Source organism: Paenibacillus sp. J22R98, from assembly GCF_059383835.1.
Genome location: NZ_JBXENW010000006.1, coordinates 230,686 through 288,356 on the forward strand (window position 1 = coordinate 230,686; position 57,671 = coordinate 288,356).

Below are 57,671 nucleotides of genomic sequence, written 5' to 3' on the forward strand. Positions count from 1 at the left end.
ATATAGACGCGCTCAAACTCCAAGCCCTTGGCGCTGTGCAGCGTGGAGAACGTGACGGCATTGGCGTTCTTGTTGCGTTTGGACGCCTTCATGACCGCTTCCAGATACTTGAGCCGATTCGCGAAATCCTCCAGCGTCTCCAGCCCCACCGCAATATCCTCCAGCGTGTTGAGAATGCCGATCAGATTCTCTTTGCGGAAGCCGAGCCGCTCGCACATTTTCTCCAGCGCCTTCTCATACCCAAGCTTGTAGCGGATCGTACGAATCGCCGACTGGGGAGCCGTCTCCTTCAGCGAAGCAAACGTATCTTTGCAATCCTGCAGCTGCTTCGGCTGGTAATCTTGAAGCGGCACGAACCGAATCAAGTTGTCGAAGACGGACTCGTTATTCTGAATTTGATTGAGCGCCGCCATTTGCGTTTTGGTAATATAGCCGTTCAGCTTCGTATGGATTTTCTCTAGCAAATCCGGCCGCTTGTCCGTATAGGCCATTCGCATAAAATTCAGGATATCCTCCAGAATCCAATGCGAGAAGAAACGGTTATCGCCGTCCTTCATATAGAACGGAATGCCTCTGCGGTCAAATTCGTTCATGAGTGAGATGGATGAAGAATTGTTTCGATACAATACGGCCGTCTCTCGCAAATGCTCAATTAGCGCCACTTTGTCTGCGACATACTTAGCCTGCACCTTGTAATCAGCCAAACTCTTGATTTGAATCGGCCGGCTGCTGGGATTGCGGGTAAACATTTCTTTATCATAACGGTTCTGGTTTCGTTTGATGAACCGGTTCGCAATGCTGACAATATTCCGCGAGGACCGGTAGTTCTGCTCCATTTTCAGTATCGCGGCATCCGGATACACCTCTTTAAAATCGAGCAAATATTGCGGCTCAGCCGCGCGCCAAGTATAGATACTCTGATCATCGTCGGCGACGACGCACAGGCATCCATGTCTGCGTACCAGCTTCTCGATTATGGCATGCTGCACCAAGGAAGTATCCTGGCTTTCATCCGTCAGCACATAGTCGAATTTGTTCTGGTACTTCCAGAGGAGCTCATTGCTCTGCTCCAGTGCACGGTTCGCGATGACGAGCATATCGTCATAGTCCACGAGAATCTTGTCGGTTCGCGCACGCTTGAATGCTTCGTACTCCTTCAATAGAAGGGCAGCATCCGGAACATCGCATTTCACACTCGCCCACTCGGCTTCGGGTACCAGCTTGTTCTTGATAAAGCTAATATAGGTTGTGAGCTCTTCCATCTGCTCTTCCGTTATATTGTCGCCGCGAACCTTCCGGTACATATCCCGTAGGATCAGCTTCTTATGAAGAGGCGGATTGTTCTCATCGAAACCGCCGGCTTGCTCGTTCTCGCCTTCGCCGACTTCTATCTCTACCGCGCCTTCGATAATTTGAAAGGAAGTTTGCGAGCGACGCAAATATTCCCGCATCACTTCGAATGCAAGACTATGTATCGTAGAGAAATCGACACTGCCGGAAGGCATTTCCGGGAAAAACCGACTAAACCGGTCTTTCATATCCTGCGCGGAAGCTTTGCTGAACGTGACCGCCTTAATACGCGAAGGATGGACACGTTTCACTTCTATTAAGTAGCCGATTCGCATGATAATTGTGGTGGTCTTCCCTGATCCAGGCGAAGCCAGCAGCAGTAGCGCACCTTCCGTATGCATCACCGCCTGTTTCTGCACCTCATTGAGCGCAACGCCCAGTTCCTCTTTCTTTCTAGCGAAAAAATCTATCGTTCCTGCCATTTCCGAAATGTTCCTTCCATTCCATAAACATTAAAATTCCCTCTGACGCGGCTGCGGGAGGGAATATAGTCGTCGACCGTCTATGATTGTATAGAACAAGTATCTCTCGTTGCTCCCCTGTCCGCAATAGTTATTTTCTGCCTTCGGCGCTGCGGCCGCTTAACCTCAACTTAGCAATGCCCCACAGCAGAAGCGGTACGCCTACACAATGAAACGGAAGCAGATACGGAATGGCAATTTTTTGCGGGAAATAGACCGAGCTCTCGATGAAATCTCGGGGTATAAAGGCAAGCAGCAGCACGAAAGGCGCTACCCACCACATGAGTCGCTTCCACTTTTTCACTCCCAGCCACTGGGCGGTCCCATAGGTGCTGACGAAGAAATAGAGCGAGACTTTCAGAAAAACGCTTATGATCCAGATAGCGACGACAAGCGAGTCCAGATTTTGCAGAAAATCAAAATACGTCATGTAACGGATTAAGTTGAAAAACGGATAGGTCAGCCCCGCTCCTGTGCCATAACCGATGACTGCCACTATCAGAAATGTCGAGATGCACGTCAACAAACCTGCCGTCCCTACACCAAGCATGGCCGGTTTCGTACCCGATTTCGGATTTGAAACGAAGGCAAACAGCATGATGAGAATGATGCAGTCGCCTAAGAAGGCTGTCGTCGGGAGTGAGCCTTGCATGATCGTTTTGATTCCCGTATCGCTATAAACCGGGAGAATGTGATTCCAATTAAAGCCTTTGGAGCTCAAGACGAGCGGCACGAAGATACCAAGCAGAATGAAGGGGCCGAACACCTCGCTGCAGCGTGCAATGACTTCAATTCCGGCACTCGCCACATAGATTGCAACAAAGAGCATACCGATAATCGGAACAATCATGGGCGTTCTCGGCAATATCGTAGCTGCAATAAACTCCGCATATTGGCGCAAGATGATCGCGAGAACGCCGTACCAGAACAAGAAGTACAGGAAGATGAGCACATGACCTGCCCATTTGCCGACAATGAGCAGCACATACTCCACAAAGGTCTTTCCGGGGTACAGTTGACTGATCCGCGCACATACAAAAGCAATAAATACGCCAAAGACGCTTGCGAGCACCATCGACAGCCATGCATCCTGCTTGGCGGTTACTAGAGCCGGGTTAATGGTTAGCAATATGGTCATACCTGCTTGCATGGTCGCGATCAGCCAGAACAGCTGCTTGCCGCCGATTCGCATCTCTTTCATGATTCTCCTTGTCCGCTGCCAATCAGCAGCCTCCCAAGCTGACCAAACCACAGCTCCATAAACTCCGACGGACCCGGCAGTCGAGGATAGACGTATAGAAGCACGCCAAGTCCAAAGCCAATCGTCAATAAAGAGAAATAAGCGATTCGCTCTTTTCTCGGAGCATCGCGTACCCAATACCACTGAATGATGGATACAATCAAACTGCATGTCAATAAAGCGGGAATGGATTTCCAAGTCATAGCCTCTGCTCCTAATCGCTAGATCTTGCTCTTACATTCGACAATCCCGGACGCAGCAAGACGGCATCCGGCTCAATCTTAACCTCCACCTTCGGAAACTGCTCATCCCAGTCATTCTCAGTTCGTTGCCATATTTGCGGATAAGCCCGGTGAAATTCACCGGCAAAGTCGAATACATCTGCCTGCATCCCCAGTTGAATTCGTTTAAGCGCATTTCTGATCTGCTTCTTCATGTCCTGCTCAAGCGCAAGCTCCACTTTCTTGACGCCTGCTTCACTTGAAGCCAAATTGATGTTGGTCGCATTCTGCAGGGTATCGTTCTCCGAATGAATACGCACCGTCATACTCCACTTTCCTTCACTGATATGCGGGATGAGCTTGGTTTGGCTTCTCAGCATCTGGACGGATATGGTCCCATCTTCTCCTTTCGGAACGACCGTTTCGACCGCATATTCAATTTCATTGCGAAGCCATAGCAGGCCTCTCGTTGTTTGTTCGTCAACAAGGCCGACCATACGGCCGTTTTTGAAAATCGCCGTTCCGTTCTGATATCGGGCCGATCCGATGTTCGCTGAATTAGGCGGCTTAAGCTCCCTTAGCCACGGCAGTGCAAAGGCATCGACCTTTTCAGATAGCATTTCGGAAACCTCTGCCAGCGTAAAGCTCATGTTGCTTTTGCTCTTAGCGAGTTCCCGCAATACCTCAGATGTATCTCGCTCCAATGTAGATTGGAACGCCAATACACTCTTCGCCTTATTACGACAGACATATATATAGGCACGTTCTCTTGGCTGCGGTGCTCGCATGAGGTAATCCACATCGTCACGGATGCCTAGTTTCGCCGCTCCCTCACCAAATATGATCACTTCGGCATGTCCCCAGAACAGTTTCCTCGAAAGCTTGTCCTGCATATGGGATAGGGCATCTGCAATGTTCACCCCGGTTGATGTCAGCACGAATGTGTTGGATGTCCCGCTCGCGCCCTTATCTCCCATGCCCATCCCGCCTCCGCTGGCAGCTCTGGGGACATAAATTTGCAAGGACAAATCGACTTGGTTACTGTTTGTCCTATCGATTGCTGCTCCCGTAATCAGCGCAAGATCATTGATTTCGATACGGTCCCAACAACCCGTTAGCATAAGCATCCAGCACGCGCACAAGAGTTGTAGGAGTATACGAGATCGCCACTTAGCTTTCATGCCTTTTCCTCCCCTTGAGGATCGCGATTAGGAGCAGCAAAGCAGGAACAATTAATTGCATCAGAAAAGTGTATACAGGCACACTGGTACCCAAGGCAACACGCAGCATTTGATAGTTTGGTGCACACCATATACTGACGAGGATAACCAGCAGCCCGATAGGCGCAATGATCGTACGATAATTTGGCAGCTTCAGCCACTGGGCGGTCCACAGGACAGAGCCATAGAAATTAACGGTCACCTTAATGAAGATTCCAATCAGCCACGTTGCCATCAGCAACGATTCGATATGTTCCAGGAAGTCCGATAACGAAATATAGCGAACCGCGACGAGAAACGGATAGTTGAACGCTTTGCTTAAGTTACCGAACATAAACAGAATGGAAAGGTTGATTAATACCATCGTAATGGTTACCGATGCCACGCTGATCAACGACCATTTGAGCGCCTGGCCTTTATTCTTAGTCAGATAAGGCAAGAAGAGCGACAGTATGAAGTACTGTGAGAACCACGAGGCAGGTAGAATCGATCCTCTAAGCAAGGGAAACGGCCCGTGCTCCATCATCGGGAACATTTCCTTCCAACTCATATCCGGAATCATAATAATGAGCATCGCAAGGATAATGATGAGCGCAATGGGAATAAGCAGCTGAGCTGCACGAGCCCATACCTCGAGCCCCATATACAGGGCATACGCACAGACCATCATCAGACTAGTGACGATCACAATCATCGGCGTCTGAATGAGAAAGGTTGTGGCAATAAATTCGCCATATTGGCGAAGCACCATCGCATTGGTATAAATAATCGATACCACATAGATCAGTGATAAGCATTTGCCCAGATAACGTCCCAGAATCGATTCGATATATTCGATAAAGGTTTCATTCGGGTACCTGAGATGCAGTGCGTACATAAGAACGACCATCAAGCAGGCGAATACTCCTGCAACGATCGGAGTTGCCCACATATCGCGGCCCGCTGTTACCATTGATATGGCCGGTGCGCTTAATACTAACGTTGCCAGAATATAGGGATGCACGAGAAAAGAGAGCTGCAACGGCGAAATACGACCTTTCTCCATCATGGCGACTCATTCCCTCGGGGCGGTCCCGGCTTCTGGTCTGCCGCCACTCTCGTCTTGTTTGGCGCTTTCTTCGACAGATAAGGTCTCGTACGCATCATCCAAATTGGTGCGCGCACCAGCACATCTTTCAGCTCACTGCCTCTCATCGGCGCAAGCGGCTGCAGATATGGAACCCCTAGGGAGCGCAGGGAACACAGATGGATGACGACCACAATAACACCGAGCATGAGCCCAAGCAGACCCAGCATGCCGGATAACACCATGATAGGGAATCGAAGCATCCGAATCGCAATTCCACTGCTGTACTGCGGCATCATGAAAGAGGCGATACCCGTAATGGCAACCACCATGACCATTGGAGCAGATACCAGGCCGGCCGAAGTCGCTGCTTGTCCGATTACCAAAGCGCCTACGATACTGACGGCGGCACCGACTTGCCTAGGCAAGCGTACGCCCGCTTCGCGGAGCGCCTCAAATGATATCTCCATGAGCAAGGCCTCCACGAGCGCCGGGAATGGGATATCCTCCCTGGATTTCGCGATGCTGAGCAGGAGCGAAGTAGGTACCATCTCTTGATGAAACGTCATGATCGCTACATAGAGGGACGGCAGAATTAGGGTAATGATGAAGAAAAGGTAACGAAGCCACCGGATGAACGTTCCGATTAGGAACCGTTGATAATAGTCTTCCGGCGATTGCAGCATCGTGAACAGCGTGGCAGGCGCAATTAGCACAAACGGAGTACCATCCACCAGAATAGCAACTCGCCCCTCCAGCAAGGATGCGCTCACGACATCAGGCCGCTCTGTCACTTGGATTTGCGGAAATGGCGAGAAGGGGCTGTCTTCTATTAGTCCTTCGATATAACCGCTTTCCAATATCCCGTCAATGTCAATCCCCTCGATACGCTCGCGCACCTCTGCGATCAACGATGGCTCTGCGATGCCCTCGATAAACGAGATGAGTACTTCCGTGCGGGTATGGCGTCCGAGATAGTAAGGAACCATTTTGAGCGAAGGCGTTTTGATTTTGCGGCGAATCATCGAGGTGTTGACACTAATTGTCTCGGTGAACCCTTCCCTAGGTCCACGAACGACTGCTTCCGCTCCCGGCTCCTCGATGGAACGCTTCTCCCACTTGGCAAGTCCAATTGATATCCCCTGGCTCACGCCATCAATAAGGAGGAGTCCGCATCCATTGGATAAACATGCGATCGCATCTTCCAGTTCATGATGATCCAACATTAGAGACAAGGTCAGAATGGAAGCAAGCCGATCCGGCGTCAAGTCACCGACCGATTCTGCCGGCAACTGAAGCAAAGGCCTGATGACATGCTGATCCAGAATGTCAACATTTACTAAACCATCAATATATACAACAAAAGCTTCTGTCTTATTGCCAATCAAAAATTCGCGGAACATCACGTCTTTGCAATCCGAGTAAACGTCATGCAGCAATTTATTATTATCAGCCAGCACGGTGGAGAACTGCTGCGATTGTGTTGGTGCATCCATAGGCAGGCTCCTTGTAAGTAATACATTAATTTTTTCCATAATGCACCTGTGATAAACGCAAGGCCGCTTCGAAAGTAGTGTTGTCTTGGTTCCGACGGCAGCAAAACGGCCGTCTCGTCATCTAGAAAGTCATCCCAATATCCCCCGGTGAGGTAAGCTACTATTGCTCATGTTCCCGGATTTCCGCCGATGTAGATCGCTAGACGGGCTACTTTCACTCATTTCCCCTAGTTTCCATCGATGTAGATGCGTAAACAAGCTACTTTACAGCTCAAGAGAGGTAACCATGACCTCCCTTTGGCTCTAAGCCACCATTGCTTGACCATGAGCGGTACCCAGTACCTCTCATGAGCTCTAAAACCACCATTGCCCGATCAAGAGCGGTACTCAGTACCTCTCTTAGAATTTGCAACTCCCCCGCCAAGGAGGATCGCCCAGCACATCTCAAGCGCACAAAAAAAACTGCCCCAAAAGTGTTACATACACTTTTGGGGCAGCTTCTTCTCAACTATAGCAACTAGCTCTGCAGCGGATAGTGACATGCGGCTTGCCGATCATCAATGATGACACGCAGCGCCGGCTCCTCGGTCTTGCAACGCTCCTGCGCGAATGGACAGCGCGGGTGGAAGCGGCAGCCCGAAGGCGGATTGGCCGGAGACGGCACATCGCCTTCCAAGATAATGCGATCCTTCTTCCGCTCCGTTGTCGGCTGCGGAATCGCCGATAGCAGCACCGACGTATAAGGATGCAGCGGTTTGGCGAACAGCTCCTCTGTTGGCCCTACCTCAACCATTTTGCCCAAGTACATGACCCCTACACGATCGGAGATATGCCGAACGACGTTAAGGCCATGCGCAATGAACAGGTAAGTCAGCCCCAATTCCTTCTGCAGCTTCACCATCAGATTGAGCACCTGCGACTGAACGGAAACGTCAAGCGCCGACACCGCTTCATCGGCCACGATAAATTTGGGATTGAGCGCTATTGCCCGGGCAATGCCGATCCGCTGCCGTTGACCGCCTGAGAACTCATGCGGGTACCGATTGCGGCGCGAAGCATCCAGACCGACCAGCTCCATCAATTCCACGACGCGATCATCGATTTCCTTAGGCGTCATTCTGCGGTGAACCTTGAGCGGCTCGCCGATCAAATCTCGAACAAGAAACCGCGGGTTCAAGGAACCGAACGGATCTTGGAATATGATTTGCATCTCTTCGCGAAGCTTGCGAAGCTCGCTGGTTCCAACCTCTTGAATGTTACGGCCCTCGAATTTAATTTCTCCTGCCGTTGCCTGCTTCAAATTAAGCAATACACGGGCAAGCGTAGACTTGCCGCAGCCGGACTCGCCTACGAGACCGAAGGTTTCGCCTGCTCGGATGCCAAATGATACGTCATCGATTGCCTTAACCTGTCCTACGACACGGTTCAGCAGGCCGCTCTTAATCGGAAAATATTTCTTCACGTTGGAGGCTTCGATCAAATATTGGCCGCTCATGAATGTGCCACCTCCACCTTGCTCTTAATCGTCACTTTCAGCTCTTGACTGCCGAACGCACCAGGCCTTGGATCTGCCCCATCATGATCATCCAGCCAGCATGCAGCTTTATGTCCCGATGCTGAGATCTGCATAGCAGGCTCTTTATGACGGCAAATATCCATTGCATACGGACAGCGCGGGTGGAAACGGCAGCCCTCCGGCAGCTGGCTGATTGGCGGAATCGCACCTTTGATCGTATACAGATCACCGCCCCGTTCCCCTTCCAGGCCCGGAATGGATTTCAGGAGCCCAATCGTATACGGATGACGAGGCCCATCGAAAATTTCCTGTACCGTACCTTCTTCCACAACGGTCCCCGCGTACATGACGGCAATGCGGTCCGCCACTTCAGCTGCTACGCCCATATCATGGGTAATCAGCAGCATCGACATGTTGAATTCATTCTTCAGTTGGAGCAGCAGATCCAGAATTTGCGCCTGAACCGTTACGTCCAGCGCCGTTGTCGGCTCATCAGCAATAAGCAGCTCCGGGTTGCAGGCGAGCGCCATTGCGATGACGACGCGCTGACACATCCCTCCGGACATCTCATACGGGTACTGCTTCGCGCGAATTTCCGGTGCCGGAATGCCGACGCGGCGCAACATCTCGATGCTTTGCTTCCAAGCTTCTTTCTTCTTCAAGCCTTTATGAATACGCAGCGCTTCTGAGATCTGGTCACCTACCGTAAAGACCGGGTTAAGTGCAGACATCGGATCTTGGAAGATCATCGTGATCAAATTGCCGCGGATTTTGAGCATTTCGGATTGTTTCTTCTTCACTAGGTCTTGACCGTTAAACAGCACTTCACCATCTACAATCAAGCCGCCCGCGTAATCAATGAGACGCATGACGGACATTGCCGTAACACTTTTGCCGCTGCCGGACTCGCCGACGACGCATAGCGTTTTCCCTTTTTCCAAATCGAACGAAACACGATCCGTCGCCTTGGCTAAACCTCTATCAGACAGAAAGCCAGTTGTTAAATTCCGGATTTGGAGAATTTTTTCCGCCATCTGTCTAGCCTCCTTCGAGGTAACGTTGTCTTTCTAGGATCCAAGCCATCACGAATGCCATCGCCGATAAAGTTAACTGCCAGCACGACAAGCAAGATACATAGCCCCGGATAAATCGCCTGAAGCGGATCGGTCAACATAAATTCTTGCGCGTTGCTGAGCATCAGTCCCCAGCTGGTATTCGGCGTTTGAACGCCAAGTCCAAGGTAGGAAAGAGCCGATTCGCTCAAAATCGCTCCGCCTACCATCAATGTTGCCGTAACGATGATAGGTGCCGAAGCATTGCGAAGCAGGTGTCGGAAGATAATGCCAAGGTCAGATACGCCCGTAGCTTTAGCTGCCTCTACATACTGCATTTCGCGAAGCTGCAAATACGTACCGCGGACAAGTCTGGCTACGCCCATCCAGCTCGTCAAAGCAAGAACCAGAATCATGTACGTGATCTTCGAGCCAAACATCGCCAAGATCAAAATGTTCAGAAACAGCGTCGGAATCGAGTTCATGACATCAACGAAACGCATTGCAATCGTATCCACCCAGCCGCCGAAGTAGCCGGCAAACGCACCGACAAGCGTACCGATAAAGACGGATACAAACGCAACCAAGAAACCAACCAAAAGCGAGATCTGGGAGCTGTGCAGCAGCCTGGAGAAAATATCTCGGCCCAGCTCATCCGTGCCAAGCAGATGACCATCCGTCCCTGCCGGCAAATTCGGAAACATCATATCGATGCGCGTTGGGTCATAAGGCGAGAACCAATTTGCTCCAATCGCCGCAATGACAAATATAGAAAGGATCACAAGACCGGTAACGGCAAAAGGGTTCGTGCGGAACTTCTTCCAAGCGGTCTTCCAAGGTCCGTCGGGACGCTTGTCCACGGCCGCTTGGGTACCGGAGGCTGACTTCTTCTCAAGAACTGTGTTACTCATGATGCCGCGCCTCCTTTAGAGCCTAATTGCACCCTTGGATCGACAACCGCGTACAAAATATCAGCAATCAAATTGCCGACTACGACGATAACCGATACAACCAGCGTAATGGACATCAGCACGGAATATTCCCTTGCTACAGCCATGTCTACGAATAGGCGTCCCATTCCCGGCCAGTTGAACACGCGCTCTGTCAGCGCGGCTCCGCCCACTAGAATCGGCAGGTCGAGACCTAGAATCGTAATGATCGGAATCAGTGCATTGCGCAGGGCGTGACGGAAAATAACCCTTCCCTCTTTCAGCCCTTTCGCACGAGCGGTACGAATATAATCCTGGTTCAGTACCTCCAGCATACTCGCACGCGAATACTTCGTGTACGCAGCCAGAAATCCGAGCGTCAGCACGGATACCGGAAGAATCAAATGCATGAACAGGTCGCCGAGGTTGCCCTCTTTGCCCATTGTATACATGTCCGATAAAGGCAATAAATCAAGCTTGAGCGAGAAATACTCCTGCAATATAATACCAAACCAGAACGTCGGCATCGCAAATCCGACATAGGAAACGAAGTTCGCCGTCTGGTCGGAAAGTCCATATTCGGCTGTGCTGTTATAAATCCCCCAAGGGATTGCGATCAATAGCGAGAAGAGCCAAGCAACGCCCATCAATACCATCGTGTTTTGCACAGTTGGCCATAGAATATCTCCAACCGGAATGTGATTCTTAAACGTGTAGCCGAGATCGCCCGTAAGCAAATTGCCTAACCAAATCGTATATTGTACAAAGATCGGACGATCAAGCCCCAAATTATGCGCTTGTACCAGTCCAGCTTCCGGTGATAAGCCAGGCGCCAAAAATATCTTCGTAGGTCCGCCGGGTGCGGCGTGTATCATGAGGAACGTAAGAATCGAAATTAAAAATAATACAAGGACGGATTGCAGTGTTCGGCGTATCATATATTCAGTCATTCCAGCGCCCCCCCTTTTACTGAACACAGGAGAAGGGCCTGTTGGCCCTTCCCCTGTTCAGCTATGCAGTATGATTGTCAAGCCTTATTCTGTTGCCCACCAGTTGATTGCATGGTACAAGTAGCCGTAGCCAAGGGACGATTCCGGTTTGTCTTCTTCAGCCCAGTGGATCTTCGTGCCGTCTACAACTTGCGGAAGACCATATTGGTACAAGAATACATATGGAAGGTCAACCGAGATTTGTTTGCCGATTTCATGGTACACGTTAGCGCGCTCTGTTTGATCCGTAGTCAATTGACCTTTCGTCCACAAAGCGTCGATTGCTTCGTTCTTATACCAGCCGCCGTTTTGGCCGGTTGGCGGGAAATATTTCGAAGAGAAGATGCTCTCTGCATCCGGATCCGGATTAGACAGGGACCAGGAAAGCAGAATCGCAGGGAACTTACCAGGCGTGATGTTCTGGTCGATCCATGTTGCAAAGTCAATGCCTTTAGGTGTTACTTCAACGCCAACATCCTTCAGGTTTTGCTGAATGATTGCGGCAACTTGCTCACGACGGCTGTTGCCGGCGTTGTATTGCAGCTCGAAGGAGAAGCGGTGTCCGTCTTTCACAAGGATACCGTCTTTGCCAGCTACCCAGCCATCTTCAGCAAGAAGTGCTTTCGCCTTCTCAGCGTCATAAGCGTAGTTAACTGCTTGGTCACCCGGATCTGCCCACGAACCTGGCAGGAATGGCGAGTTCATCAATTTACCAGTGCCTTTAAGAACATTATCAACCATGCCTTGACGGTTCAGTGCAGTAGCAATGGCTTGACGTGTTTTTTGACCTTTGAACGGTGAATATTTATCAGGGAAGTTCTCATCCTTGAAGTTGAATTGTACATATTCGTATTGCGGACCCGGAGCAAGAATCACGTTCAGATTCTCTTTCGCCTTAATCGCATCGATTTGGGTAACCGGAATCGCTTCAGACATTTGAATGTCGCCTTTGATTAAGGCTTGTACTTCTGTGTTTTGATCGGCGTAAATTTTGTAGACGATCTTAGCCAAGTGCGGCTTCTTCTCACCCCAGTAGTTCGGGTTCGTTTCCAGCGTAATGTACTGGCCTTGTTTCCACTCTGTCATTTTCCACGGACCGCTTGTAACGGTTTTCGCAGGATCTACGCCAAATGCATTTTTGCTCAATTCCTTAACCGGTACATCCTTCAAGATGTGGGAAGGAACCAGCGAGCTGGCAAGCGTGTATTGGAATGGTGCATACACTTGCTTCAGTTTGAATTCAATCGTCGTATCATCGACTTTCGTGATGGTATCGATTTTGTCGACTGTGCTGATACCAGGTGCACCGGCATCAGGGTTACGAACCGTATTGAAAGTGAAGAGAACGTCGTCTGCGGTAAGCGGCTGACCGTCGTTCCATTTTGCTGTGCTTTTGATTTTGACTGTATATGATTTGCCGTCTGCACTGATTACCGGAAGCTCGGCAGCAATCGACCAAGGCTCAACAACCAGGTTGGCATTGCGGTCTACGTCGTATAGCTTGGCGTTGATTAGTGTTTCAACATCGCCGGAAGAAGTGTCATTGATATAAATAGGGTTTACGGAGACGATATCGGAGAATGTGCCGATCGTCATTGTTCCGCCGTCTACAGGCGTGTTTGGATCAGGAGTCGCGGGTGTTTCAGTCGTAGTAGTGTCGGTGTTCGTGGTAGTGTTCGTTGCTTCAGTTGTGTTAGCAGGTTTGTTGTTCGTTGTTGTATTGGCGTTGTTTGCATTGTTATTACCGCTGCAACCCGCCAACATGACGCCAACAAGAGCGATGACAGACAAACAGGAAAACCAATTCGATACTTTCCTCATCTTGTTCATTCCTCCCCATGATCTCAACAAAATGATTTGCATAAATTGACTTTGTTGAAATATACCAAACTATTAGAATTTTCTCAAAACTTTTTTTCGAAATTCATTGCCTTTTCTGAAAACTTTAGAACTTCTTTACCAAGTTTGCCGTCAAACGACCAAATCCCCTATTAAATGACTCCTTTCGAACGCTAGTATTTGATGCTGCAGTTAGGCTGCTTGACTTCGAAATCATTGTAATCGATTTGACATTTACAGTATATTGGGGGAATTTCAGCATAAAAGAAAGCGTTTTTAATACCCCGGTCTACCGGAGTCTTGCATTTACAAGATTTAAACATGTCATGAGTTGGGGGAATTGGATGGTGCGGATACTTCGGGCTAATATTGAAAAATAGTAAAAAAGTAGGTGGACTGCATTTTTATGCACTAGTAATAATTCACTTCAACGCGTTGACGCGGCGCCTCATTCCGACAATATTCTTCACCGCGTCTACTAGTTACTTCATTAAAGCAGTTACGTGAACGATATTTTTTATAACCTATGAACTCCTTGGTTTTACTAGCAAATTTAGATTATTGTTTTCCATATACAGGGATTATAATTTTGAGACTGAAAAACAAAATCGCCCCTCGTTAGGGACGGCCTCGCATATGAGTATGAGACTGTTGTGTTTGCCGAGCAGAAAACGCAATACTGAATGATTACGAAATGAATATTTATGCATAACTGGCGATTCCATAAAAAATATCGTTAAGTTCACGTAAAATGTGAGGAAATATAACATAAAGTTGCTCTGAGTGGTATTCCAAGTCATTTCCAAACAATTCTCGAGTCAAAAAAGGTGCTCATTGAATATCAATGAGCACCTCGGAGTAATCACTTCTTAACGATTATACCTGTACGGTTTTCTTCCAATCGGCAGCGAATTTCTCCATGCCTTGATCCGTCAGCGGATGCTTGGAAATTTGCTCGATGACCGAGAACGGTATCGTTGCAATATGAGCGCCTGCCATCGCTACGCGAGTAACGTGGTCCGGATGGCGAACGGACGCTGCGATAATTTGCGCATCCAGGTTATGAATACGGAACAATTCAGCAACCTTCGCGACCAACAGAACGCCGTCTTCTGAAATATCGTCCAGACGGCCAAGGAATGGCGATACATAGGTAGCGCCAGCACGAGCGGCCAGCAGCGCTTGGTTCACGGTGAAGATCAGCGTTACGTTTGTTTTGACGCCTTTCTTAGTGAGGTAACGGCAAGCCTCTAAGCCTGCCAGCGTCATCGGAAGCTTGATGGTGATGTTCTTGTCGTGATTGTTGATCTTAATCAGTTCGTTCGCTTGCGCGATCATTTCTTCGGCTGTCAGCGCATCCGGCGTAACTTCGGCCGATACGGATTCAACCTCCGGCACTAATTTTAAAATTTCTTCAATGCGATCCTCGAATTTCACGCCTTCTTTGGCAACCAAGGATGGGTTAGTCGTTACACCGGACAAGACACCGATTTTATAGGCTTTCTTGATATCTTCTACGTTGGCAGTATCGATAAAAAATTTCATGGTTACTAACCTCCATTATTGGATAGATAAATATAACAGCCTTATTTCAACAGTTCTTTCGCGACACGTACTACGTTAGCCGTGGAGAATCCGAAGTATTCCAACACTTCTGTTCCAGGACCGGATGCACCGAAGGTATCAATCGATATATTCTTACCGCTAAGTCCTGTGTAACGCTCCCAGCCAAGCGATATGCCGGCTTCAATGGAAACCCGCTTCGTTACGGAAGCAGGAAGCACGCTTTCCTTATAGGCATCCGACTGGCGATCGAACAGCTCTCTGCTTGGCATGGCAACTACGCGAACGGACAGATTATCCTGCTCAAGCTCGGCCTTGGCGTTCACAGCCAGCGATACTTCCGACCCGGTCGCGATTAGAATGACATCCGGCTGGGCGTTCGTTTCAGTCAGCACGTAAGCCCCTTTAGCTACCGCGTCAATATTGCCTTTGGTCGCTTCATAGATCGGAAGATTCTGTCTGCTCAGGATGAGCGCAACCGGGCCTTCCTTCTGTTGAAGCGCGTATGCCCATGCACTTGCTGTTTCATTGGCATCCGACGGTCTGATAACGGTCAGACCAGGAATCGTGCGAAGTGCAGCCAAGTGCTCAACAGGCTCATGCGTAGGGCCGTCTTCGCCGACTGCGATGGAATCATGCGTGAATACATAAGTCAAAGGCAGCTTCTGCAGCGCCGCCAGACGAATCGCCGGGCGTAAATAATCGCTGAATACGAAGAAGGTGCTGACGAATGGTTTCACGCCTCCATGCAAGGCCATGCCGTTGCCGGCTGCGCCCATCGCATGCTCACGCACACCAAAATAGACATTGCGTCCTGAGTACGAATCTACTGCAAAGGTTTGCTCTCCGCTGATATCTGTCATTGTCGAATGCGATAGATCCGCGCTGCCGCCGAAGATCGCAGGTACGGTTTTCACAAAATGATTAATCGCGTTTCCGCTCGCAACACGGGTGGATACCGTTTTGGAGGAATCGAATGTAAGGATATCTGCTGCATCGATCAGCACCGAGCCGTCGATCACTTGCTCGAGTTCCTGTCCTTGTGCCGGGAATTTCGCTTTATAGGAAGCAAGCAATTTGTTCCATGCTTCTTCTTTGGATTCACCGTTACGTTTCAGCTGTTCGAAATGAGCTTTAACGTCTTGCGGAACCGTAAACTCTTCCTCATATTCCCAGCCATATACTTTCTTCGTGGCTTGGGCTTCTTCTTTACCAAGCGGATTACCATGTACTTTGTTAGTACCCGCTGCTTTACTGCCGTAACCAATAATGGTCCGAACCTCAATCAGTGTCGGCTGTGTTTCATTTTGTTTAGCGGCTTCAATAGCCGCAGTAATACGTGAAATATCATTGCCGTCTTCGACGCGGATATACTGCCAGTTAGCTGATTCTGTTCTCTTCTGAATATTCTCTCCAAAAGAAAGATTTAACGCTCCATCCAAGGAGATGTCATTGGAATCATACAATACGACTAGCTTGCCCAGTTTCATATGTCCGGCCATCGACATGGCCTCATAAGAAATTCCTTCCATTAAATCACCGTCGCCAACCAGTGCATACGTATGATGATCGACCACCGGGAAACCCTCTTGATTATATTTGGAAGCAAGATGCGCTTCAGCCATCGCCATTCCGACTGCCATCGAAATCCCTTGTCCAAGCGGTCCTGTCGTTGCATCAACGCCATCTGTATGGCCGTATTCGGGATGACCCGGCGTCTTGCTGTTCAGCTTGCGGAACTGCTTGAGATCATCGATCGAAACCTGATAGCCGGACAGATGCAGCAGACTATATAACAAAGCGGAGCCGTGGCCCGCCGATAATACGAAACGATCGCGGTTAAACCATTTTGCATGGCTTGGATTATGATTTAACGATTTGGACCATAGCGCATAGGCCATCGGAGCAGCGCCCATTGGCAATCCCGGATGACCGGAATTGGCGCTGTTGATCGCGTCAATGGATAAGGTACGAATGGTATCGATGGCAAGTTGTTCAATTGTTTGTGATGTAAGCATAATGTTCCCCTTCCTCTTCCTGTGTTTCATTCTCATGTGCTGTATACTCATCGAACCACCAGTGGTAGCCATCCTCTGCCAATAACGCATCGGATGCGGCTGGTCCGTAAGTGCCTGCTTTGTAAGAATAGAGCGGAACTGTGTTCGCTTGGAAAGCATCCAAGATCGGTTGCACCCACTGCCAGGACAGCTCTACTTCATCCCAATGCGCGAAGAATTTAGGATCCCCGTTCAAAGCATCATGAATTAAATTCTCATAGGCTTCCGGAGTATCTTCATGCCTTTCATGGAAGTCGATATGAATCGGCTTGAACTCCCCTTTATGCTGCGGGTCTCTTGTGTTTAGCTGCAGCATAATCCCTTCGTCAGGACTAATCTCAAACACCAGAAGATTCGGCGCTTGAATATGGTCTTGCGCCTGGGCATCCTTGGACGTCTCCTTCAGCGGCTCCTTGAACTCAATAACAATTCGAGTCGATTTCTCTTTCATTCGTTTGCCTGTTCTTATATAGAAAGGAACGCCGCGCCAGAAGTAATCATCGATCTGTAATCGAGCCGCAATGAACGTATCATTCATGGATGTGCTGGCAATGCCAGGCTCATCTAGGTAACCGACAACAGGCTTCCCGTGAATCGTTCCGGCTTTGTACTGACCGCGGATAATACTCGCGCTGATTTCCTGTTTCTGCACCGGCTCGAGTGCTTCCATGACCTTCTTCTTCTTGAAACGGACCATTTCCGAGTCGCTATGATTAGGAAGATGGCTTGCCAGCATCATCAGAAGCTGCAGCATATGGTTCTGGAACATGTCGCGCACAGCGCCAACATGATCGTAATAACCTGCTCTTTCCTCCACGCCGACCGTTTCATTGGCTGTAATTTGCACATTCGCAATGTAGCGATTGGTCCATAATGCCTGAAGAACCGGGTTCGACTGCTGCAGAATTTCAAGCTTCTGCACCATCGGCTTGCCGAGATAATGATCAATACGGAAAATTTCTTCTTCGGAGAAAGCTTTGCTCAATTTCTGATTTAAATCCCGTGCGGATTGCAAATCATAGCCGAAAGGCTTCTCGATCACGAGACGCTTCTGGGCAGAGCCAAGCCCGCTAGCCTGGATATTAGCGGCAATGGTTTCGAAATGCTCAGGTCCCACCGACAAATAAAACATCCGATTCGGTTTCGTAATGCGAAGCTCCTGTTCCCGCTGCTCGATCACCTGCAGCAGCTTCCGGTAATCCTCGATTCGGCCTACATCCAGCACATTGTAGCGGAATGCCTGCAGAAAACGTTCCAGCCCAGCCGGATCTTGAACATCACGTCTCGAATACGTACGAAGCGACTGCTCGACATTCGAACGGAAAGTTTCGTTAGACAGCTCTCTTCGGCCAAGACCAATTAATGTGAAGGCCTCCGGCAGCTTTCCATCGATAAATAAGTTATATAAGGCCGGATATATTTTTCGTTTCGCTAGGTCTCCTGTTGCGCCAAACAGTACAAACGTGGTCGGTTCCATTTTTCCATACTCCTTCCAGTTAAACGCTGGTATCTCTTCTGTATTTCCACTATAATACGAATTGCATCTATACAAGTAATACATATATTTCAGAGGAGCTATAGACCACGTCTATGACCAACAATTATGAGTTATATAAAGTTTTTTATTGGGCCGCGAAGACGGGCAGCTTAACTCAGGCCGCTAAGGCACTTTATATTACCCAGCCTAGCGTTAGTCATGCCATCAAACAGCTGGAAGACAGCTTTGGGATCACGCTGTTTTACAGAAATTCCAAAGGGGTTGCGCTTACGCAGGAAGGCAATTTGCTTTATTCCTATATCGAGCAGTCCCATATCTTGATCTCATTAGCGGAAGAGAAAATGGCCGCACTTAAAAATCTCGACAGCGGAGAACTTCGGATTGGCGGCAGCGATTCACTGTTTAAGCACTATATGCTTCCGTATTTGGAGGACTTCAATCGCAAACATCCCGGCATCCGGCTTCACCTAAATCATGGCACGACGCCTGAGGTTATTTCTTTTCTCAAGGAGGGAAAAATAGATCTGGGCGTTGTGCGGATGCCCATCGTCGATCCTCAGCTTGAGGTAAGGGAGAGTATTCAGCTGCAGGATTGTTTCGTAGCCGGGGCACGTTACGCGGAGCTTAAAGAAACGGTTCTTTCCCTGGAGATGCTGCTTCAGCACCATCTCATCCTGTTCTCGCGCAATAGCCGGGCACGAATGGCGATAACGGAATTATTCCAAAACTATGGCTACACCCTTAAGCCTGAAATCGAAGTCGGCAGCGTGGATCTTCTGATCGAGTTTGCGAAGCGCGGACTTGGCATTTCTTATGTCACCAGAGAATTTGTGAAAAAGGAGCTCGAAGAGGGATCGCTCTTCGAAATTAAGCTCGACGTGCAGCTGCCGCCATCCCAAGTGGGAATTATGATTATGCGCAATATGCCGCTATCCATAACTGCTACTCGGTTTATCGAGTACTTCGAAAAGTTCCCGTTGCGAATAGATAGCAAAAAGTCCTGAACAAGTGGATTGTTCAGGACTTTCACGTTTACACGTCGTAATTGACGACGTAGTGATGCCGTTCGGTGTAGTAGTAACCTTCACTGTATTCGATCAATAGTCCGCTCTCGTCGTACGCATAACGCGACCGTTTGAGCAACGGTGTTCCCGCCTCGATGTGCAGCGCCGCCAAGACGGAGGCAGGTGCCGCCACCGCTACGGAAAATTCATCGCGGTACTTGCTAATCGTAATACTCTGTTCTTCCAGTAAGTCGTACAGCGACTGCCCGCCTAGATCAGACAGTTCCATGCTCGCAGCCCGGCTCGACAAATAGTGGGTGTAATGTATGTAGGGTTCTCCGTTCAATTGGTACAACCGCTCCACCCGCAAGCATTGCTCACCGAACAGCTGATGAGCCACCGTTCCTTGATCGTTCGTCACAACCCCCGCAACGAGCAGCTGTTTACTAATCTGATGCCCATCCTCCACCAATACCTCCGTAAACCGCTTCAGCTTAGACAGCTTGGACGCGGATGTATTTCGGATGACCTTCGTCCCTTTGCCGCTGCCCGTCTCTACGTAACCGTCCTGCGCCAGCTCCTTTATGGCGTTTCGCACAGTAACCTTGCTGACTTGGAATTCTTGCTCCAGCTGCGGCTCCGAAGGGATGTTGGTCCCAACCGGATAGACGCCATGTAAAATTCGATCTTTCACGATGTTCGCGATTTGCGCGTATAACGGCTTCTTGCTGCGCGATAGTTTCATTAGCGGATCACATCTCCGTTCGCAAGCTCCGTCATCGCACGCTCAATTTCGCGCTCCGTCGACATCGGCGTATCTCCCGCAACCGTATGAGCGAGCATAGCGGCGGCGGACGCGAAGCGAACCGTCCGCTCCGGCTCGAAGGCGGAGAGCTCGCCATGAATGATGCCGCTGGCGAATGCGTCGCCTGCTCCGATTCTATCGTAGACGGCGAATGTGAGGGGCTCGGTGCCAGCCGATAAGGTACCGTTCTTGTACATAAACCCACGCAGTGAATGTGTGTTGTCCTTGTTAATGGAGCGATGCGTGCCCGCGATTACAGATATGCCTGCGAATCGCTGAGCTACCTTCGGCAGCAGTTCCGTTAGCTGCTCCATACGATCCGTCTTGTCCGTCGGCATGCCGAGAATGTGGATCATATCCCGCTCGTTCATCATGACGATATCCGCGAGCGCCAGCATCTGTTCGTAATGGGGCTTTGCTTTGGCATAACCGCCGCCATCGCCCCAATGGTTCGGCCTGTAATTACAGTCGAAGACGACCGTTCCGCCGTTACGCTTCAATGCTTCAGCCAGCTGATACATATGCTGCCTCACTTCGTCGTTCATCGCCAGCGTAATCCCGCAGAAATGAATAAGCTCGATACCCGATGACGCAATCGCCTCATAATCATATGCACCGGATGGAGCCGTGTTGAAGCTGCTCCCTTGCCGATTGGCATACGTCACACGGCCGGGCCTCGCGCCAAATCCATTCTCGAGAAAATACATGCCAAGGTTATTACCGCCATGAACAACGAAATCCATCGATACGCCCAGTTTACGCAGATTCGCCGCAGCCGCTTCTCCAAGAGCGTTATCAGGCAGCCTCGATATGAGAAACCCTTCATGTCCGAATCGCGCGAGTGCCGAAGCTATATTCACGCCGGTACCGGAGAACGAATAGCGCAGGCTGTCTGCTTGGGACAACAGTTCGTAGCCCGGCACCTGCAGACGCATCATAACTTCGCCGAAAGCGGCGATACGTATGCGATTAGCCATGGCGGTCAACCAGCTTCTTCATCAGCTCGAGCAGAACTCGCACATCCCTCACATTCGTTTTGCCGGTTGCTTTGTCGACGATAGAAGAATAAACATGCGGAATCACTTGCGGTACGCCGGCTTCAAGAGCGATGCGCAGAATGGGCTCGAAATTATCCATATCGATACCGCCTGTCGGTTCGAGAGCGAACCCTTCTTCTCCGCAAGCCTTCGCAACCGCTCGCAGCTCATCCTCGCATTTCAAGCCATTCATCGGAAAATATTTGAGCGCGTTCCCGCCCATATCGCGAACAAGCGCGATTGCCGTCTTCACCGGCACGATTGCCTGCTCCGGCTGCGCAGCGCTGAATGGACCCGTTGATATATTTACGAAGCCAACTTGGCCTGTAGGCGAAACCAGGCTGTTGATCCAACTGTCACTCTCACCTAAATTCGCGCGGGTAGCGCCAACAGCAGGAAATACCTGATTAATATGCGTTCCGGGGTAAAACTTCGCGATCTGCGCAACAACCGCCGCCTGCCGATTGTCCCCGGCGCCGAGTCCGATCGAGACCGCGTCATCGATCGCTTCGCCATATTGCTTCATCGCGGCAACGGCTGCTTCGACCGTCGGGTAGTCCTTCGAGAGGACGCCGACAAGCACATAGCCCTCCGCTGCATCGAATACTTCTTTCGCGTTCTCGACGCTGTTAGCCAGCACATTGAGCGCCGCGCGTCCTTTATATAATCGTTTCGTCATGTTGGACATGTTAATTGCCTCCCGTAAGCGTACGAATTCTAGCCGCGATGACGTCCATGTCGTCACCAAGCAGCGGACGCGGATCGATATCGAAATACCCCTGCTTCACGCCATAATCACGTGTGTAGATCGCGATATCGCCACCTTGCAGCCCTGCTACAACTGCCTTCGCCGTTGTGCCGGATAACGCCGGATCGATCTGGATGCGCGCGCGGAATATCGCGCGTCCCGCTTCATCTTGGACGATCGTTACGTTAACGCCCGGCTGCTCGTTCAGCGGCATAAGCATTTGGAGAGATGCCTTCTCCTGCTCGCTGTTATCTTGCTTGACCATATATTCCTCAAGCGCTTGGAGCAGCCCGAATGTCGTTTCTTTGCCGACTTTCATACTACGGCCAATCCCGTGCAGCTGCACCTTGACCATCTCGATGTAGGCTCGTTTGCCTCCGACGATACCCGAGGTCGGCCCTTCGATTGCCTTGGAGCCGCTATATATCGCGAGGTCCGAGACTTGCACGTATTTACGGACATCCTCTTCCGCAGCCGCATCCACGATAAGCGGAACACCTTTGCGCTGCGCCACTTCCCAAGCTTCTTCTACGCTAATCATGTTTTTCTGCACCGCGTGATGGGACTTGACGTACAGAATCGCTGCTGTGCGCTCGCCGATCGCGTCTTCGATATGCTCGGCTTTGCCTTCATTCGCATACCCGACTTCGACAAGCTTGCCTCCGCCCAGAAACACCATCGTCTCCACCGGCGCGCCGTACTGAACATTATGTCCTTTGAGAATAAGGATCTCATTCTTGGCGATTGGCTCTTGATGAAGCCGTTCACTCAGGCGCCGATTGCCTTGCGTAACGATACCCGCGACTGACAATGCAATGCCGCTCGACGCTGAATTGACGACGACCGCAGCTTCGGAACCGAGCACGTCCGCGATATTGTCCCCCGCCTTATCCACCAAATCGGCGATTTCCACATAGCGCTGTCCGCCCAGCTTCATCGCCTCCATAACCGTATCGGAAGGTGCCGATACACCGAGAATACTCATTCGCCCGCTGGCGTTAATAACACGCTTCAACCCATATTTAGCATTCAATGAATCGCCCATTCGCACATACTCCTCTAGCTATAATTTGATGCTCACCTTCGCGCGTTTCTCCTTCGGAATCCATGAACGTAAGACGCTCATCACCCAAGGTGGAGAACAACGTCAGGTTCGCCCGGTCTCCTGCTTGTATGCGGCCCAGCTCCGGTTTTCCCATCCATTCGGCTGCATTCACCGTCACCGCTTCGATCACTTCGTTTAGCGAATAACCCAGACAGAGAAACTTCGACATGACATGCGCCAAACTATAAACCGGCCCCTGCTGCCTGTTCCCGCGATAAATGTCCGAGCTGATCGTATCGAAATGAATTCCGTTTCGCTTCGCCGCCTCTGCCGCCTTGAAGGAAAAGCTGGCTGTGCCGTGTCCGACGTCCATTCGAACGCCTCTCGCGATAGCCGCATCCAGCTCCGGAATCGGACTTCCGTCCTCGCTGAACAAATTATTGCTTTTCCCGTTCAAATAGTGCGTTACAACATCATTTCTCGCGAGCAGCGGTAGAATCTCTTCGATTCTCGGGGGAGCGGAACCGATATGAACCATCAAGGGCAAACCGGTTTCTTCAGCCAGCTCCCTAGCCATATACAAAGGCCGAATACCGTTGTCGCGAACGACGCTGCCGCTCATTCTGGCCTTCCAGCCTACGATGAAGTCGGGATAAGCTTGAACGGCTTGCAATGCGGCTGCTCTATCGAGCCAAGCCAGATCGGACAGCTCGTCGATCCGCTGCAAACCAATCTTCGATACGTTCAGCAGCGCGAACACGGTCGTCATCGCTCTCTCGCTGCTTGCCGCCAATTCGCCGATTCGATCCGCGCCGCAGCTGCCGGCGTCAACAATTACCGCAACGCCCTGTTTGACGCCGATCTCGTCAATGTCATCCCCATACGGGTCAAGCTCCGGGAATGCATGAACATGAAGATCGATCCAACCGCTCGATACATACAAGCCGGAACATTCTATGACTCGCCCGGCAATGGAGGCATTGCTTGCCCCCGCTGCCGTTATTTCCGCTATGACGCCGGCCACGATCACAATATCGACTTGCCGACCATCCATGAGTGTTGCCCCGCGTAAAACCAAATGATCAGTCATCGTAAGCCCACCTTTTTTTTGCCGAAACGAAACGAATACCCAATAGTGTTAGATTATAACGTTATAATGTTTAATCTACATGGAAACAAGCTTAGCGTCAACAAACATTATAATGTTTAAGTATTCCACTCTAATAAAAAAAACCACCTGTCCTATCGACAAGTGGGCATTCCTTATTAACTAGAATTGATAGCTGAGATTGCTCATGGAGCCATATTTGATTGGCTCATCGAATAAGACCCGAGCTTGCTGTCCCGGTATTCCGCTCCCAAGCGCGATGAGCAAAGGTACGAAATGTTCGGCACGAGGTACTGCTTTCTTGGCATGCGGGGCTAATGTTTCATAGTTACTCAGTGCCTCGATATCTCTTGCCAGCACTTTCTCGGTAATCCAATCCGTGAATTCTACAGCCCATGCGCGAGGCGGAGCATCCATGTTCCGATCGAACTCATTGAAGTTGTGTGTCAAGAAGCCGCTGCCGATTACGAGGATGCCATCCTTCTCAAGGCCCTGCAGCGCTTCTCCAATCGCAATCTGCTGCCTGGCAGGCAAGAAAGCATTTACGGAAACAGGAACAATCGGAATATCGGCTTCCGGGTAAGCATGCCGCATAATCGGAAATACCCCATGGTCGAGGCCACGATATTTGCGCTGAACCGGAATGTTATGCTTGCGCAACCGCTCTTCCACAATGGACGCGACGATAGTAGACCCTCTTGCCGGATACTGTACCTGATAGTACTCGGGCGGAAAACCGTAATAATCGTATTCCATTTCATGGATGTCGTCCGTGGCCGCGATTGTTGTAATTTGGCTCTCGAAATGGGCGGAGAAAATAACGATCGCTTTGGGACGGACTGATTTACCGAAGCGATTCAAGAAAGCGGTAAATTCGGACTTCTCGAAAATCGTAAATGGCGAGCCATGCGCCAAAAAGACGGGCGAAAGCATATTGTGACCTCCTGAGTAGAGACATACCTACTCCCTTGAATGAATATAACTATAGGCTTATAATATATTCTAGCTGCATTTTCGGGAAGTAGGCACATTCACATAACCTAGTATCCAGAAAGTAACCATAGATAAACACTGGAGGAATTATAATGATGAACGATGGTGGGTGCAAGATCGAAACGGCGTTAGAAATTCTGGTCGGCAAATGGAAACCCGTTATACTCTTTCATCTTTTCGGCAACGGTACGATGAGATTTAGCGAGCTGCAGCGTGCCATGCCCGACATCTCCAAAAAAATGCTCACCTCGCAGCTCCGTGAACTGGAGTATCACGATATCGTTCACCGGGAGGTTTATCGCCAGATCCCCCCGAAAGTGGAATATTCCATTACCGAATACGGTGCCAAAATGACGCCATTACTTCAAGCGATCGGCAATTGGGGACTGGAGCATGTCCAGCATTTGAATGAGATGTATGGCGCTGACCGCGCGGTAGAGATATTCGAAACGAAAGAGAACAAACTAGCAGGCAAGTGAGCCGCAGCAACAAAAACAAAAACAGTCCTGACCATCAAGAACACTTGATGATCAGGACTGTTTTTATTCCGGGTCTCGTGAAGCCTAACGATATCCGCACGGCTGATGAAGCCGGCCTTTTCGATTTCCATTCATCGCATGTTTTTCCCGAATTTGGACACTATAACATAGTGAAGGAGTGGCGACCATTGGCAACCATTACAATCGCTTCGATTCAAGAGGCTCTTTTTCATACCGATGATCTAGTCGTGCGCGAACTGAATATAGGCGAATCTAAAGCCGTACTTATCTATCTGGAAACGATGTGCGAGGCCGCCAAAATCGAACTCAGCCTGTTCAAACAGCTGCGGCGTGAAACGGCAGATGGGAACACCTTGCCGCCTCTAGAAGAACTGCTTACCGCAACCAAAGTAGATCTTTGCCCCACTATTCAGAAAGCTGTTGACGATCTCATTCACGGCCGCGCCCTGATCTGCCAGGAAGAAGCGAATCGCTGCTACAGCTTTGATGTCAGCAAGCAATACAGGCGCTCTCCCACAGAGCCTGAGAATGAACGCTCCTTGGCCGGCAATCGGGACGGTTTCGTGGAGCATCTGCAAAGCAATTTAAATTTGATTCGTAAGCATCTGTCCACCGGAGAGCTTAGAGTGCGTTATTTTATGCTTGGTAAGAAGGCGAATCGGCGGGTTGCTTTGGTGTGGCTCGATGGAACCGCCGACAAGAGCATGGTCGATGAAGCTGCTAAACGCATTTCCGCCTTGACATCCACGCACGACTTGCATCCCGGTCTTCTTCGCAAGCTGTTGCGTGAGAACAAATTCTCCATTTTCCCGCAAATTTTCAATACGGAAAGGGTCGATTTTGCTTCAGCCCTGTTGGCTCGCGGAAGGATCGGCGTGCTTTGCGATCAAAGCAGTTCCTGCCTGATTCTTCCTGTTTCTATCTATACCTTCATGCTGACGGTGGACGACCTGATCCAAGGCACGTGGCCGTCGATGCTCATGCGCATAGTAAGGGTTGTCGGATTGATGTTCGGCCTCCTTCTGCCCAGCCTTTACATCTCGCTTGTCGGCTTTAATTATGAAGTCCTGCCGTTCAAAATGGCGTTCAGCATCAAAAGTTCCCTGGAGAGCGTTCCCTACCCTCCGATCTTTGAAACGATGCTCATGATTTTCATATTCCAGCTCATTGCCGAAGCCACGCTGCGTCTACCCTCAGCGCTCGCCCAAATGACGGGTATCGTCGGCGGTATCATTATCAGCGAGTCGCTCGTTCAAATCGGGTTCGTGTCGAATATTCTAATCGTGGTTATTGCGTTGACGACCATTAGTAAATTTACCATACCGTCTATGGAGCTCCGATCGACCACGACGATTGCGCAGTTTATCCTTATTTTCGGTGCAACTGTCCTGGGCTTTTACGGTATTGCGTTCGCGTTTATCGGCGTCCTGATCCACGCCCTTGCCATGGAACCTTTCGGCGTTCCTTACTGTCTGCCGGTTAGGAGCATCAAGCGATGAAGACTTCAAATCTCCCGATCGGTCCCATCCAACTATTCTGCCTGCTGTTCCAAGCCCAGTTCGGCCTAGGCGTCTTATCTCTTCCACATGCGGTCGATGCCGATGCCGGACAAGACGGTTGGATTGCCTGCCTTTTCTGCGGTTTAATTAATTTGATTCTATTGCTCGTGATTTGGAAACTAAGCAAACAGAACAGGAGCCTAACCGTATTCCAGATGCTGCGACAGCGGCTTGGCCCTTGGATAGGCGGATTATTCAACTTGGCCATAGCCGCATACTCCATTACCGTAAGCTATGAAACCCTTGCGAATTGGGTCTTCATCTCGAATCTTTGGGCTTACGAGAATACTCCCGCATGGTTGCTGTCACTGCTGCTGGTTGGGGGATGCGCCTTTCTCGTTTCGCATCCGGTCCGTGTTTTCGCCCGTTTCGCCGTATTCGCCATGGCGTTCGTCCCGCTGTTCATCGCGCTAATCTGTTACACGCTTAAGGACGCAAATCTGGATTATATATTGCCGGTTTTTTCGATGGGGCTAGCGAAAATCAGCCTTGGAGCGTGGAATGGGATGATGTCGTATGCCGGCATCGGCATTCTGATGGTACTGTCTCCTCATATTCAGATGCCGTCCAAATCGGTTCTTCGCATTGCCATAACAGCCAATATCGCGATCACAGCCGTTTATATGCTCTGTGCATTCTCGACCACGGCCATCTTCAGTACCGAGATGATTGGCTTTATCCGCGAACCGTTATTATTTCAATTCAAAACGGTTTCGTTCAAGATCATGGAGCGAACAGATCTCATGGTACAGACCATATGGATTCTGTTTATCATGACTTCCTTATCCACCTATCTGCTGCTGTTCATGTCCGCGGTGACAGCGCTGGCCAATGCCCGGAAAGGAGTAAGACTTCCCGCTCTGCTTGTGGTTGCCCTTGTCTTAATTGGGGTAGGTGCGTGGAAGCTGAATGTCTCGCAATTATCGAAGCTGCAGGACATCATCGCTCTTTACGTGCCGACGGCGGCGATCGGGATGGTTTTGATGATGCTCATAATGGTTTATCTACACAAATGGCTATCAGGTAGGAAGGGGGCTCGAGCATGAAGCCGCAGTCCGAAAGAACCTTCCTCTTGCTCCTCCTCCTGCCCTTATTAACCGGGTGCTGGGACAGTCGCGAATTGAAGGAGATCCGAATCGAACAGGCTGAAGCCTTCGACTTACTCGATAACGGCAACATTCGCTTCACGATTAACATTCCAACCATTAAGTCCGCCATTCAATCCAAATCCTCCATCGTCTCGCCAAGCTTTTCTGGGGATGGAAGAACCGTCAATGAAGCCTACCTGGAAATGAAAAAGGCGGTTTCGCAGGAGTTAGACTTTGGTAAAGCTCGCGTGATTCTAATCAATAAGCGATTCGCAAAGAAAGGTTTCTACCCTGCGCTGGAATCATACTACCGGGAAGCCCGCAGCCCGATCAATGTCAAGATGGCTATCGTGAACGATTCCGCAGGGCTAGTCTTGAAGATGAAAGTCGCGGATCGCTTAATGATCAGCGATTACCTTTACGATTTGCTTCAGAGCAGCGAAGAGAACGGCTTGATTCCAAAAGTTTCGCCGTATCTCATTTCTTCCTTGTTCACCAATAGCGGTACCGACGCCGTGCTCCCGATCATTAATCCACTAGGAAAAGACCGTGTAAAACTAGAGGGACTCGCGCTCATGCATGGGAAGCGGATGACCGGAGAGTTGGACGACAAAACATCCGCGAATTTCGTCATGCTTTCCAAATTCAATCCCGAATACTTCACTGTCACGGAATACATCAATACGCTAAAAGCCAATGTTTCCCTATTTATGTCCCGTGATAAGCGGGACATAACCGTCGCGACCGATAAGGGTACCGTCAAGGCCGTCATCAGCGCCGATTTCACATGCAATCTGGTGGAAATCCCCAAAATGGTTCACACGGATGAGGAGATGCTGAAGAAGGTTGCATCAGAACTGGAGAAACTGTTGAACGATAAAGCGAAGGAAGTCATCAAGCAACTTCAGCAAGCCAATTGCGATGCCTTGGGCATCGGACTTCACATCAAAGCGCATCATAACCGCTATTGGAAATCCATCGCGTGGGACGACGTCTATCCCGAGATAGATATTGAACCCCGCATTAAAGTCAGCATCGAAAAGAGCGGGATCATGGAGTAGAGCACATTAAGGCGATCTCTCTCCGTTGTATTCCGGAAAGCGATCGCCGCTCGTTTCTCTCAAGGTTTAACTTAAATCGACCATTCCTTTCGTGCTTCTTCCATCGTCTTCGACTTTTCTTTGCCCCACGCATAATGGCCCTTCGGCTTAACGCCTACCCAGCGCTCATCAACGGGCTCAGAGCGAAGCTGATAGCGCGTATCGGAGCTGATTCGGAATCTGTTGGTCGTATTATTGACTGAGCCGTGCAGCAGGAACATACCGAAAATAATGATGTCGCCAGCCTCAAATGGCGTCGTTGCCCATTGGCCGCCGAACTTGTCCACGCATTCGATCGGATCTTTGGAGATCCAGCCAAGCTCGATATTGTCACGATCGACATCCATTTGTCCGTAAGTCGCTTTAATTTTCTCGAAGTTTTGCGATCCTAGGCAGATCGATAGCGGTCCCTGCTCGTATGGAACATCGCCCAGCGGCGTCCACATCGTATACACTTGTTTGGTGCCGCGTCCCATGTAGACAATGTCGTAATGGGCTCCGGTAAAGTCGCCGTTCCCTACCGCGCGCGGCCATTTGTAATCGTAGGTCATCGCTTCCCCGCCGAGCAGTCGATGGAAGAAGCTCATCACTTTCTCGCCGTTAACAAGATGATAGAACGCTATCATGTTCGCATCTTCCTCATTTACGGCGCCGCCGAACATCGCGCCTTTCGCGCCTGCAGCAATAACACCTTCTTCAATCAGGAAGCTGGCATCCAATTTATCCATGTCATGAAGCTTGTGCAAGATTCCGCTGCGCGCCTTCATAACATCCTCGCGATCATGGAAACCGCGAATAAGCAAATAGCCATCCTCTTCCAGGCGTTGTCTCAAAGCATCTATATCGTGCAGCAAATCGTTCGCACTGCGAAGCTCCGTCAAATATTTGCTGCCCATCTCGAGTTCCGCATTTCCCATCATGATTTTCATTGGTAATCCTCCCGAATGAGTGGTTTCTTCTTGATAACCGAATCATAACACCCGATATCGCAGCCAACCATTCAGAACGGTATGGATTTGTTGCATAAATGTAGTCTATAATTAATCGTACTCCGCAAATACTGATATATTTGTAGGAAAACCATCTCTAACAGAGGTCGATTACGATGGATCATATGTTTCAATTGCCTGATTTGTACAATGCCATACGCATTCCCGGTATCGAATACGCCAAACAAGAAGCCGGATGGTCGTACCCCGATCATCGGCATCCTTTCTTCGAATTCCTGTTCTGCATATCCGGCGAGATAGAGCAATGGGTCAACGGCCGGCTGTATCATCTGTATCCGGGAGATGCGATTATCATCCAATCGGAAATGCTTCATCGTACCGAAACCCGAGTAGCTTGCAGCTATTTCGATTTTCATTTTGAAGTCGAAATCAATGCCATCAATATGATCTTTCAACTCACCTCCGATCCCGTATTCCGCTGCGAATCGCATGGAAATCTTTCGGAATGGGTGACACAGTTCATTACTCGTTTCGGTGAGCACATGCAGCAGATGATGGCTCGCGATGATAAGAAATTGTCGATCATAGACGAAATGGCTGCCTCCGTTAAGCAGCTGCAGATTCATTCCAGCATTTTGGATTTTATCGGGAACCTGGCATCCGAGCTTATTTCCACGCAAAATCACCAGCTCCCCGCTTCCGGCATTAAGCCTTCGCAGATGAAGCTTGCACGGGAGGCAGCCTATTGGATGGAATATCATCTCCATACGCCGATGAACATTTCGACTCTATCGACACAATTGAATGTTCACCGGACCTACTTGCATGAATGCTTCAAGCTCGTCTACGGGATTTCACCTTCTGTGTACCTGCAGCGCATCCGAATTCGCGAGGCCAAAAAAATGCTGCAAAACCAGTCGATCAGCGTAGAAGAAATCGCTCATTCCTTGTTTTATTCTTCGACCAGCCATTTCAGCCATGCGTTTCGGACGGCTATGGGCGTCTCACCTCAGCAATTCCGTCATTTCAATAGCAACACTACCGAGTAAACGAACCAAGCAAACCAGCCCTCTATGGTGCTGCCAATGGCTTGGTTCTTTTTTATCTACAAATATATAAACATGCAGGACGATTAGAAATGGTGCGGTACGCGGACTGATGCTACCATGAAACGATATAGAAGCTATAAATACACATAAAGGAGCACATCACCGATGAGCATTCAATTGTTTAAATCGCTATGGGGCATGGAGCATTTGTCCTATCGGGAAAGTATTGAGCAGATCGCAGCAGCCGGTTACGATGGCGTGGAGACGACACTTCCTGCTCCTGAGCATACGAATGAATTTATGGAGCTGCTGCAGGAGCATCAATTGGATTTCATTGCCCTTATCGGCTCAAGCGGCGCGACAGTCAGCGCTCATGAAGAGGTATTTGCCGCCGGAATAGAGAGAGCAGCAGCATTCCGCCCGCTGCTCGCGATTTCCCATAGTGCCAGGGATTGCTGGTCCTTTGAGGATCAAGTCCGCTTCTTCCGTTCGGCGCTTCGCGCAGAGCAGTCTGCCGGTGTACGCGTTGGGCACGAAACGCATCGTCACCGCGCCATGTATACGCCTTGGAGCACAGCCAAGCTGCTCCAAGAGCTACCGGATTTGCGCATTACGGCGGATTTCAGCCATTGGTGCTGTGTCTGTGAAACGTTGCTCGAGGATCAAGCAGAGGCACTGAGGATCGCCTTTGATCATACGATTCATATCCACGCACGCGTCGGCTACGCGCAGGGACCGCAAGTCCCCCATCCTGCCGCCCCTGAGTATGCGCTTGAACTGCAGAGGCATGAAATGTGGTGGAACAGCATTCTCGCACAGCGAGAGAAGCATGGATTCACATCAACAACCGTGACCCCGGAATTCGGGCCGCCCGGGTATATGCATACGCTCCCCTTCACCCGCCAGCCGGTGTCCGATTTATGGGACACTTGCCTTTGGATGGGGGAGCGATTGCGGACAACATTTAAATAAACATATAGCAGAGCACCCCGGCATTTCCCGGAGTGCTCTGCTGCTGAGAGTCGCAATTTCGAACTCTCAGCACTTAAACCAACCATGATCCTCAAGCGATGGTTGCTGAGAGTGCGAAAAACGGACTCTCAGCACCGAAAAAAAATCATAAATAAAGCTGAGAGTTCCAAAATCGAACTCTCAGCACTCAAACCAACCATGATCCCTAAGCGATGGCTGCTGAGAGTGCGAAAAACGGACTCTCAGCACCGAAAAAAAACATAAATAAAGCTGAGAGTTCCAAAATCGAACTCTCAGCTCTCAATACCAAAAGAAATAGAACTTACTAAGCATGAGCAATCCGCGGCATACACAGCGGTTCCTGCTCCAATCCTGCCCAGGCATACTTGAGCAGCAGCTTCGATTTGATCTCCGCGTAATCCGGATTATCCCATCTGTTATGCCGTTCCTCCGGGTCTTCGGCCAGATCGAAGAGCTCCCCGTATTCTTGCTTGTAATAAACCGTAAGCTTATAGCGTTCGTTCACGTAAGTCTTCAGATGAATGGTCGTCGGCTCATGGTGGTTCTCGCACAGAATATGATCCCTCGCGGCGGACTCCAGACCGTTCCATACCTGAGATTGATCCTTCCCAGACATCGAATAAGGCACCTGAAGCCCGGCATATCGGAGAAAAGTTGGCGCATAGTCCACTAAGGATTGCATGGCGTTGTTCACTGCACCCGCAGGAACCTGTCCCGGGAAACGGGCCAGCATCGGTACGCGGATGAGATCCTCATAATGGAATGGCCCCTTTGCCGTCAAGCCGTGATGGCCATAGAAATGGCCGTGATCGGACGTGAACACGACCAGCGTATTCTCCGTAAGTCCAAGCTCATCCAGCTTGTCGAGAATGCGCCCGATATATTTATCCATTAAGCTCGTCATGGCGTAGTAGATTGCAATATCCTTCCGAAGCTCGCCTTCGTCATGCCTGTGCGAATGCATGCCATGGATACCGAAGCCCGTTTCTTTATAGCTGCTGAAATCCGGATTCTCCTCCTGCACCATCCGGAAATGCGGCGGGTTAGCCTCATGCTCATGGGCTGCAGCCCTCGGAACCGTCAGCTTGTCGGGGTCGTACATCGTATCCCAAGGCTCCGGAACAAGATAGGGCGGATGTGGATCGAAGAAACTGGACCATAGGAAGAACGGCGTGTCCTCCTGTTTGTACTGCTCTAACAGAGCATTCGTCCGTTCCGCAATCCAAGTATCGTAATGGTACTGCTCCGGAATGTCCCATTTGTGGGCAACTGACTTATCCATCGTACCGGTCGGACCTACGAAGTAATCTCTCCAGTTCGAACAGCCCTGCTCCTCCAGCCAAATGGCATAATGCTGGCCGACGTGAGCTTCGTTCGCGTGGTTTCGGGCCAGCTCCACATGGCGGAAACCGTAATAAGTCTCATCGAACGCTTTCCAGAAATCCAAATCCTGAAGCACCGGATAGGATTCCAGGGAAACATACTCCGGCGTAGAAATGAGCGGCTGGAAGTGCGCTTTCCCTACCAAAGCCGTTGCATACCCGGCCTCGAGGAAATCCTCACCGACCGTATGTACCTTCTCGGACAGCTTCGTTCCCAAGGTCCATGCCCCATGCTGGCTTGGATAAAGCCCTGTGATTAGGGAGCTTCGCGTCGGTGTACATGTCGGGTTCGGGCAGTAAGCCCTCGTGAAGGTGGTGCCCTCTCGGACCAGACGGTCCAGATTCGGCGTGGAAATCTCGGGGTTAAATGCCCCAATGGTATTCCAGTGCTGCTGATCGCTGGTAATTAGCATGATATTAGGCCTTCTAACCATAAACTGCGGCTCCTCCTTCAGGATTCTTCTCGGGAATGATGGCATGAATCTGCTCTCGCCAGCGGTGAAGCTTCTGACGCAGCCGTTCGGTCCGTTCAGGATGCTGCTCTGCAATATTGTGCTCTTCCGATAGATCGGTTCTTAAGTTGTACAGCTCCATACGCCCGTCTTCGAAAAACTCGATGAGCTTGTAATCGCCCTCTCTCACCGACGACCCCGGCGTTCCCCCTTGATTGCCATAGTGGGGGTAATGCCAGAATATGGCCTCCCGGCTTAGGCTCTCCTCGCCTTTGAGTACGGGAACTAAACTTACGCCGTCCCGATGCTGCTCTCTCAGCAGGTCCAGCCCCGCCATCTCCAGCAGCGTCGGATAGAAATCCGGGCTCGTTACCGGCTCCTCACTGACGCTGCCCGCCTTCGTGACGCCGGGCCAACGGATAATGAGAGGCTCCCGCACGCCGCCTTCGTACATCCAGCCTTTGCCTTCTTGAAGGGGACTATTGCAGGTGGGCGAACCTTCGGCTGTTGCCAGACCGCCATTATCGGAAGTAAACACGATAACGGTGTTATCGAGCTGGCCCGTTTCGTCCAAGGCGTCTAGCAATCGACCGATATTCCAATCGAGATTATAAATCATCGCCGCGTATGCAGGGTCCGACTGCACGATGCGCCTCTGTACCCGCAAATGTTTCTTGTGTTCGCACGGGAAGGGCTCTCCTTCCACGAACGCTTCCACACGATCCAGTCCGAGTGCTTTGGCCTTTTCCGCAAAACGCTTGGTGAGCTTCGCACTGACCTCAATCGGGATGTGCACGGCATAATGCCATAAATTCAGAAAGAACGGCGTCCCATCATTTTGCCGGATCAGCGCTATTGCCTCATCCGTAAGCCTGTCAGTTAAATATTCGCCGTTAGGCCCTTCCTCGAGCGTCTCAATGCCATACGGGCTAAAAAAGCCATTCATCGGCATTCCCCAGCTGCAGCCGCCGATATTGACATCGAAACCGTGTCGGTCCGGATAATGCTCACGTCCGCCGAGATGCCATTTGCCCACATGCCATGTCTGGTAGCCTTGTTCCTTCAATGTGGCTGCCACGCTTTTCTCCTGCAGCGGAAGATGCCGGATGTAAGGGGCATCGATTAGTTTCCCTGTCGTATGGCCGCCGATCCAGTTGGTCACGCCAACATGCGCCGGATATTTACCGCTCATGATGCTTGCCCGAGTGGGCGAACAGACCGGAGCGGCGGCGTAAGCGTCGGTAAATCGCACCCCCTCTGCGGCAAGCCGGTCCAAGTTAGGCGTTTCATAGAAGATGCTACCATAGCATCCGAGGTCCATCCAGCCCATGTCGTCGATTAATATAAACAGCAGATTTGGCTTCCCCTTCGAATAGCTCACCTTTGTTCTTCCCCCAATCTTAGAATATGGAAGAGAGCCCGCGACACCCGCGGGCTCTTCTCTTAATAAGGCCGATCGCCTACAATGGCCACCCGCTCCGCTACGCGGCGGTTCGGGAAATAGTCGGAATTCGCGTAATGCTGCGTGGCGCGATTGTCCCAGAACGCAATGGAGTTCGCTTCCCAGCGGAAGCGGACTTGAAATTCGGGCAACTGCGAATGGCGGAATAAATACGACAGGAGCGATTCGCTTTCATCCGCTTCCAGATCCACGATCCGCACCGTAAAGTTCGGATTGACGAACAGCGTTTTTCGTCCCGTTTCAGGGTGGGTGCGTACGACCGGATGCTCGGCTGCCGGGAACTCCTCCTGCTTGAGCAGCAATTCCTCGGGAGGAAGATTCACCCCGAAGACATGAGTGAAATCGTGAATCGCCGTAAGTCCGTCGATTCGCTGCTTCACGTCATCAGGCAGATTATCATAAGCAGCCGCTTGATCCGACCACAGCGTATCTCCTCCCAGTGGCGGGACCTCCGTCAGGCGAAGGACCGATCCAAGCGCAGGCGTCAGCCTCCAGCTGACGTCCGAATGCCAGTTGTTCTCATGTCCGGGCTTTTTATCATTCTTCGCGAAGCGAACGACCTCATTGGAACTGCCTTGAGGCAGGAAAGGATGGGTTTCCAGCTCCCCCCATAGACGGGCGAACGCTTGCTGCTGCTCGCTGGTAATGTCCTGATCACGGAAGAAAATCACTTTCCATTCCAGCAAGGCACGGTTCAGCTCCTTCTGCAGCTCCGGCGAAACAGGATTGCGCAGGTCGACTCCTTCGATTTCCGCGCCGATTAGCGGACCGTAAGGCTTTACGCGAAACAGCGTATACGGCTGCTCTTCTACTCCTTCCGGCAGTCGGTTAATAATACGAGGGCCGCCTTTAAGACCTCGGTCCGGAATTTGCCGCGGACGTTCCTCAGTCGTAATCGTTTTAGCCATAGCACATTCTCCTCACTATTCGTCGTATAGTTGAAATGATTGCAATTGCCACTTTCTCCGTTTATTTGCCGGCACCTTGCTTCTTGTACTCCTCGTTGATTTCCTTCAGGATGTCATCGCCGCCCGCTTGACGCCATTCTTTGTCGAGCTCTTCGATCCCCTTATCCACGTCAAGCTTGCCGTTCAACAGGTTTACGAAATATTGGTTATACACTTCATTAACCGCTTTTCCATATTCAATCTCAGAATCCGTCCTGCGGGTAATGAGATTCGGCACAAAATATTGCGATGCGATTTTGACCGATTCTATGGCGCGATCGATGTTCTTCTCCGTCTGCGGCAAGTAGTTCTCGTCGATTGGCCAAGTCACGTTCCCCCATGCAAGCGGATGACTCCAGCCGTTCGGAGCAAAACCGTCTTTCTCACGTTCAGCCTCGTTGTAAGTAATTTTATCTCCTTGCTTCGTGTAGTGGACCCCTTCAATGCCGAGCTGCAGCAGCTCGCGGCCTTCCTTGGACAGCATGAACTCGATGAACTCGGCCGCTTTCTCAGGATTCTTGGCCTTATTGGTGACAGCTGTGAACAATGCCGTCTTCGGACGCGTAGCCATGCCTTGTTTACCATCAGGTCCTGCCGGCGGTGCTGCGAAACCGAGCTTCCCATCGGGATTGACCTGCTGCAGGCTGCCTTCGATGCGGCTCACGTGGCGGAATAACGGACCATCCATCACGCCTGCCTTGCTTTGGAAAAACTTTTGTTCCTTAGTCGGCCGGTCGTAAATGATATATTCCGGATCGATCAGCTTCTCCTCGTACCATTTCCGCAGCTCCAGAATCCCTTTCTTGTAGGCAGGATCTTCGAACCGCGGAATGACTTCTCCTTTATCGTTCAAGGCATAGTCAGCGTATGGCAGTCCGTACGCATATAGAACAAAATCGAATGCGGTGAGTGCGTCCCCGGGAACCGGCTTGTTCGTGATAAAACCGAAGGTGTCGGCCTTGCCGTTGCCATCCGGGTCTTTCTCTACGATGGCTTTCAGCGTGCTGTGAAACTCATCTAACGTTTTCGGATACGGCAGGTTCAGCTTATCCAGCCAATCCTGGCGAAATTGAACGGTGTAATTCGACTTTTCCATGCCGCTCACGAAGGGATACCCGTAATATTTTCCGTCTACGGCCGTCCATTGCAAACCGTTGTCGAGCTTGGCTTTAAGTGTAGGGGTTTTGTCGAAATAATCATTCAGCGGAACCAGAATGCCTTCTTTGATCCACTGGGAAACGGATGAGGACGGATACTGCGTGGTCACGACATCGGGAAGATCCCCGCTTGCAATCGCCACGTTAATTTTGTCATACGAAAACTCCGGTGATATCTTGATCGTCAGCTTGATGTTCAGACGCTTATTAATCTCGGCAATAATGCGATCGTTCGGCACCAGCGGCTTTGCTCCTTGGTCGCCGGTGGTCAAATAAACGAGTTCGTACGGTTCTTCCGTAGCGGAACCGGAATTGGTACCGGAGCCATTCGTACTCGCTTCGGTGGAGTCCGGCTTATTCGAGCAGCCCGCCGTTATGATCAGTGCCGCTGTCGCTAGGCCGATCACCCATTTTTTCATTTTCAATCCTTTCCCATATCCCATTTCTCTTTCCTCCCATTTGATCATTTTTTATAGTGAAGGAGTTACTCCTTGACCCCGCCAATCAATATGCCATTGATAAAATACTTCTGGAAAAAAGGGTAAATGAGCATAACCGGAATGGAAGCTGCCATAACCGTCGCCATCTTGATGGAGGGCCCAAGGAGGAATAGACTGTCGCCGCCTCCCGAGTAGGACGATTCATTCTCGAACAGCATGCTTCGCAAGAACAGCTGCAAGGGCCAAAGCTCCTTGTCGCTGATGAAGAATATCGCGTTGAAGAAATCATTCCACCGGGTTACGGCATAGAAGAGCGTGATGGTGGAAATCGCCGGCAAGGATAATGGAATTACAATCTTAAACAGGATCCCCAGGTCGTTACTGCCATCGATCTTGGCTGCTTCAACCAAACCATCCGGCATCGAAGAGAAGAAGCTTTTCATAATAATCAGGTTGTAAGTATTGAGAGCACTCGGGATGATCAGCGCCCAGACGGAGTTCATCATGCCGAGGTCTTTAACCAATAGATAGGTGGGAATAATACCGCCGCTGAACATCATCGTAAATACGAGAAGAAACATGATCACGCGCTGCCCCTTAAGTCCGGGCCTCGAAAGCGCATAGGCCGCCAGCACCGTGAGGATCATATTAAGCGCGGTCCCCACAACCGTGATGAACAGCGTCACGCCGTAAGACTTCCATAATTCATTCATCGAGAACAAGTACGTATAAGCTTCGAACGTGATCTGCTTGGGGAAGAGATGAATGCTGGAACCGAGGTACTCCTCCAGCGGAATGACGGATACGACGAGCGTATCCCAGAATGGATACACCGTAACGATGGCTACGATAGCCAGAAATACGATATTGAACGAGTTGAATAGCTTCCCTGCCCTGCTGGTATAATGCATAGTCCACCTCCCGTATCAGTAAACACCCTGTTCTCCCAGCTTCCTGGAAAGCCAATTTGCTATAACGAGCAGAGCAAAATTGATCAGGGATTTAAACAATCCTACCGCTGCTGCAAGACTGAACCTTCCATCCGTTAAGCCGATTCGGTAGACATACGTATCGATAATATCCGAGACGCGGTATACACCCGGATTATAGAGCACGAAGATTTGCTCGAAGCCGGCTTCCATAATACCGCCCAGCCGAAGAATGAGAATCAGCACAATGGTACTTCGGATCAGCGGAAGCGTGAGATACACAAGCCGCTGCAACCGATTAGCCCCGTCGATGACCGCCGCTTCGTACAGATGCGGGCTGATTCCGGACAAAGCTGCCATGTAGATGATCGTGTTCCAGCCGAACTCTTTCCAAATCATCGAGAATACAAGCGTGCTGCGAAAATAAGATTCATCGCTCAAAAATCCGATAGGCGTGCCCCCAAACAGCTTAATCAAGTTATTGACGATGCCGCTGTCCGTGGAAAGCAAATTAATCAGAATGCCGCCAAGAATAACCCAGGAAATAAAGTGAGGCAGGTAAATGATCGTCTGTATCGTCTGTTTGAACGCCTTCACCCTGACCTCGTTCAATAGCAGAGCCGCAATAATTGGTGCCGGAAATCCAAAGGTAAGCCGGTAAAGCGAAATGATCACCGTGTTCTTGATGACTTGCCAGAATTTATCCTGTGAGAACAAGTACTCGAAATGCTTCATGCCGGCCCAATCACTGCCCAAGATCCCTTTCATAATGCTGAAATCCTTGAAGGCAACGACCGCCCCATACATGGGGATGTAATGAAAAATCAAGTAATAGACGAGTGCCGGAACCAGCATCAAATACAGATATCGATTGAACCAGATGTACCTCAAAAGCTTTAATTTTCGCCTAATTGGCTTGGGAGGCAGAACTCTGGCCTCTTCCAGAGCGGCCTCGCCGTCAACGTATGCCATCCGTGAATGCTCCCTTACTATAAAATGAAGAAAGACACAACATAAGGCGCATGTTGTGTCTCCGGTTGAACGGTCGACTTCGTATTCATCTCATCCTGCAATCAAGTAAATGAGCAGCTTTAATCTCTGGTGATCCAGTCGTTTGCCGGACAAAAAAAGGAGACTCAGCGCCTAAGTAAGACGTGGTCTCCGGTTGTCCGGTTGATATTTTATTATTCCGATGAGATTACTTTGTTATTATGTGGTTATACTACCATGCCGTCATTTCAGCGTCAACCTTTTATTTCCTGAATTCTCCAAATGTACGCCTATCCACTCCTTATTCAAATAACGTGGCATAAGCGCCATAGCCTCTTTGTTCAAGATCCGCTTTCGGAATAAATACCATGGCGGCGGAGTTCATGCAGAAACGCAGTCCCGTTGATCGAGGTCCATCATTGAACACGTGGCCTAGGAAGGAATCCGCATGCTTGCTTCTGACTGCCGTGCCGAAAAAACCTTCTTTAAGCACAACGCTATTGGACTCCACAGGTTTTGTAAAACTAGGCCAGCCTGTCTGCGCATCGTATTTGTCCTTCGAGCTAAACAGCGGCTCACCGGAAACAATATCTACGTAGATCCCCTCTGTTGTGTTATTCCAGTATTCGTTATGAAACGGCGGCTCATCAGTACCCTTCTGAGTGACGTTATATTGGAGTTCAGTCAGCGATTTCAGCTTTTCCTTTTTGTTGAAGCTTCCGCTAAAGCCTTGCTTGGAGCTGATTGTCATTTTCCCAACCTCCAGACTTTGTTGACCAGACAAGCGATACCGTGTTTTTGGTAATAATCCTGATGTTCTTCCTCAGCCTTGTAGAACGTTGTCGCAGCGGCAATCTTCGTTACATTGCCAATACGTTTGTCGATGTACTTTCGGGATAATTCAGCCAGTTCCTTTTGTTCATGGCTTGTATAATAAATGGCGGACTCCGCAGGGTTCGTGTTTTTCCAGAAATGTTCCAGCAGCTCGTTATACGTAATCTCATCCGGATTATAATGCACCTCGATCGCTTCGAGATGGTCCGTTGCGTGAGATACAACTTGTTGGTATGTCGGGTTTTTCATTAATCCGCCCGTATACCCGGCATACACCGTTGAGACACCTTCAAGCTTTTGAAAAGCATCTTCCATGTGCCAGAAGCAGCCACCTGCAAAAACAGCGGTTTCTAAAGGCTGATTCATTTGTACATTGTCGATCTTCTTATCATTCATCCGAAACCCTCCCGTAATCTGTAGGTGCATGAAAGCAGCGACTTGAACGCCTACAATGTAACTATCTAAATTAATTTAACTGGTTACATTTGATACTATATCATGATCCAAAACAGATAGCAAGTAACTATTTAGATTATTTTTGACGGTTACAAATAAAACGAAAACAAGTCCTGTTTCGGGAACGACAAAAAGCCGCCAAAACAATCGGCGGCTCTCGACACATACTTTATTGATGATGGTCACAACCTATCCTTAATTAGAACGAACAAGTCACGATACGTTCTGCAAATCAAGAAATTACCGCAACCCGCACAACAAAGTTATCTCCGTATGGATAGCCTGTTGCATGGAAACATAACAGACCGGACGCCGCATCATGCGTGAAAGCTAACTCTTCATCGTTATCGAACCAACGCACGCTGGAAACATGGCCGGTAACGTTCGTAAACACTCTGGGTCCGGTTCCACCAACCGCGGTTGTCACGTTCGCATGGCCGTCAATCGTTAAATCATGCACAAACAGATAATTGGTTCCCTCATCCGTTTCCAGCGCGAAGTCATGTCCTTGGCCTTTAATCGGGCTCGGTTTTCCTTCATAGATGAGACTGCCATGCATCTCAATCCAATCTCCGATGACCTCAAGCGTAGCTTCCTGCAGCTTCGATATTCCCCCACCGGCCTGAGGACCGACATTGAGCAAGTAATTCGCGCCTACCTTGCGGCAGGCAAGCAGATTCGTGATGAGCTCGCCTGTTGATTTATTAGAGAAATCATGGCGTCCGAAGCCCCAATGCCCGTTAATGGTTTGGCACATCTCGGCGGAAACGTACTTGCTCATCCCTTCGCGGTTCATCGGTTCAGGACGTCCCTGCTCGAAGGTCACGCTGTCTACCTCAGGATGCCCAATCTCTCCGCGAAGATCCAAACCTGTATTGTTAATAATCATCGCTTCCGGCTGTAAGCGGTGGATCGTTCCGTATAATTCATCGAGCTTCCAATCGGCATCCGGCTTACTCCAATTCCCGTCAAACCAGAAGCCGCCGATCGGTCCGTAATGCATACACAGTACCTCAACGGATGAGCGCAAATATTCTAGGTAGCTGTCGAAATCGTCATTAAAGCTCGGCTGGTACCAATCCAAAGTGGTATGGTAGAAGAATGGCGTAATGCCCTCTTCCCTGCAATCAAATCCCTCTTTGCCGCGCTGTGCGGCGCATCATAATCCGATAATCCGCGCGTGTCATACAGCGAGAATCCGTCATGGTGTCTTGTAGTCAAGACGATATAATTCATGCCGGCCCGCTTGGCTGTCTTCGCTATATGCCGTGCATCGAAATCGCCGGCGGTAAACGTAGCTTTCAATGCAGCGTACTCTTCCATCGGAATTTTCCGCAGATGCTGCACCCATTCTCCCTGACCAAGCTGGGAATAAAGCCCCCAATGAATAAACATACCGAAAGCCTGCTTCTCGAACTTCGCCACTCGCGGTGAAGGAATCGGCATTGCCATAATCGGAAACATCTCCTCTAGTATTTTATTTTGTTATCGATTATTCGGTTTCTATCGAAGCGGCAGGCAGCATGATGGCAAATACCGTCCCCGCTGCGCTCGTCTCCGCCACTTCCATTCGTCCGCCATGATCTTGAACTATCTTATGGGATATGGACAAACCAAGCCCCGTCCCGTGAGCTTTTGTCGTATAGAAAGGTTCAAACAGCTTTGCTCTTGTATCTGCGGACATCCCTTTTCCCGTGTCAGACAATTCGATGATTACGCCGTTCTCTCTTCCGTAAATCTTAACGCCGATTTTCCCGATATCGTCCATCGCGTCAATTGCGTTTTTGAACAAATTAACGAGTACCTGCACGATTTTGTCTTTGTCTATCAACACATATAAGGGAGGTTCGGGATAATCGACACTGAGGTCATGCCCTTCTCTCTCGATTTCCGTGCCCATGATGGAGAGCGCCCTTTCCATGCAGGAGCGGATCGATTCGGTTTTCATTTGGGAGAGATTAGGTTTGGAGAATTGCAGAAACTCGGACGTCAGCTCGCTCACCCTCGTAATTTCATCCATGATCATCGGGTGGTATTTATCGATATCCTTATAGCCGTGCTGATAGGCCAGCTGCAGAAATCCTTTTATCGTGGTCAGAGGGTTACGAATTTCGTGGGCCATTCCCGCCGCCAGCTCGCCAATTACCTTTAACTTGTCCGAACGGAAGAAATGCTCATCTCTTTTCAACCAAGCCTCTTTCTTCTGAAGAAACAGCTGATCTTCTACATCCTCGATCGTTTCATCCGTCGAGCGTCCATTTGAAAAAGCATACGCGTAAATGATATCTAAATGGGTTGAATGTTCGATTATGGTTTCGATGACATGCTTCACGTAATCTTCAGTAGCTTGTTGATTGGCAAACTCCATCGCGATTGCGAATTCACTCCCGCCGTAACGGGATACGCTCGAAGAACCGAAATGTACAGTTAACTGCCCCGCAATATCCTTCAGCCCATTGTTGGCTTTCTCAAACCCATGCTGGATGTTGACGACTCTCAAATCCTGACAGTTCATAATGATTAAGCAATATTCGCTGCGCTCTTTCATTCGGTTTAATTCATGACGAAATTCATGGTAATTAAGCAGCCCGGTAAGAACATCCCTTCGCAATAGTTCATCGTTCTTTTTCTGTAGGTCCTCTTTTTCCTTTTGTTTGCTTTTTATGATCCAAATCATGGCCACAAGGACTAATGAGCTTGCAATGTCAGATAACGTAACTAACACGGAGTACTCATTAATTTCCGAATATGTATATCGCACCAGACTGTATAACCCCATCAATAGAAGAGCATGGTAGTAACTCCGTTTCATATTTTCACTGCGTGTTAGAAGTCTTATGAGTTCGATCACATAGAGAGTCAAGCACCAATTCAGCTCGCTCAACCAATGAAAAACAATTAAGCATGCCAATTGGATGTAGATTTGCTTGGTAGAATTCCGCATGAGATTAATGGATAGGAACACGGCAATACCCGCAACAATCATGAACAGGGGGTAGTTCGTCCGCTCTAAATAGATGGATGAAAACGAAATAATCCCGAGTAGAACAGGAAGCAATATCTTAAACAGAATGCTGTTCGCCATATTCATGCCCCCCTTGCGCCCGTTGTTAATTTTTCCCTATTACGAGTTAATTCGATAAACAAGGCGAAATACCCTTTCGCAAATCCTGTCGATTGTATACTTTTACCACTTGTAGGTGAAATTATGGAAAAAAGATGCGTGAGGAGGAGAATTCGTGAAGTTAAGCCCGTCCGTTGAAGATACCGAGAACTATCTTAAGCAGCTCTTCGCCGAACAAAGCGACTTTCAATCGAAGCGGTTGTTCATCGGGGAATCGGAGTTTCGGTTGTTTTATTTCGATACGTTAATTGATTCCGGCGTCGTTCAAGAATTTATACTGAAACCGTTGCTCCTCCGTCCGCAGGATAAGATTCAGGATGTCGTGTCCATTCTCGATTATGCCGAAACCGAGCAATTCGAGGATGCGGTTCAAGCGATCATATATGGCAAAACCGTGATGCAGCGTAATGGAGAGGACAAGCTTTATCTGCTCGGCGCGGATCTCAAGAAGGAGCGCTCCATCAATATTCCGACCAACGAGCGGGTTCTTCGCGGCGCGAACGAAGCGTTCATTGAGAATTTAGATACGAATCTGAACCTGATGCGCAAGCTGATCAACTCTACGGACTTTATCGTCAAAACCTATACGCTGGGACGGATTTCACAGACAAAAGTAGCCGTTATGTACATCAAATCCATTGCGAAACCTGCGATTATTGAAGAGCTGGACAGAAGACTTCAAAGCATTGACATCGACTATGTCGAAGTGCCGGGATTCCTCGATGAGTTGGTCCGGGATACGAAATACAGCGTATTTCCTCAACTGCTCATTACGGAAAGGCCTGACCGCGCACGGGCGTATCTCATGGAAGGCAAGGTCGTTGTTGCTGGCGCCGGATCACCGGATACCCTTATTTTACCGGTATCATTCTGGTCGTTCTTCCAAAGTGCGGACGATTATCAAATTGGCTGGTTACTGGGCTCCATCTTTCGACTCTTACGCATTTGCTGCTTCTTTATTGCCATTGGTTTGCCCGGCCTATATGTCGCGGTCAGTGCCTTTAATTCGCAGCTGCTGCCGATCAATTTCGTCAATACGCTGCAGAGCTCATTGAAATATGTCACTTTCCCTCCGGTATTCGAAGCGCTTGCCATGATGCTCTTGCTCGAAATATTAAGAGAAGCGACGATCCGTCTGGCAAGTCCTGTTGGCCAAACCATCGGCGTCGTAGGCGGTATCGTGATCGGGACCGTTGTCGTGCAATCCAATCTGGTATCTAATACGATGGTCATCGTTGCGGCTTTAACAGGCTTGGCCTCCTTTATCGTGCCATCGTACGAAATGAGCAGCGCGATGCGTCTGCTTAGTTATCCGGCACTGCTCATATCTGCTCAGTTCGGCTTGTTTGGGCTGGCATTCTTCTTCTTCTTGATTTGTATCCACCTCTGTCACTTGGAAACGATGGGCCACCCTTACTACACGCCTCCGTTTACCTTTGGCGATGCCAAAGATACATTGATTCGAGCGCCGATTTGGAATTTACGTAAAAGGCCTGCTGATACGGCGCCGGGTAACCCGATCAGGTTGCGGAATCCAAGGGGATGGAAACGATGATGAAAGAAGAAGCCATCAGCGGAAGACAGCTGTTCACGCTCATCTTTATGGCCCAGATTGGGCTTGAAGTACTGTCCATGCCGCATGTGGAAGCAAGTATTGCCGGACATGATTCTTGGATAGCCGTATTGCTGTCCGGGCTGACTGCACAGATCGGCATCATACTGATTTGGTGGCTGGGCAGCCGATATCCGAAGCGGAATTTCTTTGCTTATTCATCTTCCATTATCGGCAAACCGCTCGGAGCTTGCGTCAATTTTATATATGGATGTTACTACACGCTTTCCGGCTATTTGCTGATCATGCTTTATGTCGAGATTTTGAGTCGCTGGCTGTTTATACTCACCCCGAAATGGGTGCTGATTCTGATGCTGCTGATCCTCACCGGTTATGCGGCGACTTCCTCGCTGCTGAAGCTCGCAAATCTCACTCAATCTTTCATGCTCCTTCCTCTCATAGGTTTTCTGCTCATTGGTTTTAGCGGGCTCTACGGGATGGACGTAAGAAACCTGTTGCCCGTTCTGCCGGGCGGCTGGTCTCCGGTCATGAAAGGCGTGTACACCGCATTCACCGCCTATGTCGGCTATGATCTGCTGCTTTACGCTTACCCGTACGTTAAGACGAAGAGCAAGAAAAAGCTGCTTCTTTCGATGACGCTCGCGAACGCTTGCACAATCCTCTATTATGTGGCAGTCTCACTGATCTGCTCCACGATGTTCAGCTTAAAGCAGCTTACACTTATTCCTGAGCCGATCGTTTTTATCCTCAAGAACTATCGGATTGAGATTTTGCAAAGCATAGATATCTTGTTTCTAATCTTCTATTTGTTCATCGCTTCGGATACGGTGTATGTATATTTCTTCATGGCAGCGAAAGCTTTTATGCATCTTCGCGGACGAGGCTTGGGCAAGCAGAAGATCTGGATCTTGGTTATAACAGGCGCATGTTTCATCGGGAGCTTCCTCCTGAAGAGAAGCAGCGCGATTAACCAGCTCGCAACGATACAGGACCAACTGTCCGTCATCATGCTCTTTGCTTTGCCTGTCATTCTGCTCATTATCTCCGGGTTGCGGGGCGTTGGAAGGGGCAAAATATGAAGAGAGGGATTACTTCACTGATGATCTGCCTGCTGCTTACAGGTTGCTGGGATCAGGTGCGGCTGAAGAAGCAGCTATTCGTCGATGTTGTAGGAGTGGATTACGTCGGGGACAGCAAGAAACTCAATGTGAGCTACATTATTGCTACGCTTAAAGAGGCTAATCTTGGAGGGGGCAAACCATCCGGAATATATGTAAGCTCAACAGGCGACAGCCTCTATGATGCCGTAAGGCAAACCAACCAGACAATGCCGGGCGTCCTTACTGTTCAAGAGACCAGACTGTATCTCATAACCTCGCGCTTTGCCAAAGATCAACCGCTTAACTATTTGAATGCCACCGGCCAATTCATAACCAATCCGTTATATGCCTATTTAGCCGTGTATAACGGCGACCTGTCGAAGCTATTGTCGAAGAAGAAAATCAAAGAGCAAATCGTACCGGAATATTTGGTTGGTTTATTGGACGATCAACTGAGACGTGGAAGAATTCCTTCCAACAAACTGCTTCGCTATATCCTTGGAGGTGAGGGGTTCGTAAACGACTTCGCTCTGAATATGTTCGAACCCAGCGGGGACGAGGTGCGTCTTGCCGGTACCGCCTTGTTTCGCGACGGGAAGTATACCGGGGTTAATTTGAATAACGAGGAAACGCTATTAGCTTGCCTCATGCATGAAGCTTCGGGAAAAAACCAGCCGCTCATCGGGCATATCGAAGGTAAGGTATATACGGTTTTCGTTCGGAACGTGAAGCACGATCTCCATGTGATTCACAATGAGAAAGACATTCGCGAGATTGACATCTCGCTCAAGCTCGACGTCACACTAGTCGAAGATGGCTTTAACGATAAGAAACATACAAACAAGATGCTCGCAGATCTGGAGAAAGCAATCGCCGCGGATCTCACCTCGAAGGCAGCTACTATCATTGCCACATTGCAAAAGGCAAATTGCGATTACTTTCAGCTTAGTCATCAGGTGGCAGCCTATCATCCGAACCTGTATACAGGGATGAATTTTCGGGAGCAGTATCCGAAGCTCACCATTAAGCCAATCGTTAAGGTTAAGATTCTGAACACCGGCGTTCTGGGGTAGCACAAGTAAGTCTGCAGCTGTTGAAGCTGCAGACTTATTTTCGTGATTTTGTTCCCTTTAAGCGCCAAATCCAGTTACAGCCATTGTCGACCGGATTTCGGGTCGGTCGGGTCGGTCTTCTTGATTCTAATGAATCGTGGAGGCCTTATTGGGCATGCTTTCGACTCTTCGAGAATCTAACGAATCGTAGAGGTCTTATATAGGAAAAATCGGCTCCAAAATACGCGTAAAACATCAAATAGGGCCGCTACGATTCGTTAGCATTTTTTCAGCGCAATTTCAGGGCAATTAAGACCTGTACGATTCGTTAGAGATTACCGCCTTCAAATTCTTCGAACCATTCTCGTATAAGAGATTTCTCCATTGGCTTGTTTGCTGGAAACAAGAAACGCACCGACTCCACGAAGATACTCGAATTGGGCGTTTGTGTAATGGGATCCATACCAAAGTCGTTCCAGCGGCGCATCCTCAATTTCCATCGCGCATTTCGCCCAAAACGTTCTCCACCAATGATCGTGAACCTCCCGAACGGAAGCTATCGATGCTTGATTTGCTCTTGCCACATATTTAATCGCTTCTTGCAAACCGTCATCCGAATCACGATTGGTCCGCGCGGATAAGACAATAACGGCTGGACGTCTCTCCCGCAGAATGAATGCATTGCCTGTATCCGTCAAAGCATGTACGGCTAGGCAGTCTTGATTAGGCCGGTTCGGATCCCACGCCGAATATTGCCGGGAAACCCAGTCGACCCGGTTTGCCAGCCCTTGCTGCGTAACCGATTCGTCACAGGCATGCGCCCATAACTCGATGTCAACCGCAACCGGACTACCTTCGCATGAGAGCTCCACGACCAATATATTGTCCATAGCCGCCACCCATGTGCGCATGGTTACAATCGTCGACCTCGAGTTGAAAATCGATAGTATTTCTGACTCGTACAATCGTTGCTCACAGTAGTACGAGCTGTCATTCAAGGCAGGAATACAGATATCCATGCCCCCCACCAAACAAGAACTTCCGCCGGGAGTCATTCGTTTCGACTTCAGCAAATCGTTGTGGGATACCCAGAATCGCTGTCGCTCCGGCTCGCCGCTGACAACGACGCGCACATCTCCGTTCCCAATGATTGGCCCGTCGACGACGGGGTCATCCGGCACTTGCTGTGGAGGTCGGTCAAATACAACTTTGTATCGAGAACCCTTGTCTTCCGCCTTCAACCAGCTGCGCATTGTGATCTGCTCCTCTATCTGTGCACTGCTTCTCTGATGTGATGGAGACTGATTGTGTTAAGATTTTATCTAATTATAGTGATGAAGCTCAGTCCTGTATAATACTTAAATCGTTATATGTTATAGCCTAGAAGGTATGTATTTTCGTCCGTTATAATCGTCGGTGTTCATCATTGAAAAAGGCACCGTCCCTATGGGACAGTGCCTTTAAAGCTGTGATTCATATTGTAATTTATAAACTAACTCCTCAACCCATTTCTCATCTTTTAAATCCAATGCCAAGTCAATCAAGAACAGCAAACTGCCTTTGTAGGGCAGCACTTCAAAGCCATCTTCATTTGAAGCGATAATTTTATCCGACTTAGCGTTTTCAAACACATAGCAAGGCAGCTGAAAGTAATACTCCACGCCTTTAAATACAGCCATTTCCCCATTATAAATGTGGTTAGTGGCGGAAATCACTTTGCACAAATCCCCTGTTTGTAAATGGATATACCAGTTAATAAGCACCCTGACCAACTGCCCCCATGAGTAGTATTCAATCCATAACGTTCGCTTAATTATAGATCAAAAATCCCGTCTGAATGATACGATTGATTATTATTTGAGCTTAAAATCACCCGCCGCAGCACACATAATAGCCTAATGGGCTCGATTGGTTTCGATAGATAAGCATCCATCTCCATATTCTCCGTCTGTTTATCTTTTCCTCTTATTGAATTCGTTGTCATCGCGATAATAGGGACTCGTCTTCCGTTATCCAGTAGTCGTAATTGATTAGCAGCAGTCCCCGCGTCCAAGGCGGGCATGACCATATCCAACAGAATGGCATCATAGCGCTTCTGAAGAGCCATTTCTATGGCCTCAGCTTCACTTTTCGCCAGATCAATCGTCATTTCCATCTCCATTAGGATGGTTTTAGCATGCATATAACTAATCTCGTTATCATCAACGACTAAGATGCGAGCTTGCCTTATAACATCGAATACTCTATTTTCGGAAAATGTACTGCTCATATCTATTCCCCTCTTAGCTCTAGTCTCAGATTGGAACTAATTATAGGGAGTTAAAGCAAGCATGTATAATACTTAAATCGTCATATGATATAGATTCAAAGCTATAGAAAGAAAGACAAAAATGCCCCCGATTGGACGGAGGCAAATTCTATCATGGATTGCTGCCTAAGCTTTACTGTAAACGACCGGGAACATGTCCCCTTGCACGATGTCTCCGTCTACTCCGCCGGCAGCGATGAATTTCTTGATTTCCGAGTATTCATCGGCGAATCCCGCCCGATAGCGCGTCTCTGCCGTAAGATAATGAAGCGCCGACGAACGGCGTACTCGGTCGGATACATTAGGCCCGCTTCCGTGAATTGTTAGACTATGATGGAAGCTTATTTGACCTGCTTTCATAATAATAGGAACGGTTCGAGCGATTTGCCCTTCCGGCGCCATGTCCTGCAGCTGCTTTTGCATGTTTTGCTCGTAAAAATCGTTTCCGTTCAAAATCCCCCAAAAGTGGCTGCCCGGCACCATTTGCATGCAGCCGTTCTCCTCGTCAACATCATCATAGGCTACCCATGCGGTGATCATCGTTTCCGGGTTTTGAAAACAGCCCCAATAATGATAATCCTGATGCCAGCCGACGTTCGCCGCGTTTCCGCTGGATTGCGCCGGTTTAAGCAGCAGTTGATCCTCCCAGAAACGAATCGTATTCGTTTCTTTCAGCGCCGCGGCAATCTGTCCGATTTGCGAGTCATGGGCTAGCGCGCGGATCGTCAAGTCGGCCAAGTTCGCATTGTCGGTCTTGCGAAGGGAGTTAGGACGACTCGTCTCGCGGCGCCAGACGGCATCCGGTGCCGTTCCGGTTTCGAATTCTCCCTCATACACCCGCTCCATTCTGTCGCGCAGCCTTTCCAATCGCTCATCATCAATAATCTTCGGCGAAATCCAGTATCCATTGGTCCTGAAGAAATCTACATCTTCCTGCGTTGGGATGAAATTCGTATCCGGCATTCTAATTTGCCCTCCTAGAATTGAAATCGCTTCCTTGGATTCATTATGTCTGAAAGAGGACTTTCCGTCTTTAGCTAGAAGTATGATATTGATCCGTTTGTACGATTTATAACAAATAAAAGTAGAGCAGGATGAATGAAATGACATCTTTTTATCCTTTTGTACGATTCTCCATTCGGGTACCGATACGGCCGGAAACTAGGTTTGCTTACCGGATCTGTTACGTCCCTTCTCTTTATTTTATCGAATCCGGAAGTGCCCGCGTGCTTTACGAGGATGGCACATTTATCCGGCTGCCGGCCGGCACGCTGTTCTCATTAAAGCCGGGTATTTCGCATACGTGGGAAGTCGATCCGGACAGCCCTCCTTTTGCGTTCCTGTGCGTGTTCTTCGAATGGTCGTATCGGCCAAAGCCGCTGGCTATGGTTACCGGAGACCTTCTGTGCCTGAGTGCTGAGAAACACGATCCCGAGATGCTTGATGAGCCGCTTGACATGGGCATTCCCGAATGTCTCACAGTGGACGCGCAAAGCTACTGGAAAGGACTGTTTGAAGCCTTATCCACCGATTACAAAGTACTCCATCACGAGGATTACCCGGAGAGTCTCGCCATTAACGGCCATTTTCAATTGCTGCTTCATCAGCTCTATCAGCTCGCACGGCGCAAGAACGATGATACCGATCCGCGTATCGCAAAGATTAAGGCATACATGGACATGAATGCCGGGGGAGAATACGGCGATACCGACCTGTGGGCAGAGACGCTCGGACTGAGCCGCGGTCACTTCCATGCGTTATTCAGTGCTCAAACTGGCTTCACACCGAAGCGGTATTGGAACCGGCGGCGCATCGATAAAGCCCGGAACGACCTTAGCGGTACGAACGATTCCGTCACTGTGATCGCCGAACGATACGGTTTTTCTTCCGTACACGCCTTCACCAAGCTGTTCCGGCAGACCGTTGGCATCTCTCCAACGGATTATCGGAAGCAGAGTCGATTGATTTAAATGCAAGGAGCCCTCAAAATAAGGGCTCCCGTAGAGAAAAGGCTTGTAATTTCCAATCAGCACCGTACTTTAAAGATAACGTATTCGACCCCGGTAGCGATCAATGAGCTTCTGGTTGTGCCCATCGCCCCCATCCCGGTTGGCACTTATTAATACCGGCGGCTTATATCCGCTCGCTTGCAGCTCCTCAACAATGGCCACGGTAAGCGCTTGGATGAGCGCTATGCCGCCGATCGTCGACGTCGCTCCCATCTTTTGTCCGCTGTCATCGTATGACAATACGGCGTCCCCATATACACCACAATTGTCGAGCACGATATCGGCGACTTCATGTAGTTTTATGCCGCTCTCATGGCGTGATGTCGTCTTCATCGAGTGGTCCATGTTGGTCAACGCGACGACGTACAGTCCTCGCTGCTTGCAAGCAAGAGCCACTTCAATCGGAACAGCGTTTATGCCGGAATTGGATACCACGACGATGACTTCACCAGGGCGTAGATCATAACCGGTCAGCAGCACCTCGGCATAGCCCGGCAGCCTTTCCAATAAAGTAGCTCTTCCGATATTCAGCTCCATTAGGGATGGCTCCAGCATCGCATTCACACAGGCGAGACCACCGGCACGATGAAAGACATCCTCCGCGATCATATGGGAGTGTCCGCTCCCAAACACGTGCATGATTCCGCCCGCTGCGATCGAATCCGCGATTTTACCTGCGATTTCCGTAATCTTCCCTCGTTGAGTTTCGAGAATGTGATTGAGTTGCTCTTGTACGATTTGGATATATTGATCCAGTAACATCTCATTTCACCTCTAATTCAGGTTGTAATAGCAGCGCCGCAGCGCCTATAATACCGGCAGTTGTCGGAAACGCAGCTTGCTCGATATGAACACGCAGCGTATTCGATGACGGTATTCGTTCCATGACTGTCTTCCGCACCGGATCGAGCAGGATCCGGTCCGCTTGGCTGAAACCTCCACCGATGATGACGTTTCCTACACCGAAAAGCTGCATGCAATTCACCAAACTGATTCCGAGCAATTCGCCGGCATCCTGAAATAGCTTAACCGCATATAAATCACCATGATGAGCCGCCATATAAATTTGATAAGCGTCCAAGCCGCTGCGTTCTTTCATTGCCGCCCCGGATACGTAAGTTTCCAAGCAGCCCCGATTTCCGCATTTGCACAGTTTACCGTCCGGGATGATGCTTGTATGGCCAATATTGAGAATCGGCCCCCATCCACCTTCAAACATACGTTGTTGGAGAATCAAGCTAGCTCCAACGCCTGTTCCCACACATAGATAAAGAAAGCTGTCCAAGCCGGTCCCGGCACCAAACCATTTTTCCCCTTGAGCGCCGGCAACCGCATCGCAAGTCAGTCGTGCAGGCATTTGAAGCTTTTCCTGCATAATGGCCACGAGCGGAACCTGCTGCCAGCCCAGATTCACGGCCTCATTCACGATGCCTCGGCCCGGATCCACGATTCCTGGAGAAGCGATTCCCACACCTGCCAATTGATCCTTTTCCGTCCCCAGCATCAAGATAAAATTAGCGACCTGTTGGCTAATGAAAGCAGGATCCGCTTTATTATCCTCGCCTCGCGGCAAGGGAATCGAATGATCAGCGATGATTTGTCCTCGGCTGCTTACAAGCCCCATCTTCAAATTGGTTCCGCCGATATCGACACCGATGGCCATTCTGTCCATTTGCTGCCCCCTCTTGTTCCCCTTGGGCGTAATAGCAGTTCCGAAGGCATCTCCACGGCACGCGTCAAGCTTTTGTTAATGCCAACGTTTTCAACTCCGCAATATAGTCGCGCATTGATATCGTACGGCCTTCCACCCTCGATTTCTCCGCGGCGAAGGCGATCAGATGGCTTTGCACGGATTCTTTCGCACCCGTGCGTCCTTTCTCCTTGCCGTCGCTTTGAACGAGCCGGACGAAATCGCGCATGATGTTCGTGTCCCCCCCGCCATGACCCGTGATTTCGGTGTCGAGGAGAATCGTTTCCGTCTGCCGGGTTACGAAGCTCGTCACTTCGATGACGTTCTTCTCCATGTCCGCCCGAATTTGCCCAAGCGTCCCCATCAGCTTCACCGAACGGCCTCCTTCGAACGTGAAGGCACTCATGGTGAACGCGACGGTTGCGCCGCTGGCAAACTCCAGGTTTACGACTTGATGGTCGACCACATTATTATCGCAATGGTAGACGCATCGGCCGTAAGGCCCTTCCTTCAAAGCTTCGAGTACGCCTTCGTCACTCGTATCGTTGCTGACGATGGAACGCAGAATCGCGGCGGCCCAGTCATCCCTTTCGATGTACATTTTAGGTGCGTAATAAGGGCAGGAATCTTGTACGGGGCAACCGTCCAAGCAGCGTAACGGCGCTCCTTCGGGTGCATTCTCTTCGCGGAAATAGGTTAACGAGCCGAAGGAAGACACTTTGGCGCATTCCTCGTCGACCAACCATTGCAAGATGTCCATATCATGGCAGCTTTTTGCTAATATCATCGGGCTGGAAACGTCGGAGTTGCTCCAATTCCCTCTTACGAAGCTGTGTGCTTGGTGCCGGTGCTCGACGTTCTCGGTATGCTGGATCGAGACGAGCTTGCCAATCCGGCCGTCTGAAATGAGCTTCTTGATCTCCGTGAAAAAGTCCGTATACCGTAGCACATGGCAGATCGAAAGCACCCGATTAAAGCGCTCTGCATATTCGCCCATGATGAAACACTCCAGCGGATCCGGCGACATCGGCTTTTCCAACAGGACGTGGTATCCTTTCTCGAGTGCCTGAAGCGTGGGTTCGAAGTGCATTTTGTCTTGCGTGCAGATCAGAATGGCGTCCGCGAGTCGAGGTCCCGCGAGCAGCTCTTCCCAACTCGAGTAACAGCTTTGTTCCGGGAGGTTATGCTCTTGCCGAAAACGTTCCCGTCGCCCGGTATCCGCGTCCGCGACGGCAACGAACTTTATTTCCTCAGAATGACTCAATGCGTAGGGAGCATATGCTCCTGCTCCTCTTTGTCCGGCTCCGATCAAAACCGCTGTAATTGGTTTCATTGAAAATCCCTCTCCTCCATGCTGCTGCGATTGCTGCCACCTTATTCGTTAAAGAAAGGGAACTTCCCGAGCGGAAGCTCCCTTTCTCCGTCCTATTTCACTTACTTATTAGCCGCTTTCCATTCGTCCAATTGCTTCTGCTTCTCGGCAATGATTTTATCCGCGCCGGCGCCTTTGAGCTTATCGATGAACTTAGGCAAATATTTGTCCGGATCAACGGAGCCCGAAGACAGTGCTTTGTACATTTCTTCGATGACCGCGTCGACGTTCGCTTTCTCGGACTTGACCGGCGTGAAGTCGAACACGAAGCCCAATGCGTTGGAAGGAGTCGCATTCTTGTTCAGATTAATCCACAATTGATTGCCTTTGTCGTCTTTAATGGCTTCAGGCTTATCGGTCGACAGGTAATAGGCGTTGCCCATATAGCCGAACTCCCAACCGGCCCACAGGAGGTAGCCGCTGTCTTTTGCCAATTCGATTTGGTTATCGCCGATTTTCGTGTAGTGCTTGCCTTCGACGCCCCAATCCAAGACGTTATAGATTTCTTTGTCGGTGTTCAGAAGATTGAGGAACATCATGGCTCTTTCTTTGTTTTTGGATGTCACGGAAATTGCCGTATTGGTCGCGGCTGCTTTATCCGTCGTAAGCAGCGGTTGAACGAATTTGAAGTCGTAGGATTCCGCTGCAGGATTCTGAATGGCCATCCTTCCCGCAGGCATGGATCCGTAAGCCTCTTGGAAGTCGAGAGAGTCCAGATCGATCTGACCGAGCTGCATGGCGACTTTGCCTGCTTTAAGGTCCGCGTTTGCGTCCCTCGTCGCCGCGTCTTTCATGATATAGCCCTTCTTAAACCAATCGCGCATCAGCGTGACGTATGCTTTGAATTCCGGCGTTTCGTACTGGTTAACAACCTTCATGCTGCCATCGTTCAAATAAATGTAGCCTGGCGTTTTCGAATCGCCGAGCGCTTCCATGCCGAAGATCGGAGGCCCCGTCATGAAAGCGTCTGACCAGTTCCAAGGGATTTGATCGGGTTCGTTTTTCTTGATGGTGTCAAGAAACGGAGTCAGATCAGATAAGCTCTTCACGGACTTCCAATCGAGGTTATACTTGTCCGCAAGCGATTTTTTAATTTGATAGCCGTATCCGGCAGTTGCTTGTTGGAAGTTCGGTACAGCGTACACTTCGCCTTTGACAGTGACCGCTTTCCAGAAAATATCCGGCACCACTGTTCTAAGATCCGGCGCATATTGATCGATGAGATCATTCATCGGAACGAACGCGTTCTTAGCGACGTTCTGGAAGTAGTTGTTGCTCCATGTGGCGGTAAAGGCAAGGTCGTACGGTTCGCCGGACGCCATCATGACATTCATTTTCTCGTCGTACGCAGCCCAATCGATGAGTTTAAGATGAATCGTTGCGTTAATCTTCGGCTTCACGAGGCGGTTCAGTTCATCTTCTACCAATTGAATATCCTTCTGAGGCGTATTCGGGAAATAATAAGTCAGCTCAACGGGCTCCAGCTCTTTCGCCGGTTCCGTCGTTGTGTTCTCGGAAGTCGTTGTGTTCTCGGAAGTCGACGTGGAATCCGAAGCTGCCGGCGCCGTATTATTCTCGCTTGTGTTCGTGCTAGCGCCTTGGTTCGTCGAATTACCGCCGTTGGTGCCGTTGCTGCCGCATCCGGTAAGTACAATAGCGAGGGATATAAGCGACGTTAGAACTGTGCCTGCCACTTTCTTCTTAATCGTCATTGCTGATCTGACCTCCATTTTTTTATGTGTATGCTAAACGGGCGCTTTGCCCGGCATAGCCTTGCTTTAGGCTTTAACGGCGCCTAGCGTCAACCCTTTGACGAAATATCTCTGCAATAAGGGGTATGCCACCACGATCGGTCCTACTGCCATGATGCATGTGGCCATTCTGGCCGTCTCGCTCGGTATCGTGACTGCCATCTTCT

General features: G+C 49.8%; 50 protein-coding genes and 1 pseudogene (2 of these 51 only partly in view). 11 read left to right on the forward strand and 40 right to left on the reverse strand.

Going from position 1 to position 57,671, the window contains the following annotated elements; translation table 11 throughout:
* From AC50Y3_RS18650 to zwf, 14 genes are all read right to left on the reverse strand, one after another.
* On the reverse strand, nucleotides 1-1,772 hold the 5' portion of the coding sequence (locus AC50Y3_RS18650; protein ID WP_494820226.1) for an ATP-dependent helicase. 544 nt of this gene lie to the left of the window's left edge; 1,772 of the gene's 2,316 nt are visible here — the first part of the coding sequence; the start codon lies at nucleotides 1,770-1,772; the stop codon falls past the left edge of the window.
* A gap of 130 nt (nucleotides 1,773-1,902) precedes the next feature.
* On the reverse strand, nucleotides 1,903-3,012 hold the full coding sequence (locus AC50Y3_RS18655; RefSeq protein ID WP_494820227.1) for a GerAB/ArcD/ProY family transporter: 1,110 nt from the start codon (nucleotides 3,010-3,012) through the stop codon (nucleotides 1,903-1,905).
* On the reverse strand, nucleotides 3,009-3,254 hold the full coding sequence (locus AC50Y3_RS18660) for a hypothetical protein (RefSeq protein ID WP_494820228.1): 246 nt from the start codon (nucleotides 3,252-3,254) through the stop codon (nucleotides 3,009-3,011). The genes AC50Y3_RS18655 and AC50Y3_RS18660 overlap by 4 nt, the downstream gene beginning before the upstream one ends.
* 11 nt (nucleotides 3,255-3,265) lie before the next feature.
* Nucleotides 3,266-4,453 carry a Ger(x)C family spore germination protein gene (locus AC50Y3_RS18665; protein ID WP_494820229.1) on the reverse strand — a complete coding sequence of 396 codons (1,188 nt, stop codon included), beginning with the start codon at nucleotides 4,451-4,453 and terminating at the stop codon, nucleotides 3,266-3,268.
* Nucleotides 4,443-5,540 carry a GerAB/ArcD/ProY family transporter gene (locus AC50Y3_RS18670; RefSeq protein WP_494820230.1) on the reverse strand — a complete coding sequence of 366 codons (1,098 nt, stop codon included), beginning with the start codon at nucleotides 5,538-5,540 and terminating at the stop codon, nucleotides 4,443-4,445. Before AC50Y3_RS18670 ends, AC50Y3_RS18665 begins: the two co-directional genes overlap by 11 nt.
* Nucleotides 5,537-7,054, reverse strand: coding sequence for a spore germination protein (locus tag AC50Y3_RS18675; protein ID WP_494820231.1), 1,518 nt, complete (start codon nucleotides 7,052-7,054; stop codon nucleotides 5,537-5,539). Before AC50Y3_RS18675 ends, AC50Y3_RS18670 begins: the two co-directional genes overlap by 4 nt.
* A gap of 517 nt (nucleotides 7,055-7,571) precedes the next feature.
* A complete protein-coding gene (locus tag AC50Y3_RS18680) occupies nucleotides 7,572-8,549 on the reverse strand; it encodes an ABC transporter ATP-binding protein (RefSeq protein WP_494820232.1) in 978 nt (325 codons plus the stop codon).
* Nucleotides 8,546-9,604, reverse strand: coding sequence for an ABC transporter ATP-binding protein (locus tag AC50Y3_RS18685; RefSeq protein ID WP_494820233.1), 1,059 nt, complete (start codon nucleotides 9,602-9,604; stop codon nucleotides 8,546-8,548). Before AC50Y3_RS18685 ends, AC50Y3_RS18680 begins: the two co-directional genes overlap by 4 nt.
* Nucleotides 9,571-10,533 carry an ABC transporter permease gene (locus AC50Y3_RS18690; RefSeq protein WP_494820234.1) on the reverse strand — a complete coding sequence of 321 codons (963 nt, stop codon included), beginning with the start codon at nucleotides 10,531-10,533 and terminating at the stop codon, nucleotides 9,571-9,573. Before AC50Y3_RS18690 ends, AC50Y3_RS18685 begins: the two co-directional genes overlap by 34 nt.
* Complete coding sequence (locus tag AC50Y3_RS18695) at nucleotides 10,530-11,501, reverse strand: ABC transporter permease (RefSeq protein WP_494820235.1); 972 nt, start codon at nucleotides 11,499-11,501, stop codon at nucleotides 10,530-10,532. Before AC50Y3_RS18695 ends, AC50Y3_RS18690 begins: the two co-directional genes overlap by 4 nt.
* An 84-nt stretch (nucleotides 11,502-11,585) precedes the next feature.
* Nucleotides 11,586-13,361, reverse strand: a complete 1,776-nt coding sequence (locus tag AC50Y3_RS18700; RefSeq protein WP_494820236.1) for an ABC transporter substrate-binding protein — start codon at nucleotides 13,359-13,361, stop codon at nucleotides 11,586-11,588.
* 894 nt (nucleotides 13,362-14,255) lie between these two features.
* Nucleotides 14,256-14,924, reverse strand: a complete 669-nt coding sequence (fsa, locus tag AC50Y3_RS18705; protein ID WP_494820237.1) for a fructose-6-phosphate aldolase — start codon at nucleotides 14,922-14,924, stop codon at nucleotides 14,256-14,258.
* Between the two features lie 41 nt (nucleotides 14,925-14,965).
* Nucleotides 14,966-16,960 (reverse strand): transketolase, encoded by a 1,995-nt coding sequence (gene tkt / locus AC50Y3_RS18710; protein WP_494820238.1) that lies wholly within the window; start codon nucleotides 16,958-16,960, stop codon nucleotides 14,966-14,968.
* On the reverse strand, nucleotides 16,938-18,476 hold the full coding sequence (gene zwf / locus AC50Y3_RS18715) for a glucose-6-phosphate dehydrogenase (RefSeq protein WP_494820239.1): 1,539 nt from the start codon (nucleotides 18,474-18,476) through the stop codon (nucleotides 16,938-16,940). Before zwf ends, tkt begins: the two co-directional genes overlap by 23 nt.
* A 113-nt stretch (nucleotides 18,477-18,589) precedes the next feature.
* Between zwf and AC50Y3_RS18720 the strand changes: the two genes are divergently transcribed.
* Nucleotides 18,590-19,501, forward strand: a complete 912-nt coding sequence (locus AC50Y3_RS18720) for a LysR family transcriptional regulator (RefSeq protein ID WP_494820240.1) — start codon at nucleotides 18,590-18,592, stop codon at nucleotides 19,499-19,501.
* A gap of 28 nt (nucleotides 19,502-19,529) precedes the next feature.
* On the opposite strand, the gene AC50Y3_RS18725 is transcribed toward AC50Y3_RS18720, so the two are convergent.
* The 6 genes from AC50Y3_RS18725 to AC50Y3_RS18750 form a co-directional block, all read right to left on the reverse strand.
* Complete coding sequence (locus AC50Y3_RS18725; protein ID WP_494820241.1) at nucleotides 19,530-20,246, reverse strand: GntR family transcriptional regulator; 717 nt, start codon at nucleotides 20,244-20,246, stop codon at nucleotides 19,530-19,532.
* Nucleotides 20,246-21,283, reverse strand: coding sequence for a sugar kinase (locus AC50Y3_RS18730; RefSeq protein WP_494820242.1), 1,038 nt, complete (start codon nucleotides 21,281-21,283; stop codon nucleotides 20,246-20,248). Before AC50Y3_RS18730 ends, AC50Y3_RS18725 begins: the two co-directional genes overlap by 1 nt.
* Nucleotides 21,276-22,031 carry a 2-dehydro-3-deoxy-phosphogluconate aldolase gene (gene dagF / locus AC50Y3_RS18735; protein WP_494820243.1) on the reverse strand — a complete coding sequence of 252 codons (756 nt, stop codon included), beginning with the start codon at nucleotides 22,029-22,031 and terminating at the stop codon, nucleotides 21,276-21,278. The genes AC50Y3_RS18730 and dagF overlap by 8 nt, the downstream gene beginning before the upstream one ends.
* Before the next feature lies 1 nt (nucleotide 22,032).
* On the reverse strand, nucleotides 22,033-23,136 hold the full coding sequence (locus tag AC50Y3_RS18740; RefSeq protein WP_494820244.1) for a DgaE family pyridoxal phosphate-dependent ammonia lyase: 1,104 nt from the start codon (nucleotides 23,134-23,136) through the stop codon (nucleotides 22,033-22,035).
* Nucleotides 23,114-24,226 (reverse strand): amidohydrolase/deacetylase family metallohydrolase, encoded by a 1,113-nt coding sequence (locus AC50Y3_RS18745; protein ID WP_494820245.1) that lies wholly within the window; start codon nucleotides 24,224-24,226, stop codon nucleotides 23,114-23,116. The genes AC50Y3_RS18740 and AC50Y3_RS18745 overlap by 23 nt, the downstream gene beginning before the upstream one ends.
* A 180-nt stretch (nucleotides 24,227-24,406) precedes the next feature.
* On the reverse strand, nucleotides 24,407-25,177 hold the full coding sequence (locus AC50Y3_RS18750; RefSeq protein ID WP_494820246.1) for a DODA-type extradiol aromatic ring-opening family dioxygenase: 771 nt from the start codon (nucleotides 25,175-25,177) through the stop codon (nucleotides 24,407-24,409).
* Nucleotides 25,178-25,332: 155 nt separating this feature from the next.
* Between AC50Y3_RS18750 and AC50Y3_RS18755 the strand changes: the two genes are divergently transcribed.
* The 4 genes from AC50Y3_RS18755 (at nucleotide 25,333) to AC50Y3_RS18770 (ending at nucleotide 29,445) form a co-directional block, all read left to right on the forward strand.
* Nucleotides 25,333-25,716: a winged helix-turn-helix transcriptional regulator gene (locus AC50Y3_RS18755; protein WP_494820382.1), complete on the forward strand. Its 384-nt coding sequence runs from the start codon at nucleotides 25,333-25,335 to the stop codon at nucleotides 25,714-25,716.
* Between the two features lie 188 nt (nucleotides 25,717-25,904).
* Nucleotides 25,905-27,236, forward strand: a complete 1,332-nt coding sequence (locus AC50Y3_RS18760; protein WP_494820247.1) for a spore germination protein — start codon at nucleotides 25,905-25,907, stop codon at nucleotides 27,234-27,236.
* Nucleotides 27,233-28,342 carry a GerAB/ArcD/ProY family transporter gene (locus AC50Y3_RS18765; protein ID WP_494820248.1) on the forward strand — a complete coding sequence of 370 codons (1,110 nt, stop codon included), beginning with the start codon at nucleotides 27,233-27,235 and terminating at the stop codon, nucleotides 28,340-28,342. Before AC50Y3_RS18760 ends, AC50Y3_RS18765 begins: the two co-directional genes overlap by 4 nt.
* Nucleotides 28,339-29,445 carry a Ger(x)C family spore germination protein gene (locus AC50Y3_RS18770; RefSeq protein WP_494820249.1) on the forward strand — a complete coding sequence of 369 codons (1,107 nt, stop codon included), beginning with the start codon at nucleotides 28,339-28,341 and terminating at the stop codon, nucleotides 29,443-29,445. Before AC50Y3_RS18765 ends, AC50Y3_RS18770 begins: the two co-directional genes overlap by 4 nt.
* Nucleotides 29,446-29,516: 71 nt before the next feature.
* Here AC50Y3_RS18770 and AC50Y3_RS18775 read toward each other — a convergent pair whose 3' ends face one another.
* The gene (locus AC50Y3_RS18775; protein ID WP_494820250.1) at nucleotides 29,517-30,413 is read right to left on the reverse strand and encodes a phytanoyl-CoA dioxygenase family protein; all 897 of its coding nucleotides are present in this window, start codon (nucleotides 30,411-30,413) and stop codon (nucleotides 29,517-29,519) included.
* Between the two features lie 176 nt (nucleotides 30,414-30,589).
* Here AC50Y3_RS18775 and AC50Y3_RS18780 point away from each other — a divergent pair, with 176 nt between their 5' ends.
* Both AC50Y3_RS18780 and AC50Y3_RS18785 read left to right on the forward strand, forming a co-directional pair.
* Entirely contained in the window at nucleotides 30,590-31,483 is an 894-nt protein-coding gene (locus AC50Y3_RS18780) for a helix-turn-helix transcriptional regulator (RefSeq protein ID WP_494820251.1), read from the forward strand.
* A gap of 165 nt (nucleotides 31,484-31,648) precedes the next feature.
* Entirely contained in the window at nucleotides 31,649-32,455 is an 807-nt protein-coding gene (locus tag AC50Y3_RS18785) for a sugar phosphate isomerase/epimerase family protein (RefSeq protein WP_494820252.1), read from the forward strand.
* A 325-nt stretch (nucleotides 32,456-32,780) separates the two neighbouring features.
* Here the strand turns inward: AC50Y3_RS18785 and AC50Y3_RS18790 are convergent, their stop codons facing one another.
* The 10 genes and pseudogenes from AC50Y3_RS18790 to AC50Y3_RS18835 form a co-directional block, all read right to left on the reverse strand.
* Complete coding sequence (locus AC50Y3_RS18790; RefSeq protein ID WP_494820253.1) at nucleotides 32,781-34,292, reverse strand: sulfatase family protein; 1,512 nt, start codon at nucleotides 34,290-34,292, stop codon at nucleotides 32,781-32,783.
* A complete protein-coding gene (locus AC50Y3_RS18795) occupies nucleotides 34,285-35,691 on the reverse strand; it encodes a sulfatase (protein WP_494820254.1) in 1,407 nt (468 codons plus the stop codon). Before AC50Y3_RS18795 ends, AC50Y3_RS18790 begins: the two co-directional genes overlap by 8 nt.
* 62 nt (nucleotides 35,692-35,753) lie before the next feature.
* Nucleotides 35,754-36,680 (reverse strand): TauD/TfdA dioxygenase family protein, encoded by a 927-nt coding sequence (locus AC50Y3_RS18800; protein ID WP_494820255.1) that lies wholly within the window; start codon nucleotides 36,678-36,680, stop codon nucleotides 35,754-35,756.
* A 61-nt stretch (nucleotides 36,681-36,741) separates the two neighbouring features.
* The gene (locus AC50Y3_RS18805; protein WP_494820256.1) at nucleotides 36,742-38,319 is read right to left on the reverse strand and encodes an extracellular solute-binding protein; all 1,578 of its coding nucleotides are present in this window, start codon (nucleotides 38,317-38,319) and stop codon (nucleotides 36,742-36,744) included.
* 41 nt (nucleotides 38,320-38,360) lie between these two features.
* Nucleotides 38,361-39,227, reverse strand: coding sequence for a carbohydrate ABC transporter permease (locus AC50Y3_RS18810; protein WP_494820257.1), 867 nt, complete (start codon nucleotides 39,225-39,227; stop codon nucleotides 38,361-38,363).
* Between the two features lie 15 nt (nucleotides 39,228-39,242).
* Nucleotides 39,243-40,217 carry an ABC transporter permease gene (locus tag AC50Y3_RS18815; protein WP_494820258.1) on the reverse strand — a complete coding sequence of 325 codons (975 nt, stop codon included), beginning with the start codon at nucleotides 40,215-40,217 and terminating at the stop codon, nucleotides 39,243-39,245.
* 319 nt (nucleotides 40,218-40,536) lie between these two features.
* The gene (msrB, locus tag AC50Y3_RS18820; RefSeq protein ID WP_494820259.1) at nucleotides 40,537-40,986 is read right to left on the reverse strand and encodes a peptide-methionine (R)-S-oxide reductase MsrB; all 450 of its coding nucleotides are present in this window, start codon (nucleotides 40,984-40,986) and stop codon (nucleotides 40,537-40,539) included.
* On the reverse strand, nucleotides 40,983-41,465 hold the full coding sequence (gene msrA, locus AC50Y3_RS18825) for a peptide-methionine (S)-S-oxide reductase MsrA (protein ID WP_494820260.1): 483 nt from the start codon (nucleotides 41,463-41,465) through the stop codon (nucleotides 40,983-40,985). Before msrA ends, msrB begins: the two co-directional genes overlap by 4 nt.
* Before the next feature lie 292 nt (nucleotides 41,466-41,757).
* Nucleotides 41,758-42,989: pseudogene (locus tag AC50Y3_RS18830) on the reverse strand (alpha-L-fucosidase).
* Nucleotides 42,990-43,017: 28 nt separating this feature from the next.
* Entirely contained in the window at nucleotides 43,018-44,610 is a 1,593-nt protein-coding gene (locus AC50Y3_RS18835; protein ID WP_494820261.1) for an ATP-binding protein, read from the reverse strand.
* A gap of 154 nt (nucleotides 44,611-44,764) precedes the next feature.
* On the opposite strand from AC50Y3_RS18835, the gene AC50Y3_RS18840 reads away from it, so the two are divergent.
* The 3 genes from AC50Y3_RS18840 to AC50Y3_RS18850 are packed head-to-tail and all read left to right on the forward strand — an operon-like array spanning nucleotide 44,765 to nucleotide 48,395.
* The gene (locus AC50Y3_RS18840) at nucleotides 44,765-46,204 is read left to right on the forward strand and encodes a spore germination protein (RefSeq protein WP_494820262.1); all 1,440 of its coding nucleotides are present in this window, start codon (nucleotides 44,765-44,767) and stop codon (nucleotides 46,202-46,204) included.
* Entirely contained in the window at nucleotides 46,201-47,301 is a 1,101-nt protein-coding gene (locus AC50Y3_RS18845; RefSeq protein ID WP_494820263.1) for a GerAB/ArcD/ProY family transporter, read from the forward strand. Before AC50Y3_RS18840 ends, AC50Y3_RS18845 begins: the two co-directional genes overlap by 4 nt.
* The gene (locus AC50Y3_RS18850; protein WP_494820264.1) at nucleotides 47,298-48,395 is read left to right on the forward strand and encodes a Ger(x)C family spore germination protein; all 1,098 of its coding nucleotides are present in this window, start codon (nucleotides 47,298-47,300) and stop codon (nucleotides 48,393-48,395) included. The genes AC50Y3_RS18845 and AC50Y3_RS18850 overlap by 4 nt, the downstream gene beginning before the upstream one ends.
* Nucleotides 48,396-48,718: 323 nt before the next feature.
* Here the strand turns inward: AC50Y3_RS18850 and AC50Y3_RS18855 are convergent, their stop codons facing one another.
* The 4 genes from AC50Y3_RS18855 to AC50Y3_RS18870 form a co-directional block, all read right to left on the reverse strand.
* Complete coding sequence (locus AC50Y3_RS18855; RefSeq protein ID WP_494820265.1) at nucleotides 48,719-49,627, reverse strand: hypothetical protein; 909 nt, start codon at nucleotides 49,625-49,627, stop codon at nucleotides 48,719-48,721.
* Between the two features lie 207 nt (nucleotides 49,628-49,834).
* Nucleotides 49,835-50,137: a hypothetical protein gene (locus AC50Y3_RS18860; RefSeq protein ID WP_494820266.1), complete on the reverse strand. Its 303-nt coding sequence runs from the start codon at nucleotides 50,135-50,137 to the stop codon at nucleotides 49,835-49,837.
* A gap of 50 nt (nucleotides 50,138-50,187) precedes the next feature.
* The gene (locus AC50Y3_RS18865; RefSeq protein WP_494820267.1) at nucleotides 50,188-50,643 is read right to left on the reverse strand and encodes a response regulator; all 456 of its coding nucleotides are present in this window, start codon (nucleotides 50,641-50,643) and stop codon (nucleotides 50,188-50,190) included.
* 165 nt (nucleotides 50,644-50,808) lie between these two features.
* Nucleotides 50,809-51,645 carry a phytanoyl-CoA dioxygenase family protein gene (locus AC50Y3_RS18870; protein ID WP_494820268.1) on the reverse strand — a complete coding sequence of 279 codons (837 nt, stop codon included), beginning with the start codon at nucleotides 51,643-51,645 and terminating at the stop codon, nucleotides 50,809-50,811.
* Between the two features lie 140 nt (nucleotides 51,646-51,785).
* On the opposite strand from AC50Y3_RS18870, the gene AC50Y3_RS18875 reads away from it, so the two are divergent.
* Nucleotides 51,786-52,652, forward strand: a complete 867-nt coding sequence (locus AC50Y3_RS18875; RefSeq protein ID WP_494820269.1) for a helix-turn-helix domain-containing protein — start codon at nucleotides 51,786-51,788, stop codon at nucleotides 52,650-52,652.
* A gap of 69 nt (nucleotides 52,653-52,721) precedes the next feature.
* Here AC50Y3_RS18875 and AC50Y3_RS18880 read toward each other — a convergent pair whose 3' ends face one another.
* From AC50Y3_RS18880 to AC50Y3_RS18900, 5 genes are all read right to left on the reverse strand, one after another.
* Nucleotides 52,722-53,453: a sugar isomerase domain-containing protein gene (locus AC50Y3_RS18880; protein WP_494820270.1), complete on the reverse strand. Its 732-nt coding sequence runs from the start codon at nucleotides 53,451-53,453 to the stop codon at nucleotides 52,722-52,724.
* A gap of 1 nt (nucleotide 53,454) precedes the next feature.
* Entirely contained in the window at nucleotides 53,455-54,363 is a 909-nt protein-coding gene (locus AC50Y3_RS18885) for an ROK family protein (protein ID WP_494820271.1), read from the reverse strand.
* Between the two features lie 64 nt (nucleotides 54,364-54,427).
* On the reverse strand, nucleotides 54,428-55,714 hold the full coding sequence (locus tag AC50Y3_RS18890; protein WP_494820272.1) for a Gfo/Idh/MocA family protein: 1,287 nt from the start codon (nucleotides 55,712-55,714) through the stop codon (nucleotides 54,428-54,430).
* A gap of 101 nt (nucleotides 55,715-55,815) precedes the next feature.
* On the reverse strand, nucleotides 55,816-57,465 hold the full coding sequence (locus tag AC50Y3_RS18895) for an ABC transporter substrate-binding protein (protein WP_494820273.1): 1,650 nt from the start codon (nucleotides 57,463-57,465) through the stop codon (nucleotides 55,816-55,818).
* Between the two features lie 66 nt (nucleotides 57,466-57,531).
* On the reverse strand, nucleotides 57,532-57,671 hold the 3' portion of the coding sequence (locus AC50Y3_RS18900; RefSeq protein WP_494820274.1) for a carbohydrate ABC transporter permease. It continues 730 nt past the right edge of the window; 140 of the gene's 870 nt are visible here — the last part of the coding sequence; its start codon lies beyond the right edge, outside the window — the gene reads right to left on this strand; its stop codon occupies nucleotides 57,532-57,534.

Coding starts and splice junctions, on each gene's coding strand:
- AC50Y3_RS18785 (WP_494820252.1), top strand. CDS start 31,649: ATGAGCATTCAATTGTTTAAATCGCTATGGGGCATGGAGCATTTGTCC.
- AC50Y3_RS18890 (WP_494820272.1), bottom strand. CDS start 55,714: ATGAAACCAATTACAGCGGTTTTGATCGGAGCCGGACAAAGAGGAGCA.
- AC50Y3_RS18745 (WP_494820245.1), bottom strand. CDS start 24,226: ATGACTGATCATTTGGTTTTACGCGGGGCAACACTCATGGATGGTCGG.
- AC50Y3_RS18885 (WP_494820271.1), bottom strand. CDS start 54,363: ATGGACAGAATGGCCATCGGTGTCGATATCGGCGGAACCAATTTGAAG.
- AC50Y3_RS18790 (WP_494820253.1), bottom strand. CDS start 34,292: ATGGTTAGAAGGCCTAATATCATGCTAATTACCAGCGATCAGCAGCAC.
- AC50Y3_RS18870 (WP_494820268.1), bottom strand. CDS start 51,645: ATGCCGGATACGAATTTCATCCCAACGCAGGAAGATGTAGATTTCTTC.
- AC50Y3_RS18880 (WP_494820270.1), bottom strand. CDS start 53,453: ATGTTACTGGATCAATATATCCAAATCGTACAAGAGCAACTCAATCAC.
- AC50Y3_RS18720 (WP_494820240.1), top strand. CDS start 18,590: ATGACCAACAATTATGAGTTATATAAAGTTTTTTATTGGGCCGCGAAG.
- AC50Y3_RS18675 (WP_494820231.1), bottom strand. CDS start 7,054: ATGGATGCACCAACACAATCGCAGCAGTTCTCCACCGTGCTGGCTGAT.
- AC50Y3_RS18655 (WP_494820227.1), bottom strand. CDS start 3,012: ATGAAAGAGATGCGAATCGGCGGCAAGCAGCTGTTCTGGCTGATCGCG.
- dagF (WP_494820243.1), bottom strand. CDS start 22,031: ATGTCCAACATGACGAAACGATTATATAAAGGACGCGCGGCGCTCAAT.
- AC50Y3_RS18740 (WP_494820244.1), bottom strand. CDS start 23,136: ATGGGCGATTCATTGAATGCTAAATATGGGTTGAAGCGTGTTATTAAC.
- AC50Y3_RS18815 (WP_494820258.1), bottom strand. CDS start 40,217: ATGGCATACGTTGACGGCGAGGCCGCTCTGGAAGAGGCCAGAGTTCTG.
- AC50Y3_RS18665 (WP_494820229.1), bottom strand. CDS start 4,453: ATGAAAGCTAAGTGGCGATCTCGTATACTCCTACAACTCTTGTGCGCG.
- msrB (WP_494820259.1), bottom strand. CDS start 40,986: ATGACAATCAGCTCCAAGCAAGGCTTTAGCGGAAGCTTCAACAAAAAG.
- tkt (WP_494820238.1), bottom strand. CDS start 16,960: ATGCTTACATCACAAACAATTGAACAACTTGCCATCGATACCATTCGT.
- AC50Y3_RS18895 (WP_494820273.1), bottom strand. CDS start 57,465: ATGACGATTAAGAAGAAAGTGGCAGGCACAGTTCTAACGTCGCTTATA.
- AC50Y3_RS18765 (WP_494820248.1), top strand. CDS start 27,233: ATGAAGACTTCAAATCTCCCGATCGGTCCCATCCAACTATTCTGCCTG.
- AC50Y3_RS18800 (WP_494820255.1), bottom strand. CDS start 36,680: ATGGCTAAAACGATTACGACTGAGGAACGTCCGCGGCAAATTCCGGAC.
- AC50Y3_RS18690 (WP_494820234.1), bottom strand. CDS start 10,533: ATGAGTAACACAGTTCTTGAGAAGAAGTCAGCCTCCGGTACCCAAGCG.
- AC50Y3_RS18750 (WP_494820246.1), bottom strand. CDS start 25,177: ATGCTTTCGCCCGTCTTTTTGGCGCATGGCTCGCCATTTACGATTTTC.
- AC50Y3_RS18660 (WP_494820228.1), bottom strand. CDS start 3,254: ATGACTTGGAAATCCATTCCCGCTTTATTGACATGCAGTTTGATTGTA.
- zwf (WP_494820239.1), bottom strand. CDS start 18,476: ATGGAACCGACCACGTTTGTACTGTTTGGCGCAACAGGAGACCTAGCG.
- AC50Y3_RS18845 (WP_494820263.1), top strand. CDS start 46,201: ATGATGAAAGAAGAAGCCATCAGCGGAAGACAGCTGTTCACGCTCATC.
- AC50Y3_RS18855 (WP_494820265.1), bottom strand. CDS start 49,627: ATGCGCAGCTGGTTGAAGGCGGAAGACAAGGGTTCTCGATACAAAGTT.
- AC50Y3_RS18700 (WP_494820236.1), bottom strand. CDS start 13,361: ATGAGGAAAGTATCGAATTGGTTTTCCTGTTTGTCTGTCATCGCTCTT.
- AC50Y3_RS18865 (WP_494820267.1), bottom strand. CDS start 50,643: ATGAGCAGTACATTTTCCGAAAATAGAGTATTCGATGTTATAAGGCAA.
- AC50Y3_RS18730 (WP_494820242.1), bottom strand. CDS start 21,283: ATGGCTAATCGCATACGTATCGCCGCTTTCGGCGAAGTTATGATGCGT.
- AC50Y3_RS18770 (WP_494820249.1), top strand. CDS start 28,339: ATGAAGCCGCAGTCCGAAAGAACCTTCCTCTTGCTCCTCCTCCTGCCC.
- AC50Y3_RS18875 (WP_494820269.1), top strand. CDS start 51,786: ATGACATCTTTTTATCCTTTTGTACGATTCTCCATTCGGGTACCGATA.
- AC50Y3_RS18670 (WP_494820230.1), bottom strand. CDS start 5,540: ATGATGGAGAAAGGTCGTATTTCGCCGTTGCAGCTCTCTTTTCTCGTG.
- msrA (WP_494820260.1), bottom strand. CDS start 41,465: ATGAATGATAAGAAGATCGACAATGTACAAATGAATCAGCCTTTAGAA.
- AC50Y3_RS18805 (WP_494820256.1), bottom strand. CDS start 38,319: ATGGGATATGGGAAAGGATTGAAAATGAAAAAATGGGTGATCGGCCTA.
- AC50Y3_RS18755 (WP_494820382.1), top strand. CDS start 25,333: ATGAACGATGGTGGGTGCAAGATCGAAACGGCGTTAGAAATTCTGGTC.
- AC50Y3_RS18685 (WP_494820233.1), bottom strand. CDS start 9,604: ATGGCGGAAAAAATTCTCCAAATCCGGAATTTAACAACTGGCTTTCTG.
- AC50Y3_RS18680 (WP_494820232.1), bottom strand. CDS start 8,549: ATGAGCGGCCAATATTTGATCGAAGCCTCCAACGTGAAGAAATATTTT.
- AC50Y3_RS18780 (WP_494820251.1), top strand. CDS start 30,590: ATGGATCATATGTTTCAATTGCCTGATTTGTACAATGCCATACGCATT.
- AC50Y3_RS18850 (WP_494820264.1), top strand. CDS start 47,298: ATGAAGAGAGGGATTACTTCACTGATGATCTGCCTGCTGCTTACAGGT.
- AC50Y3_RS18695 (WP_494820235.1), bottom strand. CDS start 11,501: ATGACTGAATATATGATACGCCGAACACTGCAATCCGTCCTTGTATTA.
- AC50Y3_RS18835 (WP_494820261.1), bottom strand. CDS start 44,610: ATGGCGAACAGCATTCTGTTTAAGATATTGCTTCCTGTTCTACTCGGG.
- fsa (WP_494820237.1), bottom strand. CDS start 14,924: ATGAAATTTTTTATCGATACTGCCAACGTAGAAGATATCAAGAAAGCC.
- AC50Y3_RS18810 (WP_494820257.1), bottom strand. CDS start 39,227: ATGCATTATACCAGCAGGGCAGGGAAGCTATTCAACTCGTTCAATATC.
- AC50Y3_RS18775 (WP_494820250.1), bottom strand. CDS start 30,413: ATGAAAATCATGATGGGAAATGCGGAACTCGAGATGGGCAGCAAATAT.
- AC50Y3_RS18725 (WP_494820241.1), bottom strand. CDS start 20,246: ATGAAACTATCGCGCAGCAAGAAGCCGTTATACGCGCAAATCGCGAAC.